The sequence below is a fragment of the Albidovulum inexpectatum genome (genome assembly GCF_002927635.1).
Classification (GTDB): Bacteria; Pseudomonadota; Alphaproteobacteria; order Rhodobacterales; family Rhodobacteraceae; genus Albidovulum; species Albidovulum inexpectatum.
This window is the reverse complement of record NZ_PRDS01000006.1, coordinates 166489-216510: the sequence shown is the minus strand read 5'-3', so window position 1 is coordinate 216510 and position 50022 is coordinate 166489. Positions and strand designations below refer to the sequence as shown.

The following is a 50022-nucleotide window of genomic DNA, read 5'->3' as shown; positions in this document are numbered from 1 at the left end:
CACCTCGTGGCCATGTCGTTGCGCCACCCGGCCCCAGTGATGGGAGGTTGCGCAAGCCTCCATGGCCACGATGCAGGTTGGCTGTTCGGCCAAAAGCGCGGCCAACCGTGTCCGCGATAGCGCCCGATTGTAGAGAACCGTCCCATCCGGCCCGACCGCACAGACCTGAAAACTGCCCTTCGCCAAGTCGATCGCCAGCATGCTGATCTTCGTCGCCATCGATGTGCCCTCCAAAATTGGTTCCTATAGAACCGTCATGGCATACAAGATGCCGTTGGTGGGGGCATCCACCGCATCAGTTCATCACGCCGATCCGCCGATAGCCGAACCTGCGCCGCTTGGCAGCGACGGCCTTCATCTCCTTCCTGATCTCAGGATTGTCGGGCGGGCGTTCGCGCCTGGCAGTTTTGGGATCGACACCAACGAGCCTGCACGCTCGGCGTTGCGAGATGTCATGATCCCGCATCGCCCTGAGCGCCGCACCCCGCCGTTCGGTTGGCGTCGTCAGTTCTTTCCCAGCAAGTCCTTCAACACGATATTGTCATTGTCCAGCATGGCGTCGGCCAGCAGGCGTTTGAGCTTGGCGTTCTCGTCCTCAAGTGTCCGCAGCTTGGCGACGTCGGACACCTCCATGCCGCCATATCTGGACTTGAATTTGTAAAACGTCGCCGGGCTGAGGCCATGCCTACGGCACACCTCGGCCGTCGGCACACCTGCCTCCTGTTCCTTGATCATCCCGATGATTTGGGCCTCGGTGAAACGGCTCTTTCGCAAATGTCTGCTCCTTCAAGGGTGAGCAGACTCTACATCACGGTGAGGGATTTTACGGGGGGCAGGTCACTGGCCGCTCTTGGCGAAGCCGTTGTCGGCCATATTGACGACGCGGGTCATGCCGTTCCACCGCCGCACCCGCCGCCCGCCGGGCTATCTCCTTGGCGAAGCCCGGGGGCAGACTGCGCGGCGCGGCAGTGTGCGTCAGGGATCCATAACGTCGGCCGGTCCTGGGGACAGGTGCTATTGAAAGCACATCAGCCGGCCTCCATGGCGAGGATGTACTTGATGGCGGCGGCGGCAAAATCCGGTTCGGGAACCCGGAGCGTTCTGGCGAGGGACCGCAGGGGGTCAATGCGCGGTGCAATGCGGCGGCCGTCCTTAAGCCCCTCGAGCCATTCCTTGTCCGCGCCGGCATTCGCGGCGAGCGTGGGAACGTCGAGGCCCCGCAGTTCGAGGACTCTCGACAGGGCCTCCGGAAACGTCAGGTCTGGGTCAGACAGCACCTGGGCCACTTTCCGGTCGTTGTCCTCCGTTTCTTCGCCAAGTTGCGGGATAAAGCCGCGACGCCGCGAAAGCCAGAGCCTGGCGTCGGCATTCGCAAGCTTGAAGCCCGTTCCGTCGAGCCGTGAGCGCTCATGTCCCCGGCTTTTTTCCAGCTTGAAGCCTTCCTTGCTGAGCGAGGTGCGCACGGCGGGAACGGTCATGTTCGCGAGCAGCGAAAGTTGTCGAATGCTCACGTCCCACCGCAGGTCGTCATCGAACAGCGCAAAGCGGGCGAAGAAAGTTTCTAGCATCCGCCGCAGCGGGAAGTCGTTGAGCGTACAGAATGGCGATGGTTCGCCTTCCGCGTCCGTCTCGGGAAAGCCCTGCAGAAGGCCGTCGACCTCGTGCCATGTGGACAGCACGGTGTAGCGGTCCTGTGGTCGGCATTGATAGGCGTAATCGTACGCGACGCGCGCGTGATAGTGCAGTTCGTGCCGCGTTATGTCGATCGCGGCGAGGTCCTCGCTCGTCAGATCCTGAACACCGACGAAACCTTCTCCCTCCAGGCCGAGATAGGCACGCACGGTGCGCCCGTCATCTCGTGGCCCGAAGGCCTCGAGGATGCTCGCCTGGCTGAAGATCGCGTCGCGGATCTGTTCTTCGATCACGTCCCAGCTGTAGGGGATTTCTCCGGTCTTGTTCATGCGCGGTCTCCTTTGATCGTGGACACCTGTTTCGAGAGCCTGGCAAAGGCCTCGAGCAGGGGCGCGGGTGATGTTTGCCGCGAGGCCTCCTCGGGACGTTTGCGGCCGAGGAAGATCGCCACACGTTCTGCATTCGCCCCGCTGGGATGTGGCATTCCGGCCAGCACCTGAGCGTCGCGGAGCAAGCCTAACCGGACCAGATGCATGACGGCGCTTTGCGCTTTCGGCCCGAGAGGAAGCCACAGGGCGTTCGGCAGCAGCCGGGCCTCCTCGGCCAGCCAGGTTTCAACCATCCGCCGGAGCATGGGCGTTTTCAGCATATCCGGCGAGCCATTGTAATTCCTGCCATCCACGAAGACCGGGTAACGCAGGGCCGAGGTAAAGTGAACATCGCGCGATCCGGGCCTGAACAGATTCGCGGTCGTTGTCAGCCCGAAGTGGCGCGCCACGCCGATGGCGTCCAGCATCGCCACCAGGTTTTTCCGCGTTGCTCCGCCACTGAAGCTGGCGGTCATTTTGGCCTTCTCGAGGACTTCTTCCAGCGGAAGCCCAGCATCCCGCGCGGCAACAGCGGCATTCACCGCGTTGACCGCCTGCGCAAGACCCGGCGTGATGCCGACAACGACCAGGCGCGCCGAGCGGGTTACGTGATCAAACGGAGCGTATTGAACGCTGATGCGACCGTCCTCGTCCAGGCGCAGGGTGTGTTGGCGCTGAAAATCCTTGCCCGCGGTGCGGACCAGTTCGGGAAGCAGGGTTCGAGCGATTGTCAGATCTTGCTCCAAGGGTCTGAACTCCGGTTCTGGATGGTTGAATTAATGGCGAAATCGACGGGTGCGCCGAGCGGCAGTGATAACTTTCTCACCGTCGCTGACGATCAGAAAGGCGCCGCAAAAAGGCTCGAGCTTCTGCACGACACGGCGATCGCCGTCCGCCGCAAGCTCGATCGCCTCTCTGTCGAGCGTGAGGCTAATGGCGCCTTTCGAATGTCGTTCGGAGCCGTATTCGAAGATCGTTCTCAGCACGTTCTTCGGCAGGCACCGCTGTGAAAGTCGTTTTTTGGCATGGCGCGAAAGCTGCATGGCACTTCCAGTAAGATGATACTTCCAGTAAGATGATGACGATGATATATCGTTATCATCTTAAATGATGCAACAGTAAAGGTGCCTCAGATAACACATCAGCATCACTTTTATGGCGAGATGTTGCGAAAGCACAACGGTTCCCGCCATTGTCAAACCACCTGACACCCGCAAGGCGGTCGGGATCGGGGGCGCGGTAATCGGGCATGGCGCCGATCACATCATAATCAACGATCTGATGAAGGCCGCCGCCGCCACCTCCGCGGCCGAGCTCATCCGCGCGCAGGACTTCATCGAGGGCACACTGCTCTCGCGCTTCGACAACCCGGCCGAGGGGCGCGTGGTGATGGTGGCGCAGAGGCTGCACGAGATGGACCCGCCAGGCTACCACATCGAGAAGGGCACCTATCGGCACCTCAACCTGCCGGCCATCGCCGAGACCCACGAGCGCATTCCCATCGGTCGGGGCCAGTTCCCCGAACGCCGCCCCGGCGATCTGCTCTTCCCCGAGCGGCTCGACCGCGAAACGCTCTAGCGGATGCGCCGGGAGATGGGCAGCGCCGTCTTCAACTGCCACTACCAGCAGAACCCGGTCGCCCCCGAGGGCTCGCCGCTCCGCTGGGAATGGTTCGGAAGCTACAATGAGGTTCTGCCGCGGGTCCGCTACCAGCTCATCGTGCAAAGCTGGGACACGGGCATGTCCGCCGATCCCCGCTCCGACTGGTCGGCCTCCACCATCTGGGGCTACCTGCACCCGCACTGGCACCTGCTCGACGTCTGGCGGGGGCAGCTCGACTACCCGGACCTCCGGGCGCGGGTGCTGGCCTTGGTCAATCACTGGGCGCCGGGCAGGATCCTCATCGAGGTCGCCGCGACCGGCAGGCCGCTCCTTGACGAACTCGCCCGGGCCGGGCGAGACCGGCGCTTTGTCCGCATCACGCCTGACCGGGACAAGGAAATCCGCTTCGCCGCCGCCTGCGCGCCCGTCGAGGAGGGCAAGGTCTGCCTGCCCCGCGAGGCCCCCTGGCTGGCCGCCTTCCGCCGCGAGCTCCAAGCCTTCCCCCGCGGCCGCAACGACGACCAGGTCGACAGCTTCACCCAATTCCTCAACTGGACCAAGGGCCTCGGCTTCCTATGCGCCCTGCCGCACGAGCACCCGCTCAGGGAACGGCGCAGAAGGAATATCAGGAGAAAGCCGTGAGGGGGCTCTGTCAAAGGAACCTGGCCCAAGGCTGGGCGAGGCGTTCGGTGACGTCTGGCGATGAAAAAATGATCCCCGTTTCGCCATTTCAGGACCAGCCCCGAGATCATCCGGCCGGCGGTGATGTTGAATGTCCCGGTTTCCGCGCTCGCCCCGGAGCGTCGGGGGCCTGCTTCATGAGCGCGGCGCCGAGGCCAGCCATGAGACGGGGCGCTGCCGGTCGCGCCGGTTCGGGCCACTGTTCGCCGCCGAGATCCGCAAGCGGCGGATCGAGGGCATGCGATCGAGCCGCTGGGGGTGGCAGCTCGACGAGATGTTCGTGAAGGTGGGCGGCGAAGGCCATTACCTGTGGCGGGCCGTGGATCACGAGGGCGAGGTTCTGGAAAGCCTCGTCACCAAGACGCGTGACAAGAAGGCCGCGCTGAAATTCCTAAGAAAAGCAATGCGCAAGCATGGCCGCCCCGAAGTGATCGTGACCGACAGGCTCAATTCCTATGGTGCTACCTTGAGGGAAATTGGCGCTGGCCACCGCCAGGAAACGGGGCTATGGGCGAACAACCGCGCAGAGAATTAGCACCTGCCATTCCGACGACGAGAGAGGGCCATGCAGCGCTTTCGGCTGATGCGAAGTCTGCAAGTGTTCGCGGCCGTTCACGCCACAGTCTCGAACCACTTCAATCAGGACCGAGACCTTTCCAGCAGACTGCACTTCAAGGCCAACGGTACCACCGCTCTCGCCGAGTGGCGCGGTCTCTGCGCCGAATAAGGGACAGCGATGCTGCCCTTGTGGAGACTGGTTCGCATTCGTCTGACAGCATCGCCGCCGGGCGCCTGTCTTGCGTTCGAGGACAGCCGCAACGGCCTGCTGGCGGCCAGGGCCGCAGGGATGGCTTGCATCGTGTCGCCCGGGCCCTATACCGATGATCAGGACTTTTCCAAGGCGGATCTCGTCGTGGACTGCTTTTCGCACGCAGACAGCATCGATGCCGTTCGGCGTGCGCTTTGCGCGGTGTCAATCAGGACCGGAGACAAGACTTGGCTGTAACACCCCCCCGTATGCGATTTCGGCTGGAAGGCGCCCGATTTCACCCTGCCCGCGACCGACGGCAGGACCTACAGCCTGGCGGATATCGCCGGGCCGCGCGGCACCCTGGTCATGTTCATCTGCAATCACTGCCCCTATGTGCTGGTGGTTCTGGACCGCATCATCCGCGATGCGCGCGACCTGCAGGAACTGGGCATCGGCGTGGCGGCGATCTGCTCGAACGACGCGACCGCCTATCCCGACGACAGTTTCGACAACATGAAGCGCATGGCCGAGGAGCGGGGATTCCCCTTTCCCTATCTGCATGACGAGGACCAGTCGGTCGCCCGCGCCTATGGCGCGGCCTGCACGCCGGATTTCTTCGGCTTCAACGCCGATCTGGAGCTGCAATATCGCGGCCGGCTGGATGCCTCGCGCAAGGAGGCCGCGCCGCCCGATGCGCGCCGCGATCTTTTCGAGGCCATGAAGCAGGTGGCCGAAACCGGACAGGGACCGCGCGAGCAGATCCCCTCGATGGGCTGTTCGATCAAGTGGAAGGACGGCGCCTGAATGGCCCGTATCGTCTTTGATCTGGACGGGACGCTGATCGACAGCGCGCCGGACATCCACGGCATTGCCAACGCTTTGCTCGCGGCCGAGGGCCTGGCCCCGATCACGCTGGAACAGACGCGCGAGTTCATCGGCAACGGCGCCAGCGTCTTTGTCCAGAGGATGCGCGCCGCGCGCGGCATCCCCGACAGCGCGCATGACCGGATGCTGGCCGATTTCATCGCGGCCTACGAGGATGCGGTCCATCTGACCGTGCCCTATCCCGGCGTGCCCGAGGCGCTGGAGGCGCTGCGCGCGCAGGGCCATGCCTTGGGGTCTGCACCAACAAGCCGATCGGCCCCACGCGGGCCGTCCTGGCCCATCTGGGGTTGGACCGGTTCTTCGCGACCGTCTGGGGTGGCGACAGCCTGCCGGTGCACAAGCCCGACCCCGCGCCGCTGCGCGCCGCGCTTGACGCCCTTCCGCCGGGGCCCGCGATCTATGTCGGCGACAGCGAGGTGGACGCCGAAACCGCGCGCCGCGCGCAGATACGCTTCCTGCTGTTCACCGAAGGCTATCGCAAGTCCCCGATCGCGACGATCCCCCATGCCGAGGCCTTTGACTCCTTCGACCGGCTGCCCGATCTGGTCGCAACATGCTGCCGTGAAGTCTGAGCCATTGCGCCGGCAGGAGACATGACCCGGCCCGTTGCGGCCGCGTGGCGACAGACATTGGCAGATGCCATGGCGGCGACAATCGTACGGTCATCATATCTGTCACAGGGGAAGGAATCCGAGCCACTGGCAGCGTGCGGCCGCAGATCGGGTCAGAGGTGCAGGGCACGGGGGCAGGTCAGATCCAATTGGCCGAGAAGCAATGTTATGTAATAAGCGCGCGCCCCCCCGGAAGAGGCCGATGCCGCGCCGATGGCGGCGGGCGGTCGGGATGGCGGGGGTGTCCCGACCCGTTCGGGGCCAGGGCAGAAACGCGCGTCACGCCTGTTCCACGGGCGCCCTCTGCCTTCCGGCACAGGGCGCGTGTTCAGCCCGAACCCTTGACGATCAGTGATTTTGACGCTATATCGCGTCAAGTTTACTGAAGGATCGGGGCCATGCACATCACGAACCTTGCCGAAGCCGGTCGGTTCGAGCCGCGCAAGATCGCCGCGGTCCTGCGCACCTCGACCGAGGAAATCGCCCTGACCGTCGGCCTGGGCAAGGACGCATTGCAAAGACGATCCCGCATCGGCTCGGACAAGACGCAGCGCCGCCTGCGCGAGCTTGTCGAGATCCTGAACAAGGTCGAGCCGCGCTTCGGCTCGGCGCTTCTGGCCTATGCGTGGTATCGATCCGAGCCGCTGCCCGGCTTCGATGGCCGGACCGCCATGCAGCTGGTGCAGGAAGGCAAGGCGCATCAGGTTCTGGACTATATCGACGCGGTCGATGCGGGTGTCTTTGCCTGATGCCGCTGAAGCTGGGCCGTTACACGGGATCGCTCTACCGGGCGCTGAACCCCGTCTATGCCAGAGAGCCGCTCTCGGGCCGTGGCGCACAGATCCATGGCGGGCGCTTCAACGCAAGGGGCATACCCGCGCTTTATACGGCGCTTGATCCCGCGACGGCCCTGAGAGAGGCCAACCAGGTCGGCACCCTGCAGCCGACAATCCTTGTGTCGTACCGTGCCGCCATCGGGCCCATTTTCGACACGCGCGATCACGACGCCCTGAAGAGATACGGCATGAATGCGGACACGCTTGCCGACCCGGCATGGCGCATGAAGATGCTGCGCGGCGAAAGGGTGCCGACGCAGGCGCTTGCGAACGACCTCATCGCCGACGGTTTCGCGGGGCTCCTGGTCCGAAGCTTTGCCCGGGGGGCCTCCATGGCCAATCTCAACATCGTCCTGTGGGTCTGGAGCGGCCAGGATTGTGACCTGCGCGTCGTTGACGACGAGGACCGCCTGTCACGGATGTGACCGTCCGCCCGCCCGGATTTTCACGGCGGGGCGGCCGCCCGCGCCCTTATCTGATCAGCCCCAAGACCAACGGCTTCGTCGAGCGCTTCAACCGCACCGTGCTGGACGAGTTCTTCCGGGTGAAGATGCGCGAGACCTTTTACGAGACCGTGGAAGCGCTTCAGGCCGATCTCGACGCCTGGCTGGTGCACTACAACACCGAGCGCCCGCATCTGGGCTACCGAAACCAGGGCAGACGGCCCATCGAAACCGTCATGTCATTCGTCAGTTAAGAAGGTTAAGTGAACAAAAGATTGGTCATGAAGCCCCCCCTGTTTGGGAGCTTGAATCTCGCCGACAGGAACGCATCAAGCATATTAATAGGTCCTGAACGTAGTGAAGCCAATTGTGGTTGATCTCAGCCAACCTTTTTGATTGCTACATGTGCAGCGTAGTTTGCGTTAAAGCCATCTGGCCGCAAAACTACTTCCTTGCCGGACAGAAGCTGATCCCCCACATCGGCAACTACATGAAGGTCGAATGTATCGCTCTTGTGAAACATGTAGCCGACAGTTGTTCGGAATTCCAAAATTCCGCCGTCATAGAATGCGCCTGAAAAGTCAGTGTAGCCCTTTGCGACCCCGGCCTCGTCTACACGCAGAACAGAGATCCTTCCTCCTTCAACTCGCAGCCTTAGGAAAGCAAGAGATTCATACTTGTTGGGGTATGAGAGAGGGTCGCGTGCGTTCTCTGGTGTTGGGTTATGCGTGCGCCCCACAGTGAGTGTGTATTCGCCGTCATATGCGCCAGTTAGTGTGCGGCTGGGAGTCTCGCCTACACCACTCGCCTGACAGGCACATAGAGCCAATACACTCAGAATGAGGATGCGTCTCGTAACGTTTGATGCGGACAATTTTTCTTCCTCCATGCCTTCATTTTGAGGTGGCCCTAGTTTCCTATACGCCCGCCTTGTTCAGTTTGTGCTGTCTGATTGATCAGCCCCACCCGAGTGGTCCAGTTTGATTGTTAGTGCATTGCCGGCCTCTGGTCCATTGCGACGAGGGTTTCGGGTGCCGGTGGGCGGTAGCCCAGAGCGCTGTGCGGTCGTTTCGTGTTGTAGTGTCTCCTCCATTGTTCGATCAGGATTTGTGCCTCTCGCAGGCTGTAGAAGATCTCGCCATCGAGCAGTTCATCGCGGAAGCGGGCATTGAAGCTTTCGCAGTAGCCATTCTCCCAGGGCGAGCCCGGTTCGATGTAGGCCGTCTTTGCGCCGACGGCGGCAATCCAGTCCCGGACGGCCTGGGCGACGAACTCAGGTCCGTTGTCGGACCGGATGTAGGCCGGGACACCACGCAGGATGAACAAGTCGCTCAAGGCGTCGATCACGTCGCCCGAGTTCAGCTTCCTCTTCACCCGGATCGCCAGGCATTCCCGGCTGTGCTCGTCGATGATGTTCAGCGTCCGGAAAGCCTTTCCGTCGTCAGTCCGGCAATGCACGAAGTCGTAACTCCAGACGTGGTTGCGGTATTCCGGCCGCAGCCGGACGCAGGAGCCGTCATTCAGCCACAGCCGCCCCTTCTTCGGTTGTCTTGATGGCACTTTCAGCCCCTCCCGCCGCCATAACCGTTCGACGCGCTTGTCGTTGACCTGCCAGCCGGCATCTCTCAGAAGCGCGGCGACCCGACGGTAGCCGTAGCGACCATACTGCCGCGCCAACTCGATCATGTCCGCCACCAGGCGCTCTTCGTCGGCACGCCCCCTCGGCAACTTGCGCTGCGTCGAGCGGTGCTGGCGCAGCACCCGGCAGGCACGACGTTCCGAGACGCCCAGCTCGTTGCGCACATGATTGACACAGGCCCGACGGCGGGCGGGGCTCAGAAGTTTCCCTTTGCGGCCTCGGTCAGGATTTGCTTGTCCAGCGTCAGGTCCGACACGGCCTTCCTCAGACGCTCGTTCTCCTTCTGAAGCCGTTTGAGTTCCCTGAGTTGGTCGGTTCCCATCCCGCCATACTGCTTGCGCCAGCGGTAGTAGGTCTGCTCGGGTATGCGCACCTCACGGATCGCATCCACTCGCGCCATCCCTTGGCCGACAAGCACCTCAACCTGCCGCAGCTTCGTGACAATTTCCTCCGGCTTGTGTCGTTTCGTTCCCATTCTGATCCTCCGTTTTCCTAAACATAACGGCGGACCACTTCAGTGGGGGGGGTCACCCGGACTGGCCAAGTGCCGCGTGACGGGATGAAGGCAGGTGCCCGGGATATCCGGCGCCCCCGCACACGGTTGAATCACTCGGTCGAGCCGTGCACCGCCCCGGCATCCAGCTTCAGACGCGTCTCGAAGGCTTTCGAGATATGCGCACGCAGCGCCTGCTGCGCCGCTTCGCCATCGCCCGCGGCGATCGCCTTCACGATGGCATCATGTTCGGCCAGTGCCGCCTCGCCCCGCCCCTCGGCGGCAAGCGAGGTCGTGGCGAGCAGCGCCATCGACCGATGCACCATGTCCAGTTGCTGGACCAGGTATCGGTTGTGCGAGGCCAGATGGATCTGCTTGTGAAACCGCCGATTCGCGCGCGCCAGCGCCGCCGGGTCGCCGAGCAGCGCGCGATCGGCCTCGACCATGTCCTGCAGGACCTTCACCTCCTCGGGCGTGGCATGCTTGGCGGCCAGCCGCGCGGCAAGGGCCTCGAGCTCGGAGCGCACGACATAGAGTTCGGCCAGCTGGTTGTGGTCAAGCGAGGCCACGATCAGCGATCGCCCGTCGCGCGTCAGCATCGACTGCGTCTCCAGCCGCTGCAACGCTTCGCGAACCGGGGTGCGCGATACGCCAAAACGTTCGGCAAGCTCGGCCTCGACCAGCCGGTCGCCCGGCTTGTAGATTCCCTGATCGATCGCTTCGAGGATCAGCGTATAGGCGTCCTTCTGCATTGCGCATCCTGTCATTGGCTGGGCGAAGCTAACCGCGCGACGTGCGACATGGCAAGCGAACGATCCCCGTTGCGCCCGCCGCGCCGGCGGCCTAGCTTGCGGCCATGCCAAGACACGACTTCGCTCATGTCGATTGCTGGGTCTTCGACCTGGACAATACGCTTTATCCGCCATCGGCGCGCCTGTTCGACCAGATCGAGACGCGGATGACGGCCTATGTCATGCAGGCGCTCGGCCTTGCGCGGGACGAAGCAGACCGGCTACGTGCCCATTACTGGCAGCTTTACGGCACCACTCTGGCCGGGCTGATGCACGAACACGGCATCGATCCCCTCCCTTATCTGCGGGATGTCCACGATGTCTCGTTGCAGGCGCTGGAGCCCGACCCCGCCCTGCGCGACGCCATCGCCGCCCTGCCCGGCCGGCGCATCGTGTTCACGAATGGCGCGGCTGATTATGCCCGGCGCGTATTGCAGGCACGCGGACTGGGCGACGTGTTCGACGATGTCTTTGGTGTCGAACATGCCAACTTCCGGCCCAAGCCCGAACGTGCCGCTTTCCAGGCCATCTTTGCCCGCGCGAAGGTGGATCCCATGCGCGCCGCGATGTTCGAGGATGATCCGCGCAACCTTGCCGTGCCGCATACCCTAGGGATGCGGACGGTCCATGTGGCGCCAGAGCCACAGCCAGAACCACACATCCACCATCATACCGACGATCTGGCCGCATTCCTGGCCCGCCTGACATAAGCCCGCGACAGGGTGCCGCACTGCGGCATCGCGCCCGGTTTTCACGGTCGAAAGGCCGTCCATATAGGCGCGGAAAACTCATGGAGGAAACGCGATGTCCACGACAAACGAAAGCGGCCGCCTGCCGTGGTATTACTCGATCCCCGTATTTGGCTGGATCGCGCGCGACCTGGTTCATGGCAGCCGCGACAACATCCTGTATTTCCTTGTCATCTGCCTCACCGCGCTGGTTCTGGCGGTCAAGACCTGGGGGCTGGTCGCCCTTGGCCTGACGGCGCTGGCCACGGTGCCCTTGATGTTCGTCATCCTGATCGCACTGACGCTGGGCAAATAGCGGCCCACCCCTTGGCTCGGCCCGCCTCAGCGACTACTCTGCGCCGGCATCGCGGCGGGATGGGGCAACCATGACAGAGACGGTCGATATCCTGGTTTCCGGCGGCGGCGTTGCCGGGCTGACGGCTGCGGCGGCCTTCGGTTCGGCGGGGTTCTCGGTCATCTGCACCGACCCGGCCGCCCCGGTAACGAGTGCCGAGGACGAGCGTGCCGACCTGCGCACCACGGCCTTTCTTCAGCCCGCGCGCAAGCTGTTGCAGCGTGCGGGCCTGTGGGACCGCCTTGCGCCTCATGCCGCAGCGCTTCAGGTCATGCGCATCGTCGATGCCGGGGGCCCGTTGCGCGGCGACCTGCCAGAGCCGCGTGTGGTTCGGGATTTCGACGCTTCCGAAATCGGCGATGACCCATTCGGCTGGAACTTCCCGAACTGGCTGCTGCGACGTGAAATGGTGGCGCGGCTGGCCGAGCTGCCCAATGTCTCGTTCCGTCCCGGCATCGGAACGGCCGACGTCCTGGGACGCGAAGGCGAGGCCCGGGTCACACTGTCCGATGGCAGTCGCGTGATCGCCCGGCTGGTCATCGCGGCCGACGGTCGCGAAAGTCCTGTGCGAGAATGTGCAGGGATTGGAACCCGCACCTATCGCTACGGGCAAAAGGCCTTGGCCTTTGCCGTCACGCATCCGGTGCCGCACAACAACGTCTCGACCGAAATCCATCGCTCGGGCGGGCCGTTCACGCTGGTCCCCCTGCCCGATCGCGACGGACAGCCCTGTTCGGCCGTGGTCTGGATGGAACGCGGGCGCGAGGCATTGCGACTGGCCAGCCTGCCGGTCGGACAATTCGAGCAAGAGATGTTCATCCGCTCGGCCGGCCTGTTCGGGCCGCTGAAGCTGGTTACGCGGCGCAGCCTGTGGCCGATTATCGCGCGCATCGCGGACCGCTTCCATGCCGACCGGATCGCCCTGGTTGCCGAAGCCGCCCATGTCGTGCCGCCGATCGGCGCGCAGGGTCTGAACATGTCGCTGGCCGACATTGCCTGCCTGCTGGACATGGCCCAGGCGACGCCGGACCAGCTTGGCAGCCGCGACATGCTGCGACGGTACCACCTGCGCCGCTGGCCCGAGGTCAAGGCGCGTGTCATGGGAATCGATGCGTTGAACCGCGCATCGATGGTGTCCGCCCAGCCGCTGCGCGATCTGCGCGCGCGGGCGCTTGACACACTGTATGCCGCCGCACCGATCCGCCGCACCCTGATGCGCGCGGGGCTGGGCATGCAGCGGAGTTAAAGCCCCACCGCGTCCAATGCCCGGCGCAGACGGCCAAGAGTGCCGTCCACGTCATAGAGCTTGTCGAACCCGAACAGCCCGATGCGAAACGTCCGGAAGGCATCGCCCTCACCCACCTGCAGGGGCACGCCCGCGGCGATCTGCACGCCGGCCTCGGCGAATTTCCGGCCAGACTGGATATCCGGGTCATCGGTATAGCTGACGACAACGCCGGGCGCGCCAAAGCCTTCGGCCGCGACCGAGCGAATGCCGCGGCCTGCCAGTTCGGCCCTCACCGCATTGCCCAACCGCCATTGCGCCTCGCGCAGACGTTCCAGCCCATGGTCGCGCGCCTCGGTCATCGCGTCGCGCAAACCCCTCAGCGCGTCCGTCGGCATGGTCGCGTGATAGGCGTGACCGCCGGCCTCGTACGCCGCCATGATCTGGCGCCACTTCTTCAGATCCAGCGCAAAACTGTTCGCGTTGGTCTGTTCCATCCGCCGCACCGCGCGTTCCGACAGCATCACCATCCCGGCAGAAGGCGATGCGGACCAGCCCTTTTGCGGGGCCGAGATCAGAACATCCACGCCGACATCACGCATGTCGACCCAGACCGCGCCGCTTGCGATGCAGTCCAGAACGAAGAGTGCACCAACCTCATGCGCCGCGCTGGCCAATTGCGACAGGTAGTCGTCCGGCAGGATCATCCCGGCCGAGGTTTCCACATGCGGTGCAAAGACCACATCCGGACGGGTGTCGCGGACGCGGGCGGTTACCTCTTCGATCGGGGCCGGCACGAAGGGGGCCTGGGGCTCATTCCCGACGCGGCGCGCCAGCGCGACCTCGATCTCGCGCGCGAAACCGCCGGTCTCGAGGATCTGCGACCAGCGGAACGAGAACCAGCCATTGCGAACCACCAGAACCCGCGCATCCTGCGCGAACTGCCGCGCGACGGATTCCATCGCGAAGGTTCCGCCACCGGGGACCAGCGCAACGGCATCGGCGCCATACACATCGCGCAGCATGGCAGAGATGTCCCGCATCACCGCCTGAAAGGCCTTGCTCATGTGGTTCAGCGATCGATCGGTATAGACGACCGAAAATTCCTCGAGCCCCTCGGGGTCGACATGGGGCAGCAATCCGGGCATCGCATCTCTCCTGCGCTGTTTCCTGCCCGCAGGGTTACCCGTCACCCCCGAAGGCGCAAGGGGTGTGCGGGCGGCAGATCGCCCCATGTCAGCCCAGCGGACCCGGCCTGCGCTCTTCGCTCAGCAAGACATTGGCTTCGACATTGCCCACGCCCGGCAGTGTCATGATCCGCCGCCGCAAGACGCGTTCGAAATCGGAAAGGTCGCGCGCGACGATCCGCAGGCGGTAATCATACAGCCCCAGAACGTGCTGGATGGTCTGGACCTCTGGAATGGCGCTGGCCGCGCGTTCGAAATCTTCCAGGCTCACGCGGCCCTTTGTGGCCAGCTTGATACCCAGAAACACGGTCACGCCAAAACCCAGCCGGTCGAGATCCAGATCGATGCGGCGACCCGCGATCACGCCGGCCTTCTGCAACCTGTTGATACGGCGCCATGTCGCGGGCTGCGACAGCCCCAGCGCGCGACCGATCGCCCCCGCACTTTGCGTGGCATCCCGCACCAGCGCGCGCAGGATCTCGCGGTCGGTTTCGTCCAGTTCGATCATATCGGCAGGCTCTCGGTCTTGCGGATGGTCGAAACCAGCATCAGGCTTTCGATATCCGCGATATGCGGCAGGGTCAGGATGCGATCGCGGTAGATTTCCTGGTAATGCCGCATGTCGCGGGCGATCACGTTCAGACGCACATCCACCCGACCCAGGAAGGTCTGGATCTCGATCACCTCGGGAACCTCGCGCACGGCGGCAAGGAATTCGTCGAACGCCCGCGGGTCGGTCTTGTCGAGGGTGAATCGCAGCGACACCTCGACCTCCCAGCCCAGCGCGCGCCAGTCGATGATCGCATGCTGGCCACGCAGGATACCCGCCTCTCGCAGCCGCTCGATACGCCGCCAGGCGGTGGCCGACGTCACCCCGGCGCGCGCGGCAAGGTCCGTGGTGGACAGGTCGGGCTCGGCCAGAAGATGGCGCAACAGGCGGCGGTCGATATCATCAATCTGCATGATATTTTCATTATCCTGCAATTATTGGAATGACAATTATGCATGAACTGTCGATCAATGAAATTTTGAATACCAATTTTGGGCAACACATCTATTCTGGCGGCATCAAGCCTGCCCCGTCGGGCAAACCAACGAAAGGACGGAACATGCGTGTCTATTATGATCGCGATTGCGACGTGAACCTGATCAAGGACAAGAAGGTCGCCATCCTCGGCTATGGCAGCCAGGGCCATGCCCATGCGCTCAACCTGCGGGATTCGGGCGCCAAGAACATCGTGATCGCGCTCCGCGAAGGCAGCCCCAGCGCGAAGAAGGCCGAAGCCGAGGGCCTGAAGGTGATGGGCATCGCCGAGGCCGCCGCCTGGTGCGACTTGATCATGTTCACCATGCCGGATGAACTGCAGGCCGAGACCTACAAGAAATACGTCCATGACAACCTGCGTGACGGTGCCGCGATCGCATTCGCGCATGGCCTGAACGTGCATTTTGGCCTGATCGAGCCGAAGCCCGGCGTCGACGTCATCATGATGGCGCCCAAGGGGCCGGGTCACACGGTGCGGGGCGAATATGTCAAGGGCGGCGGCGTGCCCTGTCTGGTCGCCGTTCACCAGGACGCCACGGGCAAGGCGCTGGATCTGGCACTGTCCTATTGCGCCGGTATCGGCGGCGGTCGTTCGGGCATCATCGAGACGACCTTCCGCGAGGAATGCGAAACCGACCTGTTCGGCGAACAGGCAGTCCTGTGCGGCGGCCTTGTCGAGCTGATCCGCATGGGTTTCGAAACGCTGGTCGAGGCCGGCTACGAGCCCGAGATGGCCTATTTCGAATGCCTGCACGAGGTGAAGCTGATCGTGGACCTGATCTACGAAGGCGGCATCGCGAACATGAACTACTCGATCTCGAACACGGCCGAATATGGCGAATATGTCAGCGGTCCGCGCATCCTGCCGCGCGAGGAAACCAAGCGCCGCATGAAGGAGGTCCTGACCGACATCCAGACCGGCAAGTTCGTGCGCGACTTCATGCAGGAGAATGCGGTTGGCCAACCCTTCTTCAAGGCGACCCGCCGTCTGAACGACGAACACCAGATCGAAAAGGTCGGCGAGAAGCTGCGCGCCATGATGCCCTGGATCACCAAGGGCAAGATGGTGGACCGCTCGCGCAACTGATCGCGACCGCCGAAAACACTGCGGGGCCCCTGATGGGGCCCCGTTTTCGCGTCAGGTGCGTTCAGCTTGCCGCCTCGACCGCCGAGACGATCTCTTCGACGATTTCGGTCAGCAGGGCTTCGTCCTCGCATTCCGCCATGACCCGGATCAGCGGTTCCGTCCCCGACTTGCGGATCAGGATTCGCCCCGTCCCGTTGATGCGCGCCTCGGCCGCGGCGATTGCCTGCCTGACCCTGTCCTGCGCCAGCGGCTCGGCCCCCGGCGCATAGCGCACATTGCGCAGCATCTGCGGCACAGTTTCGAATTGGCGCACCAGTTCGGATGCCGGGCGACCGGTTTCCGCCATGGCGGCCAGGAATTGCAGCCCGGCAATCAGGCCATCCCCCGTGGTGGCATAGTCGGTCATCACGATATGGCCCGACTGCTCGCCACCCAGGTTGTAACCGCCCTGCCGCATCCTTTCGACCACATAGCGGTCGCCCACCGCCGTGCGTTCCAGCCGCAGACCGCGCGCTGCCAGGAAACGCTCCAGCCCCAGGTTCGACATCACCGTGGCGACCAGCGCCCCGCCGCGCAGCTTCTGCGCCTCGGCCCAGCGTGCAGCCAGAAGTGCCATGATCTGATCGCCATCCGCGACATGGCCGCGTTCGTCCAGGATCATCACCCTGTCGGCATCCCCGTCCAGTGCTATGCCCAGATCCGCGCCATGGGCCACGACGGCCTCGGCCGCGGTTCGGGTAAAGGTGGACCCGCAGGCCTCGTTGATGTTCAGGCCGTTGGGCGACACGCCAACCGGCACGACTTCGGCCCCAAGCTCCCACAAGACCTGAGGCGCCGCCTTGTAGGCCGCGCCATTGGCGCAATCGATCACCACCTTCATGCCCGACAGCTGCCCCCGCGCGGGAAAGGTCGTCTTGGCATATTCGACATAGCGACCAAGGCCATCGTCGATACGCTTTGCCCGGCCGATATTCTCGGGGCGGACCGGCGCGATCTCTCCGCCGACCATGCGCTCGATCTCGGCCTCGGCCTCATCGGACAGCTTGAAGCCGTCCGGTCCAAAGAACTTGATGCCGTTGTCATGCGCCGGGTTGTGGCTGGCCGAAATCATGATGCCCAGATCGGCCCGCATCGACCGCGTCAGATAGCCCACCGCCGGGGTCGGCACGGGCCCCAGCAGCAGCACGTTCATCCCCGTCGAGGTCAGGCCCGCGGTCAGCGCGTTCTCGATCATGTAGCCCGACAGGCGCGTATCCTTGCCGATCACCACGCGATGGCCATTGCGCCCGTCGGTGCGGAAGAACCGGCCGGCTGCGGCGCCCAGCCGCAACGCCATCTCGGCCGTCATGGGAAACGTGTTTGCACGCCCACGGACGCCATCGGTTCCGAACAGCTTGCGCGTCATTGCGATCCTCCCATCGTCACCGCCCGGAACAGGCGAATTGCCTGCGCGGCCTCGGCGACGTCGTGAACCCTGTGAATCTGGACACCCTGCGCGATCGCGGCCAACGTGACCGCGATCGTGCCGGGCCCGCGATCTCGCGCCTCTGCCGCGCCGCCGATCGCGCCGATGAAACGCTTGCGCGAAGCCCCCAGCAGGATCGGACAGCCCAGCCCGTGGAACAGGGACAGCCCGTGCAAGAGGGCGAGATTGTGTTCAACCGTCTTGCCAAAACCGATGCCGGGGTCGATCACGATCCGCTGGCGCGGGATACCGTGCGCTTCGGCCCAGGAAATGCGTTCGGCGAGGAAGTCGAAGACATCCAGCAGCACATCGTCATAGCGCGGATCGTTCTGCATGGTCGCGGGGTCGCCCTGCGCATGCATAAGGCATACGGGCACACCGTGTCGGGCCACGATATCGGCCAGACGGGAATCATAGGCGAAGGCCGCCACGTCGTTGACCATGTTCGCCCCAGCCCGCAACGCGGCCTCGGCGACCTCGGACTTCCGGGTGTCGATCGAGATCGGCAGGTCGATCCCGGCCTCGCGCAAGGCCGCGATGACGGGGGCCGTTCGAACGATTTCTTCACCCACATCGACATCCTGCGCACCGGGACGGGTGCTTTCACCCCCGACATCCAGGATTGCCGCCCCGGACGCCTCCATTGCGCGGGCGTGGCGCAGCGCCGCTTCTCGGTCGTCGAACAATCCGCCATCCGAGAAACTGTCGGGCGTCACGTTCAGGATTCCCATGATCCGGGGGGCATCCATGGACATTCCCGCGACCGGAGGGCGCGACGCCGTCAGCCGATCAAGAACCTTTTCCGGCACGTCGCGCGCCCGGATCAGGCCCTGACTGCCCTCACGACTCAGCACCTCGACACGGTCGAACCAGCACCACGTTCCGGCCAACGGCACCGCCTCGGGCGGGCGCACCGGGTCCATCATTGCTATCGGTCGGTAATAGATCATGCGGCCGGTTCTGGCGCGACAAACCAGATTTGGCAATGGGCCAAGTCAGACGACCTCGATCGGCACGCGGCAGGCTGCCGGTGCTGAAACCTGCCCGTGAACGACCAGGCGCAGGGCGTCAAGCTGCCCGGCAAGCCAGGCGGCCAGATCGATCGCCCGCGCCCCCGGTCCCGGAGCACCCTGCACGTCCAGCGCCATCTTGCCCGGCGCCCAGACAATCATCCCGCCATTGCGCAAGGCCCAGTCCAGTTCGGTACGCGATGCCGCCACGCGCAGCCGGGAGTCCAGCGCGGCCAGCGCCCATGCATTCTGCTCGATCGCCAGAAGCTCGATCCGCCATTGCGCCTCGTCATTCCGCGCGCAGGGCCGGGGCAGATCGGGCAGGCCGACCGTCAGGACGACCGGCCCGTCGCCCTTTGCCGCAAGCTCGTCCAGCCGGCGCGCCAGGACGGCGGGTTCGATATCGGTACGTTCGAAATGCGCGATCACCGGGCGCGGTGCCGTTGCGCGCTCGACCGTCGCGCCACCCTTCTTGCGCACGATCTCGACACCCAGGGCATAGGGGCCGCGGTCAAGTTTCTCGATCCGCAGGAATACCCGCTCGGCCTGCGGCTCGGAAAGGATGCGCGCCGCGATGTTCTCGGCCAGCGTCTCGACCAGGTTGTAGCGTGCCTGGCCAAGCTCGATCTCGATCGCCTCGATCAGGCGATCATACGACAGAATACGGTCCACATCATCGCCGACCGGCCCGGCGGGCACCACTTCGACGGCGACGTTGAAGCGCAACCTCTGCGCGCGGCCGCGTTCGTCCTGAAATGCGCCGATATCGGCCGTCACGACGAAATCGCGCAAGGACAGCCGATCGCGGGGGACATCCCCCGCCATTGCGGCTGCGCGCTCTTCGGGATGGGCGAAGGCAAGTCGGATAACGTCGGACATCTCGGCTCCTGCTGACCGCGCGCATCATAGCGCAGGCCTGCGCAGGGGAAAGGCGAAAGGCGACCGGGCATGACCCGGATGCGCCGCCCGGTGGTCAGTTCATCGCCGTGCGAAGGGTCCGGCGATAGAAGATATGCCGGCCGATCTGCGCGGTGCGGTGGAACCGCTTGGCCCAGGACGGGCTGACTGCGGGCGTATGGAAATAGGTCGCCCCATCGGTCAGCTGGCGCGGCGCCCCATCGATCATCAGCTTGGCAATCTTGCGCGCGGTTTCCCAGGCGGAGGGGTTACCGATCTTCTCGGGCAATCCATCGCAGGTGAACGAGAACTGGCACCCACGGCTGTTCTTCTGGTTCACGACACCGCAGATCGTCGAAGGGAACCGCGGGCTGTCCACGCGATTGAGAATGACCTCGGCCACGGCGACCTGACCCTTGACGCCTTCGCCGCGCGCTTCGAAATACAGCGCCTGCGCCAGGCATTCCAACTGTTCGTCGGAAGAGGCCGGCGCCGGAAGCGAAGCGATCCAGTTCCGATCATACTTGATCCTGACCTTGCCCAGATCCGCCGGGCGTTCGGGCGGGCTGACGATATCGTTCAGACGCGAGGCGGTCAGTCCGCCGAGGGCTGCACGTTCCTGGCCCAGCAAGCTTTCAATGTCGACACCGATGGCGGCGGTGGGGTCATTGGACTGGCTGACCGTCGTTTCCGCATCCACGGCGCCGACCAGCGCAAGGAGCATCGCTGCCCCCATCGTCCAGTTCTTCAGCGGTGACATCACATCTTCCCGAATTGCTTCGTTCGGTCGGACCGTTGGCAACCATGGCTGCCCGTCCGACCGCGGGGGCATACTCGAAAATGACCGCTCCGTCCACCCTATGTTGCAAAATTACAACATAAATCGGCAAAATCGCGCCCGCAGCTTCATGTGAAACGCGCTCTGCGGCTTGCATGAATTATCAGGATCGAAAACTAACAAATTGATAATTCTTATAAATTCTACTTGACGGTCGACTCGCTCAGCGCAAATTGCGCCGCCGCCAATCGCGCAATCGGAACGCGAAATGGCGAACAGGACACATAATCGAATCCCATCCGGCGGCAGATTTCGATGGACTGGGGATTCCCTCCATGTTCACCGCAAACCGACAGCGTCAGATCCGGCCGTGCCTGCCGCCCCCGCGCCGCGCCGATGGTCAGCAACTCACCCACCCCGTCCTTGTCGAGTATGTGGAACGGGTCTTCGGGAAAGATCCCCTGCTGAACATATTCGGCCATGAAACGGCCCGCGTCGTCGCGCGACAGGCCATAGGTCATCTGGGTCAGGTCATTCGTGCCAAACGACAGGAATGATGCATGCTGGGCAATGTCGCCAGCCCGTAGGGCGGCGCGCGGCGTCTCGACCATGACCCCCAGGCGGTAGTCGAAATCGACCCCGCTTGCGTTGCGCACCTCCGCAGCGACGGAATCCACGCGGGTCCGCACCAGCTCGACCTCGCGGCGGGCCGAAACCAGCGGAATCATGATCTCGGGGACCACCGCCGCACCGCGCCGCGCGGTCTCGACGGTAGCCTCGAAGATCGCACGCGCCTGCATTTCGTAGATCTCGGGATAGATCAGGCCCAGTCGTACACCGCGAAGACCCAGCATCGGGTTGAACTCGGACAGCGCCTCGACCCGACGCATGACCTCGGACAGCGGCCTGTCCAGCGATTCGGCCAGTTCGCGCATCCCGTCGCGGTCCTGCGGCAGGAATTCGTGCAGCGGCGGATCCAGCAGGCGGATGCAGACCGGCAGGCCGGCCATGATGTCGAACAGCGCGATGAAGTCTTCGCGCTGCATCGGCAACAATCGATCCAGCGCAACCTTCCGGTCGGCCGCCGTATCGGCAAAGATCATCTCGCGCATGACCGTCAGGCGGTCCTGGTCAAAGAACATGTGTTCGGTCCGGCACAGGCCGATTCCCTCGGCGTCGAACATGCGCGCGGTGCGGGCATCGGCAGGCGTGTCGGCATTGGCGCGCACGCCGATGTCGCGAACGCTGTCGGCCCAGTCCAGAAGCGTGCGGAACCATTCGTCCAGCGCGGGCTCAAGCATCTGAGCCTGCCCTCCCAGAACCTCACCCGATGTGCCATCCACGGTAACCGTGTCGCCTTCGCGCAGGACGCGGCCGGTTCGCGTGACGATCCGGCGATCGCGCAGGTCGATTTCCAGCTCCGACGCCCCGACGATGCAGGGCAGCCCCAGCCCGCGCGCAATGACCGCCGCGTGGCTGGTCATCCCGCCCCGCTCGGTCAGAACGGCGACGGCCGCATGCATGCCGCGAATATCCTCGGGCGAGGTTTCGCGGCGGACCAATATGCAGGCCTCGTCGCGCGCGGCCGCGGCCTGGGCATCAGCCGCGGTGAACACGATCCGGCCCGCCGCCGCGCCCGGGCTGGCACCGATTCCGCGGGCGACCACCTCGCGCGGGGCGCGCGGATCGACCTGCCGGTGCAGCAGCTCTGACAGGGACTGGGGTGGGATTCGCATGATGGCTTCGTCGCGCGAAATGATCCCGTCACGAGCAAGCGAAACCGCGATACGCACGGCCGCACGCGGGCTGCGCGTCACCCGCACGGCATCGATCACGCGCAGCTCTCCGCGTTCGATGGCGAATTCGATCTGCATCTCCTCGCGCAGGCGCGCGCGGCAGATGCGGCAATGGTCCTGCAATTGCGCAAACAGGTCTGGCGCGACATCCTCCAAAGAAGGCCCGCGCGGATCACGTACAAGGTAATAGGGCCGTGTCTCGCGCGGATCGTCCGGATCGACCGCCACGAAGCGCCCGGTGATCTGCGGCGCTCCGCTTGCGCTGTCGACCATCTGGATCGTCCCGGTCCCCGCAACTCCCGGCCCCACGGCAAGGGCCATGCGCTGGACGACCAAGCCCAGCGGCGCATCGGCGGGCGCCCCCTTGGCCTGACGCAGCAGCCGCGCGCTGGTTCCTTCCCATGCGCGCGCCATGGAACGCAGAACCTCGGACAATTGCCGCGCGGGCGACTGCGGAAATTCCTCGTCCATCTCGGCCTCGTAGGCCGCCAGAGCCGCCGCCAGGGCCGTGGGTGACGGCTCGGCGGTGAAGAGGTCCGGGTCAAGCCGCGCGACATGGATCGCATAGGACTGAACAAAGCCAAGATACAGCGCATCGGCGAAGGCTTGCCCGTGTTCGCGGGCCAGCAATTCGTGCATGCGGGCATTCATCCCGACACTCAGGACCGTGTTCGGACCGCCCCATTCGGGCTCGCCCGGCGAGGGACGGACCGAGACAAGTTCGCCCTCGAACATCGCCGCGATCGCATCGACATCGGGCATCTGCCCCGCTGCGATCGCGCGGACGCTTTCACAATCCAGCGCCACCGTACGCGGCACCGGCAGATCAAGCCGGATCAGTCGCTGCAGGCATTTCGCGCGCCAGCCATGGCGGGCGCGGTCAATCGCCGCCGTCGGCGTGATTTCGGTGATCTGCGGAAACTTTGCGACTTTCAGCACTGCGGCATCCCCATGGACGCCGAAAGGATAGCGCCACCACGCCCTTTGGCAAGGAAAAGCGGACAGGTTTGGCACGGAACGCTGCGGCGCTTGCACGGACGCGCCGCATGCGCCATGAAAGCTGTCGGCAGAAAGAGGATGTCATGGCCCTACCCGTCCGGCAGCAGGTGACCTATTGGGGAATTGCGTTTGCGCTGTTCCTTCTGGCGCTGTGGGCCCTGGGGCAGGTCGTCCTGCCATTCCTGGTCGGCGGGGCGATCGCCTATTTCCTTGACCCCATAGCCGACCGGCTGGAACGCGTGGGGCTAAGCCGCGCAGCCGCCACGACGGTGATTTCGCTTTCGGCGGTCGTCATCTTCGTGATCCTGGGCCTGCTGATCGTGCCCATGCTGGTTCGTCAGCTTTCCGGCCTGGTCGAGGCCGCACCCTCGATCACGGGGCAGCTGCAGGCATTTCTCTCGGATCGGTTTCCTTCACTGATGGACAATGAAAGCGTGCTGCGCGACACGCTCTCGGCGATCGGCGAAACGATCCGGTCGCAGGGCGGCAAGCTGGCGCAGGGGGTTCTCAGCTCGGCGCTGAGCCTGATCAACGCGGTCGTGTTCATCGTCGTCGTCCCGGTGGTGGCCTTCTACATGCTGCTGGACTGGGACGGGATGGTGGCCGAGATCGACCGGCTCGTGCCCCGCGACCACCGCCAGACGGTCCGGCGCCTGGCGCGCGAGATCGACGGCGTTCTGGCCGGATTCGTGCGCGGGCAGGTATCGGTCTGCTTGATCCTGGGCACGTTCTATTCCACCGCGCTGATGCTGGCGGGGCTGGATTTCGGCCTGCTGGTCGGCGCGATCGCCGGGCTGATCACCTTCATTCCCTATGTCGGAGCGATCGTGGGCGGCACGCTGGCGATCGGCCTGGCATTGTTTCAGTTCTGGGGCGATTGGCTGCAGATCGGCATCGTCGCGGGGATCTTCGCGGCAGGTCAGTTTCTGGAAGGCAACATCATCACGCCGCGCCTGGTGGGAAAGTCGGTCGGCCTGCATCCGGTCTGGCTGTTGTTCGCCCTATCGGCCTTTGGTTCGCTGTTTGGCTTCGTCGGGATGCTGGTGGCCGTCCCCGTCGCCGCGGCGATTGGCGTTCTGGCGCGTTTTGCCATAGAGAAGTATCTGGAAAGCCGCCTGTATCGCGGAATTGAAACGCAGGGCAGTCAGACCCAGCAAGGATCAGCAGACTAGGACCCATGGCCCAGCTTGCCTTCGATCTGCCGGTGCGACCCGCACTGGGACGCGAGGATTTCTTCGTCTCTCCGGCCAATGAACTGGCGCTGGCGGCGCTGGACGCGGGCGACTGGCCGCAGGGAAAGATGCTGCTGATCGGCCCGGAAGGTTCCGGCAAGAGCCACCTTGCCCATGTCTGGGCCGGCGATCGGGGTGCGCGCATCATCCGTGCCGCGGATCTGCGTGATCACGATCTGCCCGAGCCCGGCCCGATCGTGATCGAGGACGCGGACCGGATCGCGGGCGACCCAACAGGGGAGGTCGCGCTGTTTCACCTGCACAATCACATGCTGGCCGCGGGCGCGCCGCTTCTTCTCACCGCGCGTTCTGCGCCGCGCGACTGGGGCATCGCCCTGCCCGATCTGGCCAGCCGGATGCAGGCCACCGCCACCGCACAGCTTCTGGCGCCCGATGACGCGCTGCTGGCGGCGGTTCTGGTCAAGCTGTTCGCCGACAGGCAGCTGGCCGTGGCACCCACGCTGATCCCGTGGCTGGTGTCGCGGATGGACCGGTCGTTTGGTGCCGCGCGGCGCATCGTGGCCGAACTGGATGCGTTGTCGCTTGCCCGCCGGACCGCCGTCACGCGCGCATTGGCGGCCGAGGTTCTGGACATGCTGGCCGAGCAGACGCCATGATGGCGACGCCGCCAGCCGCAGCGCGATCCGCATCCGGTGGTCGGCGGGCATGTGACACCGCTGTCAGGAAACCGCCACATCCAACCGCTAAAGGGCAGACATGACTCAGGCCGACTTCCTGAACTCGCCACCCCCCGCCCCCGTGGATCTGCCCGCCGAAGCCATCGCGGGTCCCAAGCGGTTCTTCAATCGCGAGCTCAGCTGGCTGGCCTTCAACTGGCGCGTGCTCGAGGAATCGCGCAACCCGCGCGTACCCCTGCTCGAACGGCTTCGTTTTCTCTCGATCTCGGCGACCAATCTGGACGAATTCTATACCGTCCGCGTCGCGGGCCTTAAGGAACTGGTCCGCGGCGGCAATGCCGTGCTGTCGCATGACGGGCTGACCCCGGCCGAGCAGCTGGCGCTGATCGATGCGGATGCCCGTCACCTGATGAAGGAACAACAGCTGATCTGGAACCGGCTGAAACGGGAATTGTCCGAAAACGGGATCGAGGTCGTCTCGCGCTCGCGCCTGACGCGGCGCGATCGTGCCTTCCTGGACCGCCACTTCTTCGAAAACGTCTTTCCCGTCCTTTCGCCCCTGGCCATCGACCCCGCGCATCCCTTCCCGTTCATTCCGAACACGGGCTTTTCACTGGCGCTCAAGCTTGAACGCGAGCGCGACGGCAGGCCGTTGAAGGCGCTCTTGCCCATTCCGCAACAGATCCCACGTTTCGTTCGCTTGCCCGGAGAAGCCCGTTTTCTGCCGATGGAGGACATGCTGATCCTGCACCTGGAATCGCTGTTTCCGGGCTATCGCGATGCCGGACATTGCGCTTTCCGCGTGCTGCGCGACAGCGACATCGAGGTCGAGGACGAAGCCGAAGACCTGGTGCGCGAATTCGAGACCGCGTTGAAGCGGCGGCGGCGCGGTCGTGTCGTGCGGCTGAAGATCACCGCCGGCGCCCCGGCCGACCTGCGCGCACTCATCATGGACGAACTCGACGTCACCCATGACGAGGTCGTCGATGTTCGCGGCATGCTGGGCATGTCCGATCTGAAGGAACTGGTTCTGGACAGCCGGCGTGACCTTCTGTGGCCGCCTTTCACCCCGCGCGTGCCCGAACGCGTACAGGACCATGACGGCGACATGTTCGCCGCGATCCGGCAGAAGGATCTTCTGCTGCATCATCCTTATGAAAGCTTCGACATGGTTGTGCGCTTTCTCAACCAGGCCGCTTCGGATCCGAACGTGCTGGCGATCAAGCAGACGCTGTATCGCACATCCCATGACAGCCCGATCGTGCAGGCGCTGTGCGACGCGGCCGAAGCGGGCAAGTCCGTCACCGCGCTTGTCGAACTCAAGGCGCGATTCGACGAAGCCGCGAATATCCGCCAGTCCCGCAGGCTGGAGCGGGCCGGCGCCCATGTCGTCTATGGTTTCCTGAACTACAAGACCCACGCCAAGATCTCGGCCGTTGTCCGGCGCGAAGGTGACAGCCTGGTTACCTATACCCATTTCGGGACCGGCAATTACCACCCGATCACGGCGCGCATCTATACCGACCTGTCCTTCTTTACCTGCGATCCCGCGCTGGGGCGCGATGCCGCGAAGGTCTTCAACTACCTGTCCGGCTATGTTCAGCCCGAGGGGCTGGAGAACCTGGCGATCGCGCCGATCTCGCTGAAAGAGCGGCTGCTGCAGATGATCGCGGCCGAGGCCGACCATGCCCGCGCCGGCCGTCCCGGGCGGATCTGGGCCAAGATGAACGCGCTGATCGAACCCGATGTCATCGACGCGCTTTATGCCGCCAGCCAGGCAGGCGTTCGCATCGACCTTGTGGTCCGCGGCATCTGCGGCATACGGCCCGGCATCCGGGGCCTGAGCGAGAATATCCGGGTCAAGTCCATCGTGGGCCGGTTTCTGGAACATTCCCGCATCGTCTGCTTTGGCAACGGGCATGGCCTGCCGTCGCCGCGGGCGCGGGTCTTCATCTCCTCGGCCGACTGGATGGATCGAAATCTCTCACGGCGGGTCGAAACCCTGGTCGAGATGCACAACGAAACCGTCAAGGAACAGATCACAAGCCAGATCATGGCGGCGAACCTGGCGGACGAGGCCCAAAGCTGGGTACTGCGCCCCGATGGCAAGTATCTGCGCGATCTGCCGCCGGACCGCGACGATCTGTTCAGCTGCCACCGATTCTTCATGGAAAACCCCTCGCTTTCGGGCCGGGGGTCGGCTGGGGCAAAGGACGCCCCGAAACTTGCCCATGCCAGCGAACAGGATGACCATGTCCACAACTGACCAGACCGAAAAGCCCCGCAGGAAAGAAGGCGCGAAGGCCGCCACGGCCCGGGCCCTTGCCGAAGATTGGGGGCCGTTTGGAAAGCCCTTGTTCGACGACCCTTCTGCACGCGCGCTGGAACGGGTCGGCGTGGTCGATGTGGGGTCGAACTCGGTCCGGCTTGTCGTTTTCGACGGCGCAGCACGCAGCCCGGCCTATTTCTACAACGAAAAGGTCATGGCCGGACTTGGGCAGGGGCTTGCCGCGACGGGACGGCTGAACCCCGAGGGTCGCAGGCGGGCATTGGCCGCGCTGAAGCGCTTTGCACTTCTTGCCCAGGGCATGGAGCTGCCCAGCCTGACCTGCGTCGCGACCGCCGCCGTGCGCGAGGCCGAGGACGGGGCCGAGTTCTGCGAAGAGGTCGAGCGCGAGACCGGTCTGAAACTGTGGGTGATCGACGGGCTGGAAGAGGCCCGCCTGTCGGCACAGGGCGTGCTGCTGGGCTGGCCCGAGGCACAGGGACTTGTTTGCGATATCGGCGGCAGCTCGATGGAACTGGCCGAGGTCGCCGGCGGCAAGGTCGGCCGCCGCATTTCCTCGCCGCTGGGTCCGTTCCGGCTGCAGGAAATCACGGGCGGCCGCAAGGGCGTGCAGAAATTCATCCGCCAGACGGTCGAGTCCCTGGCCGAGCAGATGGGTACCGACCACGACCGGATCTATCTCGTCGGCGGATCGTGGCGCGCCATCGCGCGGCTGGACATGGAGCGGCGCAAATACCCGATGACCGTTCTGCACGAATACCGGATGAAGCCGCAGGGCCTGTTGCAGACATTGAACTGGATCGAGGAAAGCGATCTGGATGATCTGCGCGCGCGGACAGGAACCTCGGCCGCCCGCATGGCGGTGGTCCCGCTGGCCGCGCAGGTCCTGCGCCAGCTGATCCGAACCTTCCGGCCCAAGGAGATCGACGTCTCCTCGTATGGCATTCGCGAAGGCCTGTTGTACGAACAGATGCCCGAGCGGCTGCGCATGCGCGACCCGTTGATCGAAGCGTGCCGCCATGCAGAACGCACGCAGGCCCGGATGCCGGGCTTTGGCAAGAAACTGTATCAGTTCCTGCTGCCGCTCTATTCGAATGCCAGCTTCGAAAGGCTGCGTCTGATCCGGGCGGCATGTCTGCTGCACGACACGACCTGGCGCGCCCATCCCGATTATCGTGCCGAGGTGTGCTTCGACAATGCCACCCGCGCCAATCTGGGCGGGCTGTCGCATCCCGAACGGGTCTTTCTGGGCGTCGCGCTGTTGCACCGCTACAAGAATTCGCGCTCGGGGTCGCGGATGGAGCCGTTGTTCAAGCTGCTCTCGGAGGACGAGTTGCGCGACGCCGAGGTTCTGGGCAAGGCCATGCGCTTTGGCGCGATGTTCGCCGTGAAGTCGCCCGAGGAAGCCGGCGAGCTGGCCTGGCGGCCCAAGAAGAAGGTGCTGGAACTGCGCCTGAACCCCGAATCGCAAGCCTTGTTCGGAGAGGTCGCCGAGGCGCGTTTCCGCTCGCTGGCCAAGGCCCTGGGCGCGGAAACCAAGGTGACCGTCGCGGCCCGGCCGAAGCGCGCCGAAAATTCCAGGCCGGCCGAGTGATCAGATCTCGATCTCTTCGCCCGGCTGTGCTGCATCTGGCCGGTCGTCGGGAGCCAGCGGAACCTTGCGGCGCAGGATGATATCGCCATTGGGCAGCATCTCGGGCGGATGATAATCGTCGATCTGGCCGATCATCCGCGCCAGATCGCGCAGGACCGGCCCCATTTCGGCCCAGGCATCGCCGAGTTCCGTCTGAAGATCCTTCAGCGCGGGCTCGACCTCGTCGATCATGGATCGCAGGATGATCTTCGCCCCTTCCTCGAGCAGGCTGAATCCGTGCTCGATATCTTCGGACGCGTTCTCGTCCGCGGGCGGCGCATCCTGCGCCCCTGCCGGCAGGGCCAGAGCCGCCATGATCGCGGCAATCGACAAGATGGTTCCAGTCTTCATGCGCCGATCATAGACGATCGCGCGCCTTGGCGCGAGAGCGCTTACAGGTCGATATCGATCGAGACCGGAAAGTGATCCGAAGCCGTCAGCAAGGCCTCGCGCAGATCGGGCGTGGCATAGATTGCCGGATCGTCGAACGGGTGCCAGATGCGCCATCGGGGTTTGCGCGCGGCCAGGTCGGGCGACACCATCAGATAATCAAGCAGGGCCGAGAAAAAGCGCCCCTGGTCGTCCAGATAGAAGCGCGCGGTCGACGGCATGACGACCTGACGCTTGGAAAAGGCCAGTCGCGCATGCGGGTCATACAGCTGCAATTCCGGCGGGCCGTCCAGCCCCATGACGATTTCAACCCCGGAATGACCGAACAGCTTTTCGTATTCATCCAGTCCGGGGCCGTCGTTGAAATCGCCCATGACCATGAGACTGTCGCCAGCGCGCAGATGTTCCTCGACCCGGTGACGCAGCCAGATGCACTGGGCCAGCTGCTTGCGGCGGTTTTCGATCGCAAGGCGCCGGATCTGCGCCTCTCCGGTCGCGCCATGGGGGGCCTTCGACTTGACGTGCACGCCGATCATCCGAAACTGCCGCCCGGATTTCCGCGCGGTCGCCGCAACCTCCAGCGGCGGCTTGGAGAACCGCACCACGTCCAGCGTATTGTCGATATCCAGATCGATCCGGTAGGAACTGTCGAACCGCGGCGACGACACGCCTTCGATCGACTGTTCGGGCAGGCCGATCGGGTCATGCACGGCCGAGAGAACCGCAGGGTCGTAGAGCAGCGCGATTTCCTGTTGGGTCTCGTTCGGGAAACCGATCAGCGCCTTGCGGGTACGCAGATCGAATCTGGTGGCAAACGCCTCCAGCATCTCGACGGTGTGATGACGGCGATTGTCGTCGGGCGCCTCGACGATCATCACGGCATCCGCATCCATCGCGGCAAAGACGGTGCCCAGCGCAGCAAGTTGATCGGCGCGCGTGACATTGTGGCGGGCCGACCAGCCCTGATCCTCCATCAGCCGGCCGTCGCGGTCAAAGAGATTGGTGAACCATTCGACATTGTAGGTTGCGATACGCATGGGTTTTCCAGTCAGGCGGCATGCCGGGCGCTGATGTCCTCCCATGCCCGGTTGATGGCGATCAGACGCTGTTCGGCCATCTTCAGAGCTTCGTCCGGCAGGCCCCGCGCCCGCAGCCGGTCGGGGTGACATTCCTTCACCGCCCGACGCCAGGCAGCCCGGATTTCTTCCATGGGTGCATCGGGGGACACGCCCAGAACGCAATAGGAATCGCATGCCTCGTCGGGTGCAAAGCGCGCCAGAAGGCCACGAAACGTCGCCTCGCTCACTCCGAAAATTCGCGCGACCTCGCGCAGAAAGGCATCTTCGTGCGGATGATACGCGCCATCGGCCAGCGCGATATGGAACAGCCCTTCCAGAAGATCGACCAGGACCGGATCGCCCGGGCCGAACATGCGCGCGATCTTGCGCGCATAAAGTTCGTATCCCGCGACGTCCTGCCGCGCGAGGTTGAATACCCTGGCGGCATTCTTCTCTTCGCCCGGCGGGATGGCAAAGACTTCGCGAAAGGCCGTCACTTCATCGCGCGTGACCTGCCCGTCTGCCTTGGCCATCTTTGCCCCAAGCGCGATGACCGCAATGGTAAAGGCGGCGCTGCGTTCGGGCGGTGTGCGCAAACGGTCGAATACGGCCGAAAGCGGCTCGCCCTTGGCAAGCGCCTGCAGGGCCTCGGAAATGCGGGACCAGACGGACATGTGAACAGGTTACTCCGCTATTCGGTGATTGTCAGCGCGCAGTCACAGGAATTTCTGCATCAGAACCAGATCCAGCCAACGATCGAACTTGCGGCCGACCTGCGGAATGCGTGCGACATGGGCATAGCCGATACGTTCGTGAAAGACGATGCCCGCGGCATTCTCGGCCGACACGCCCGCGATCATGCAATGCGCCCCGCCATCGCGCGCATGGGATTCAATTGCCGCCATCAGAGCGCCCCCGACACCCCTGCCGCGCGCGACAGGCGATACCATCACCGTGTGCTCCATCGCGTGGGCATAGCCATTCCCGGCCCGAAACTGCTCATAGGTGACAAAACCCAGGATTGCGTCGCCGTCTTCGGCAACAAGAAATTCGCGCCCGGCCGCGCGCCTGGCGGCGATCATGGCGGCAATCGCGATGGCGTCGCGCTGATCCGATGCAAAGGTGATCGTGGTGTCCCGAATGATCGGATTCCAGATCGCCTGGATCCCTGACAGATCCCGGTCCTCGGCCGGACGGATCTTCACCCCAGCCTCCGCAACCCGAACGGTGTCTGGATCCAGGCCTCGATCCCGATCGGCCCTGCGACGAATTCGACCCGCGGATCGTCAAGGGCGACCGCGTCGGCCAGCTTGTCTGCATCCGGATGACGGATGACCAGCCGGTCCAGCCGGCACCCACGGTCGGGCAGCCGTCCGGCAGGGTGTGCATCGCCCTGCCAAGCGATCAGGGCGGGGAACATGCCGTCGAACGGCAGATGCCCACTCTCGGGCACGGCCATGCGCCAACGCAGATCGCCACGGGAAAGATCCATGATCCGCCCCACGCCTTTCGGGGCAACGGCCAGCGCCCCGTCCAGATCATCCACCCGCACCACCCAGTTGGTCAGCGAGGGCGGCCCGGCACGCCCGTCCAGCCCGAACCAGCGCGGCTGAAGAGGCGCCGGTGCATGGGGATCGATGGCGATGACCTCGAGATATTCACAATTGCCAAGCCGCAGCAAACGGTTATGCGTGCCCATCGCGGCATGATGCCCGCCGGGCTCCAGGGGCACGGCCAGAAGGCTCTCGAGCCACGCCACACCTTCCTCCAGCCGCCTGGCTGTCACTACCAGATGATCCAGCGCTGCCATGCCCCTGCCTTCTCGCCCTACGCGCCATGTCTGAGCCCGCTCCGCGCGCAAGCTAGACCGGAAATGTCACATACGGAAGGGCGGCGTTACAGTCTGAGCGGGTCGGTTCCGGTGGCACGCCCCCGCCCGCCCCCATGCGGACATGCCGCGATGACACATTCCGTCATGGCATGATCCGCCGCATGCAAGCGCCGTCCAGCACATGTCCCCGTCAATCGACGGGACCGGTCATTCCATCCGCTGCTGCATTCGCGACATCAAGCGGCCCTGCATCGCGGTAAATTCGGGGCCGATCCGTGCCCAGAAACTGGCCATGTAAGGCTGCGTCTTGGCCGCCACGCTGGCGCCGACCGGGGTCGAATAGAACGCGGTCATGGCCTCGATCTCTTCAAGCGTGTAGATCTCGACCATTGCGTCGACCATCGCGGCTTCCATGGTGGGACGCAGGGATTTCAGTTCGTCGTTCACGATCTCGGCCAGGGCGCGCATATCGTCCTCGCTCGCACCGGGCATGGTCGCCCGCAGCTGCACCATTGCGGCATCGACCGACAACATGTCGTCCATCATCTTCTGCTGAGACGGCAGCGCGGCAAAGCGTTCGGCCGCTTCGCGCAGCCCGTCATCGGCCCCGAAGGCGATGTTGGCAGACAGCAAACCAATCGCAATCAACCCGGAAATTCTCTTCATGACGATCACTCGGTGCTCCGAAATGGTGGTGTGGCCGATCCGTGCACGGGCAGCCGTCGCCAGTCTTGCAGTGTCGCAAAAGGCGGGTCAACCAGCCGCGCATGACCGGCTCACACGTGCGGCCCGCGCGGTTCCGGAATCGGTCACACGCGTCGCGCCTTGCGGATCAGTTCCAGCACCTCGGCCGCCGCGGCGGGGATGTTGGTGCCGGGCCCGAAGATCGCCTTCACGCCGGCCTGTTTGAGGAAATCGTAATCCTGCTGGGGGATCACGCCGCCGCATATGACGATGATGTCATCCGCCCCGCGTTCGCGCAGGGCCTCGATCAGCTTGGGGGCCAGCGTCTTGTGACCGGCCGCCTGGCTGGAAATGCCAACCACGTGAACGTCGTTGTCGATCGCGTCCTGCGCGGCTTCCTCTGGCGTCTGGAACAAGGGCCCCACATCGACGTCAAAGCCGATATCGGCAAAGGCCGTGGCGATGACCTTGGCGCCCCGATCATGGCCGTCCTGGCCCATCTTGACGACCAGCATCCGCGGACGGCGCCCCTCTTCCTCGGCAAAGGCCTCGACCTCGCGCTGAATGCGGGCAAAGCCTTCGTCCCCCTCGTAGGCCGCGCCATAGACGCCCGACAGGGTGCGGATCTCGGCCCTGTGGCGTCCGAACACCTTTTCCATCGCCATGCTGATCTCTCCCACACTTGCGCGCGCCCGCGCTGCCTCGACCGCCGCCTCCAGCAGGTTGCCCCCTTCGCGCGCGCGCCGTTCCAGCTCGGCCAGCGCGGCATCGCAGGCCGCCTGATCGCGGCTTGCACGCACCCGTTCCAGCCGGGCGATCTGTGCCTCGCGCACCTTCATGTTGTCGACGTCAAGGATCTCGATGGGTTCTTCGTGCTCCTTGCGGTACTTGTTGACGCCGACGATGACCTCTTCGCCGCGGTCGATCATGGCCTGACGACGGGCCGCGGTTTCCTCGATCCGCATCTTGGGCAGACCGCTGGCCACCGCCTTGGTCATGCCGCCCATGGCCTCGACTTCCTCGATCATGGCCCAGGCCTTTTCCGCCAGATCGGCGGTCAGCCGTTCGATGTAGTACGACCCCGCCAGCGGATCGACGACATGGGTGATGCCCGTCTCCTCTTGCAGGATCAGCTGCGTGTTGCGCGCGATCCGGGCCGAGAATTCGGTGGGCAGCGCGATCGCCTCGTCCAGCGCGTTGGTATGCAGGGACTGGGTCCCGCCCAGCGCCGCGGCCAGCGCCTCATAGGCCGTGCGGACGATGTTGTTGTACGGGTCCTGTTCCTGCAACGACACGCCCGAAGTCTGGCAATGGGTGCGCAGCATCAGACTTTGCGGCTTCTTGGGGTTGAACTCGGACATGATGCGGTGCCACAGCAGCCGCGCGGCCCGCAGCTTGGCGATTTCCATGAAGAAATTCATGCCGATGGCAAAGAAGAACGACAGCCGCGGCGCGAAATCGTCCACATTCATGCCCCGCGCCAGCGCCGCGCGCACATATTCGCGCCCATCGGCCAGGGTATAGGCCAGCTCCTGCACCAGGTTCGCGCCCGCCTCCTGCATGTGATAGCCGGAGATCGAGATGCTGTTGAACTTCGGCATCTCGCGCGCGGTGTATTCGATGATGTCGGCCACGATCCGCATCGAAGGTTCGGGCGGATAGATATAGGTGTTCCGCACCATGAATTCCTTCAGGATGTCGTTCTGGATCGTGCCCGAAAGCTTGTCGCGGCTGACGCCCTGTTCTTCGCCCGTGACGATGAAATTGGCCATGATCGGGATCACCGCGCCATTCATCGTCATGCTGACGCTGATGCGGTCCAGCGGGATGCCGTCGAACAGGATCTTCATGTCCTCGACGCTGTCGATGGCCACGCCCGCCTTTCCGACATCGCCCACGACGCGCGGATGATCGCTGTCATAGCCGCGATGGGTGGCCAGGTCGAACGCAACCGAGACGCCCTGCTGCCCCGCCGCCAGCGCCTTGCGATAGAAGGCATTGGATTCCTCGGCGGTCGAAAAGCCCGCATATTGGCGGATCGTCCAAGGGCGCCCGGCATACATGGTCGCGCGCGGGCCGCGCACGAAGGGCGGCAGACCGGGCAGCGAGCCCAAATGCCCGACCCCCTCCAGATCCGCCTCGGTGTAAAGCGGCTTGACCGGGATGCCTTCCAGCGTGTTCCAGACCAGATCGTCGGGGCTCTTGCCCTTCAGCTCCTTCTCGGCAAGCTTGCGCCAGCTTTCCAACGGGTCCGTCATGATCTTCGTCCTTTCCCTGCGCCGCGACCTGGCGGCAAGAAACCTTTCCACCCGACCCCTGTCACCTATATGACAGGGACAGGAGGCTGCATGAGATACATCTTCGTTCTGGCCCTTGCGGCATGGATGTCGACGCTTTTCCCCGCGCTTGCCGCCGAGGCCGAAACCGATCGTCTGGAAATCCTGCCCGCGGCCGAGGTTCGGCTGGAGGATTTCGTATGGAAGAAGCGGCCGATCGTCGTCTTTGCCGACAGCCCGAACGACCCGGCCTTCGTCAACCAGATGCTGTATCTGGCCGACGACCCCCAGGAACTGATCAAGCGCGACGTGGTCGTGATCGTCGATACCGATCCGTCACAAAAGAGCGCCGTCCGCGAAAAACTGCGGCCGCGCGGTTTCTCGATGGTGCTGCTGGACAAGGACGGCGCGGTGAAGCTGCGCAAGCCGCTACCCTGGAGCGTCCGCGAAATCGTGCGTGCGATCGACAAGTTCCCGCTGCGCCAGCAGGAAATCCGGGACGAACGTCTGCGCGAGCAGTAGCGGGCGATCATCCGGCGACCTCCCGCATGGAAGGCGGATCGCACAGCTCGACGCCGTTGACCGCGCCTTCGGCAAGCAGTCGCCAGTCGTTCTCGAACCGGGATTGCAGGATCTTCAGCTGATCGGCGGAAAACGGCGACAACCTGGGGCCGGGCAATGCCCCTCGTATACGCTCGGCCTCTTCCCGATAGGCCTCTCGGTCGCCCCAATCGCCGCGCGCGCCCAGTTGCAGAAGCTCGAACACGGCATAGGCAGAGGCCGATCGCCCCGCAGCGCGCGGCGGATCTCCCAGTTCCCGCGCCAGATCCGGACCGATCATCCGCGCAAGAGCCTTCGACACCGCCTGTCGCGAGGAATCGTATTGCCAAACCACGATCCGACTGTCGGGAAACACCGTGTGGATGTCGCGCACCACGTCCACCCACCCCCTGCTCTGCCCCAGCCGCATCATCCGCTGATCGTCAAAGGGCCCCATCGGCTTGCGGCAGATCAAGTGAGAATAGATCGACACCGCAAGGCTGGCATAATCGCGGATGCACAGGAATATCTGGTCGGGCTGCACCGGGAACAGCTCGGCGGTCGCCGCCAGCCAGTCACGTGCATCCCAGTACAGCGTGCCATCGGCATAGGTCTCGGCCATGGCGCCAAGCAGGTTTTCCTCGCTGACCAGGATATGGTCGATCCCCGACTCGGCTTCGGCTGCAAAGGCCACATGCATCTCATGCACGACACCTGCCAGGTCGGGCCGCCTGGCGCCCGGCCCGCCGCCGCGCGCCACACGCGGCACGAAATCGCGACGCCGCCCGGCGCGCATCGTGCGCGGCCCCCAGAACGCAATACCGTATCCCCGCAACCAGTCGCGACGACGTCGGCAAAGCTGCTGCAATGCCGTCGATCCCGTGCGATGGGCTCCGATATGCAGGGTCAGCTGCATCCCTATTCGAACTCCATGATCACTTCGTCCACCTGCAGGCTGGCCCCGGCCTCGACCTTGATACTGGCGACCACCGCCTTGCGTTCGGCGCGCAGGATGTTTTCCATCTTCATGGCCTCGACCGTAGCCAGGGCCTGCCCTTCCTGCACTTCGTCGCCTTCCTCGACATGGATCTTCACCACCATCCCGGGCATCGGGCACAGCAGGTATTTCGACATGTCGGGCGCGGCCTTTTCCGGCATCAGTCGCGCAAGTTCGGCGACGCGGGGACTGCGCACATGAACCTTCAGATCGGCGCCGCGACTGCGGATGCGGTAGCCTGCCGGGATACGGTCGACCTTCAGCACGACCGGTTGACCATCGACCTCCAGCCGAGCCAGCGTCATGCCGGGCTTCCAGTCCGAGGCCACGCGGTGGCGCGTGCCGTCGGCGAAGGTCACCGTCGCGCCATCGCGATCGGCGTCGATATGCAGCGCGAATTCCTCGCCCTGAACGGCGACCACCCAATCGGTACCGACCCGGCGCTCGTGATTGCCAAGCCGGCCCGAAATGCGTGCGTCGCGGATTTCGCAGACCCGGTGCATGGCCGCGGCGCATGCTGCGATCCGGCGCAACTGATCGGGTTGCAGGGTAACGCCATTGAAGCCGTCGGGAAACTCCTCGGCAATGAAGGCCGTTGTCAGGTCGCCTTTCACGAAGCGTGGATGGTCCATGACCGCCGAAAGGAACGGCAGATTGTGTCCGATGCCCTCGACCTCGAATTCGTCCAGCGCGACGCGCATGACCTCGATCGCCTCGCTGCGCGTCGGCGCCCACGAACACAGCTTCGCGATCATCGGGTCATAGAACATGCTGATCTCGCCGCCTTCATAGACGCCGGTATCGTTGCGTACGATACTGGTTGCCGTAACGGCCTCGGCCGGGGGGCGATAGCGCGTCAGACGGCCGGTCGAGGGCAGGAAGTTGCGATACGGGTCCTCGGCATACAGACGGCTTTCGATGGCCCAGCCGTTGATCTTCAGATCCTCCTGCGCAAAGGGCAGCTTTTCGCCCGCCGCGACACGGATCATCTGTTCGACCAGATCGATGCCGGTGATCAGCTCGGTCACCGGGTGTTCGACCTGCAGGCGCGTGTTCATTTCAAGGAAATAGAAATTTCGATCGCCATCCACGATGAACTCGACCGTGCCCGCACTGGAATAGCCCACCGCGCGGGCCAGAGCGCAGGCCTGTTCGCCCATGGCTCGGCGCGTCTCTTCGTCCAGGAACGGCGAAGGCGCTTCTTCGATGACCTTCTGGTTGCGCCTCTGGATCGAGCATTCGCGCTCGAACAGGTGGACGCAGTTGCCATGCCTGTCGGCCAGGACCTGGATTTCGATATGCCGGGGTTGGGTGACGAATTTCTCGATGAAGATCCGATCGTCGCCAAAGCTGCTGGCGGCTTCGTTCTTCGAACTCTGGAAACCTTCGCGGGCCTCGTCGTCGTTCCACGCGATGCGCATGCCCTTGCCGCCGCCCCCCGCGCTGGCCTTGATCATGACCGGATAACCGATCTGACGGCTGATGCGCACGGCTTCGTCCGCGTCCTCGATCAGACCCATATAGCCGGGGACCGTGCTGACGCCGGCTTCGGCCGCAAGCTTCTTCGAGGTGATCTTGTCGCCCATCGCCTCGATCGCGGTCTTGGGCGGGCCGATGAAGACGACGCCTTCCTTCTCCAGCGCCTCGGCAAAGCGGGGATTTTCCGACAGGAAACCATAACCGGGATGGACAGCCTCGGCACCCGTCTTCCGTATCGCATCCATGATGCGGTCGATCACGATATAAGACTGGTTCGCCGGTGCGGGGCCGATATGGACGGCCTCGTCCGCCATGCGCACATGCAAGGCGTTGCGATCGGCGTCCGAATATACGGCGACCGTGCGAATCCCCATCTTGCGCGCCGTCTTGATGACGCGACAGGCAATTTCCCCACGGTTCGCGATCAGGATCTTGTTGAACATTCCGTCCCCTTTCCCGCAACGCCGGGGGCACCCCCGGCCGCGCAAGCAATGAAAAGGCCACCGCGGCGCGACGCCGCGATGGCCTGATTGTCGATCATCTCGATCAGGGCGGGGGCGATGCCCCGCGCCAAAGTCCTAGCGGCAGATGCCTGCGTCGTCGCAGAACACGCCCGCAGCACCGCCGACCAGCGCGCCGGTGAGCGCATTGCCCCCCAGTGCATCGGCCACGACGGCGCCCCCCGCCGCGCCGGCGAGTCCGCGTTCAGTATCGGTCTGCAGGCAGCCCGAAAGCGCGAAGGCCGCACCAAGAGACAGGACCAGAAGTCTGATACGCATCGTGAAGCTCCCCTTGAGTCTGCGAGCGTCGGCGCTCGGCCATCAATAGTTGCGGCAGACGCCCATGTCGTCGCACAACGCGCCCGCAGCGCCGCCCAGTGCGGCACCGGCGACGACGTTGTTGTCGGTCGCGTCCGCGACCAGCGCACCCGCCGCGGCGCCGGCCAGCGCACGCTCGCCGTCCGTCTGCATGCAGCCCGACAGGACGACAGCCGAAACAAGGCCAAGGGAGATTGCAAGAATCCGCATACTGCTCTTCCTCCAGAAGATGGTTGTGTTTCACACGATCTTAGCGCGCGCACACGGAAGGAAAAGCGAAATCCGCCTGTCGGATCGGCCGGGCGGCAAGGTTCCGCCAATGTCTGATGAATCAAAAGCGGCCTGACCCCGAAGGGGCCAGGCCGTAGAGAAGGGGAAGGGTAACGGTTTTGACAATTCGGGGCGTGATGCTTGGCATAGGGTGTCGCCCCACGATCACCATGGACCAGCGCCCGCGCCGCGACAAATGCAAAGTTTCCCGGCCGGAAACAACCGGCAGAAAAGCGCCCAATTTCGTCGCGGGTCAGCGGTTTCATGCCCAGTCGTCCTCTTCGAAGATCTGCGGAAACGACGCCCGGGCACGTTTGACATCGATGCGCAGCAGGGCCTCGTAGCTTTCGGGGTCGAAGGGCTCCTCGGCCGGAACGACCTCGCGCCCGAAAAGCCACGACAGGCGGCCTGCATCCAGATTGCCGCGCTCAAAGGGTTCTTCGCCGAAATATTCCCACAGGGCGGCCATGAAGGCTTCGTCGGCGCGCCGGTCGGCCGGGCTGCGATCGCGATAGCGTTCCCGCGCCACAAGCCGCGTCGCCCCCTTGGGATTGGCACGGCGAATGGTGAATTGATAATCGGTGCCGGGAAGACGGCCAGGAAAGCCGCGATGTTTCAGCATGGTGCGCACTCCCCCCTGCGGAAAGTCGCACAGGCGCGCCGGCGGAACGGGCCGCCGGCACGGATCTTGTCCAGAGCTTGTGCGTCAGCCGCCGTATTTGCCGGTGAAGACAGGCTCGGTCGTGACGGGTTCCTGCATGACGACAGGCTCTTCCTGCCGGGCGCAGGCCGCCACGAATGCCACGAATGCACAGGCGACGAGGATGTGTTTCGACATGGTTTCTTCCTGCTTTCTACTGCTGCGTCAGCCAAGGCGGGCGGCCTCATGCCACCTGCCCCACCGTGATGCGACCGCACGACACATGTGCCGCGCCACGGCATCATATCGCGGCCTGGCCGAACTCCATAAGGAAATGATGGGGCTTTCAGCCTCTGTTGCCGCATCGCATCAAGCATGCGTTCGCCTAGAATGGTTCCCATCGGCATTCCTCTCGGTCGATGGTGAAGGCGTCGAAATACTGCGTCGCCTGTGGATCGGTCTCGCCAAAGGGCAAGGGCCGGTCGGAAAGAGAGATGACGACCTGCGCGGGGCTGGGCCCGATACTCGGCAGGCGCGGCACGGCATATGTTTCGCATAGCCATTCCATGTCCGACAGCGCCTGCACCACGCCGATCGACGGCAGCTTCGGCGCAACGAAACGAAAACGGATCGTCAGGCCTTGCGTTCCCGGCGAAGACCGGATGACCTCGAACAGCTCGGCATTCAGGCCCGAGGGCGTCACGACGCGCTCTTCGGTCGCGCCGGCACTTCCGGCCGACACGACACAAAGACCCAGCCCAATGACCCAAGAGGTGCCGCAAGTCCATTTCAACCGGCCGCCAGCCATCAAAGCGGAATATTGTCGTGCTTCTTCCACGGATTGCTCAGCTTCTTGCCGCGCAGGCTGGCAAATGCCCGACAAACCCGGCGCCGCGTGGAATGCGGCATGATCACCTCGTCGATGAAGCCGCGTTCGGCCGCGACAAAGGGATTGGCAAAGCGCTCTTCGTACTCCTTCACGCGCATCGCAATCTTGTCGGGGTCGCCCAGCTCTGACCGATACAGGATCTCGACCGCGCCTTTCGCGCCCATGACGGCGATCTCGGCCGTCGGCCAGGCATAATTGAAGTCGCCCCGAAGATGCTTCGAGCTCATCACGTCATAGGCCCCGCCATAGGCCTTGCGCGTGATCACCGTCACCTTGGGCACCGTCGCCTCGCCATAGGCGAACAGAAGCTTGGCGCCGTGCTTGATGACGCCGCCATATTCCTGGGCCGTGCCGGGCAGGAAGCCGGGCACGTCGACAAAGGTCAGGATGGGGATCTCGAAGGCATCGCAGAAGCGCACGAAACGCGCGGCCTTGCGGCTGGCGTCGATATCCAGACAGCCGGCAAGCACCATCGGCTGATTGGCAACGACGCCGACGGTCTGTCCCTCCAGCCGGATGAAGCCGCAGATGATGTTGGCCGCGAAATCCTTCTGGATCTCGTAGAAGTCGCCTTCGTCCGCGACCTTCAGGATCAGCTCCTTCATGTCATAGGGCTGGTTCGGATTGTCCGGAATCAGCGTATCAAGGCTTTCCTCGATCCGGTTCGGGTCGTCATAGAATGGCCGGGTCGGCGCGCGGTCCCGGTTGTTCAGGGGCAGGAAGTCGAACAGGCGCCGGATCTCCAGCAGCGCCTCGACATCGTTCTCGAAGGCGCCATCGGCGACGGATGACTTCTTCGTATGCGTCACGGCTCCGCCCAGCTCCTCGGCTGTCACGACCTCGTTGGTCACCGTCTTGACCACGTCCGGGCCGGTCACGAACATGTAGCTGGTGTCGCGCACCATGAAGATGAAATCGGTCATGGCGGGGCTGTAGACCGCGCCGCCCGCGCAGGGGCCCATGATGACGCTGATCTGCGGGATAACGCCCGAGGCCATGATGTTGCGCTGGAACACGTCGGCATAGCCCGCAAGGCTGGCCACGCCTTCCTGGATGCGCGCGCCGCCCGAATCGTTCAGACCGATGACGGGCGCGCCGTTCTGCATGGCCATGTCCATGATCTTGCAGATCTTCTGAGCATGCGTCTCGGACAGCGAGCCGCCAAAGACCGTGAAGTCCTGGCTGAAGACATAGACCATCCGACCGTTGATCGTGCCCCATCCGGTGACGACCCCATCGCCCGCGGGACGGCTCTTTTCCATCCCGAAATCGGTGCAGCGATGGGCGACGAACATGTCGAATTCCTCGAAACTGCCTTCGTCCAGCAGGATCTCCAGCCGCTCGCGCGCTGTCAGCTTGCCGCGGGCATGCTGAGCCTCGATCCGCTTTTCGCCGCCCCCCAATCGGGCCACGCTGCGACGCCGCTCCAGTTCCTCCAGGATATCCTGCATGCTCTCTCCCTGCTGGCCGGTCCCTGGCGCCGCTTGCGCGCATGCGCCGGGACTGCGGCCGGAATTGTTCCGTCGGATGCAACGAAGCTACCCGGCCTCGTCCGGTCGGGAAAGCGGTTTTCCGAAAATTTGCAATCTGTTTGCCTCAATGTCTGTGCAAAGTGCAAATCAGCAAATTTCATCCCCCTTTCACAGATGGCGCGGATCGCCTATCTGAACCGCGCAAACGCGCAGGAGCAACAAGATGCCCTCTCTACCCATTCCCGTGGTCACGATCAGCCTGCTGATCGCCTCGAACCTGTTCATGACCTTTGCGTGGTACGGCCACCTGAAGTTCAAGTCGGCACCCCTGATCGCCGTGATCCTTGTCAGCTGGGGCATTGCCCTGTTCGAATATGTCCTGCAGGTGCCGGCAAACCGTCTGGGGCACGGATATTTCAGCGCGGCGGAACTCAAGACCATCCAGGAGGTCATCACGCTGGTCATCTTCGCGGGCTTCTCTGCGCTTTACCTGAAGGAACCGCTTGGTTGGAACCACGCGATCGGGTTCGCGCTGATCGCCTGTGGCGCCTTCTTCATCTTCCACAAATGGACCTGACCGGGCAGCCCCGTTCCGCACAGCCCTTCCTTGGCAAGATTGTTTGCAAAGGCTAGCTTCGCGCCTGCAAACCGTCACGGAGGCCGGGCAATGGGATCGCAGAAGCTGTATGCCGGCGCAAAGCTGCGCGAGACGCGCACGCGGCTTGGCCTGACGCAAAAGGCCTTTGCCGCCAAGCTGGGCGTTTCGCTGCCCTACCTGAACCAGATGGAGAACAACCATCGCCCCGTCTCGGCGGCGGTCGTTCTGGCGCTGGCCTCGGAATTCGGGATGGACGTCACCGAATTGTCGGCGGGCGACGCGGAAAGGTTGGTCTCGGACATGCGCGAGGCGCTGGCCGACCCCGTATTCGACGGCAATGTTCCCCCGATCGCGGATCTGCGGCTTGCGGCCTCGAATGCGCCGATGCTGGCGCGGGCCTTTCTGGCGCTGCACCGCGCCTATCGGCAAAGCCATGAACGGCTGGCCTCTCTGGACGAAGCCCTGGGAAGGGACGAATCCGCCCTGCGCCCCTCGCCATGGGAGGAGGTGCGGGATTTCTTTCACTACTGCGACAATTACATCGACGCGGTCGATCGGGCGGCCGAACATTTCGCCGAGGCGCGGGGCGCCAGCGCCGACATCGAGGCGCGCGCAAGGTCATTGCTGGCGCGCAACGGGATCGAGCTGGTCCTGTCCGATTCCGACGAGATCCGCCACCGGACCGATGGCAGGCTGGTCCTGTCGACCCGCGCCGCGCCGTCGACCCGCCGGTTCCAGATCCTGCATCAGGTCGCAGTGATCGCCCATGGCGATCTGCTGGACGCCACGCTGGACCTTGCCCGCTTTCACACCGACGAGGCGCGCGCCATCGCGAAGATCGGGCTGGCCAACTATTTCGCCGGGGCTGCGATGATGCCCTATGCGCGGTTCATGGAGGCCGCGCGCGAGACGCGCCACGATCTCGAGCGTCTCGCCGACCGCTTCGGCGCTTCGATCGAGCAGGTCGCGCATCGGCTGTCGACGCTGCAACGGCCGGGTCAGAAAGGGATCCCCTTCTTCTTTGTCCGCGTCGATCAGGCGGGCACGATCACCAAGCGCCATTCGGCAACGCGATTGCAGTTCGCACGCTTTGGCGGCGCGTGCCCTCTGTGGAACGTGCATCAGGCCTTCGAGACGCCGGGCCGGTTCCTGCGCCAGCTGGCCGAGACGCCGGACGGCGTGCGATATCTCTGCCTTGCGCGCGACGTGTCGAAACCGGGCGGGTCGTTCCACGCGCCGGTCCGGCGCTATGCGATCGGGCTGGGATGCGAGATCAGCCATGCCCGCGACCTGGTCTATGCCGACGATCTGGACCTGACCAATGCGCGCGCCTACCAGCCGATCGGCATATCCTGCCGGATCTGCGAGCGGCGGGATTGTCACCAGAGATCCGTCCCGCCGCTGGAACGGCGGCTGAGGGTGGACCCCAACCGCCGCGGCATTCTTCCCTATGAAATCGACTGAAGACTTCAGGCTTCGGCCAGCATCCGCGCGATCTCGTCCTTCAGCGCGGCGCGCTTCTTGCGCAGCTCGGTCTCGGCAAGGCCGTCGATCGGCTCGACCCCCGTTTCCGCGCGATGCACGGCGCGGTTGATCTCGTGATATTCTTCGGCAAGCCGCGCGAAATGCGCGTTCGAGAGCTTCAGCGCGTGAATTCTTTCAGCCTTGTCAGGGAATTCCTCGTGCAGTTCGTGCGGGGTGTGCGACATGTGGTCTCTCCTGCCTGTCTTGTCACCCGCAATCTAGGCCCGCGCCCTTCCGGCCTCCTTGACCTGCATCAACCATGCCACGCGGAATTGTCGTCATGACAATTCCGGATTTGACGCGGCCAAAGCCGGCATGCGACCGTCTCGGCCCAGAGGAGACAGCCGCATGCCGCCCCGCGCCCCCATCTTCACGCCCGTTCTGATCTCGGGCTGCATTGTGATCATGATCGGCTTTGCGATCCGCGCCAGTTTCGGCGTGTTCCAGATACCCATCGCGCAGGAATTCGGGTGGCCGCGGGCGGAATTCAGCCTGGCGATTGCCATCCAGAACCTGGCCTGGGGGTTTGGCCAGCCCCTGTTCGGCGCGCTGGCGGAACGGTTCGGCGATCGCCGCGCCATCGTCCTTGGCGCCTTGTGCTACGCGGCGGGGCTTGTCCTGTCGGCCGGGGCCACGACGCCGATCCAGCATCAGCTGCTGGAAATCCTTGTGGGTTTCGGCATCGCGGGCACGGGGTTTGGCGTCATACTTGCCGTCGTCGGACGTGCCGCGAGCCCGGAAACGCGATCCCTGTCGCTGGGCATCGCGACCGCGGCCGGGTCCGCGGGTCAGGTCTTTGGCGCCCCGCTGGCCGAAGCCCTGCTGACCCAATTCCCCTGGCAGACGGTGTTCCTGATCTTCGCGGGCATGATCCTTGCCGCGCTTGCCGTTCTGCCGATGATGCGGTCGCCTGCGCCCGCGACCCGCGCGGAACTGGAAGAAAGCATGGGCGCGGTCCTGATGAAGGCCGCGCGCGACCCTTCCTTCACCCTGATCTTCCTTGGATTCTTTTCCTGCGGCTATCAGCTGGCCTTCATCACCGCGCATTTCCCGGCCTTCGTGACCGAGATGTGCGGCGCGATCGACCCCTCGGGCACCCTGGCCTCGCTGGGGGTGACATCGACATCGGCGCTGGGCGCGGTCGCGATCTCGCTGATCGGGCTGGCCAACATCGTGGGCACCATCACTGCGGGCTGGCTGGGCCGATACTATTCCCGCAAATACCTGCTGGCCGCGATCTATGCCGGGCGCACGATCGCGGCTGCGGCCTTCATCATGCTGCCCATGACCCCGACATCGGTCATCGTCTTTTCCGTCGTCATGGGCGCGCTGTGGCTTGCGACGGTGCCGCTGACCAGCGGACTTGTCGCCCATATCTACGGTCTGCGCTACATGGGCACGCTGTACGGCATCGTCTTTCTGTCGCACCAGATCGGCAGCTTCGTGGGCGTCTGGCTGGGCGGACGGATGTATGACGCCTATGGGTCCTACACCGCCGTGTGGTGGATCGGGGTGGCCGTCGGCGCCTTTTCGGCCGTCGTCCATCTGCCGGTGCGCGAACGCGCGCTGAGCCCGGCTGTCGCCTGATCGTTCAGCCTTCTTCCTCCAGCCCCACCAGCGCTCGGGCGAATTCCTGCGGATCAAAGGGGGCCAGATCGTCGATCTTCTCGCCGACGCCGATCGCGTGGATCGGCAGGCCAAACCGGTCGGCCAGCGCCACCAGGACGCCGCCCTTGGCCGTGCCGTCCAGCTTGGTCATCACCAGACCCGAGACATCGGCAATCTTGCGGAAGATCTCGACCTGCGTGATCGCGTTCTGGCCGGTCGTGGCATCCAGCACCAGGATCGTGTTGTGCGGCGCTTCGGGGTCCTTCTTGCGGATCACGCGGACGATCTTGGCCAGCTCCTCCATCAGGTCCTGGCGGTTCTGAAGCCGCCCGGCCGTGTCGATCATCAGAAGATCCGCCCCATCCGCCTGCGCGCGGGTCATGGCGTCGAATGCCAGGCTTGCCGGGTCCGAGCCTTCGGGCGCGGTCAGCACCGGCACCCCCGCTCTGTCCCCCCAGACCTGCAACTGCTCGACTGCAGCGGCACGGAACGTGTCACCCGCGGCGATGACCACTTTCTTGCCCGCGGCCGACAACTGGCTGGCCAGCTTGCCGATCGTCGTCGTCTTGCCCGACCCGTTCACGCCAACCACCAGAACGACCTGCGGGCGCGTGGGGTAAAGCGGCAAGGGCCGCGCGACCGGCTCCATGATGCGCGCGATCTCGTCGGCCAGAGCCTGCTTGATCTCGCGCACCGATACGCGCCTGCCCATGCGCCCTTGCGCCAGGTTGGCCGTGACGCGCATGGCCGTCTCGACCCCCATGTCGGACTGGATCAGGAGCTCTTCGAGGCTCTCCAGCATCTCGTCGTCCAGCACACGCCGTGGTTCGTCTTCCGCACGGCGCAGGATGCGGCCGATCAGGCCCGGCTTCGCGGGATCCGGCTGTGCGGATTTGTCGGGCGCCGCGCCATCGCCCGGCGCCGCCGCATCGGCGACCTCGGTCACGATGGTTTCCAACCCCTCCTCGATCCGCGACGAGGACTTCAGCAACCGGTCCTTGAGCTTGGTGAAGAACGACATGAGCAGACTTTCGCGTTGACCTTTCCCCTCACGTAGTCCTTTCGCCGACCGGATGGAAGGGTCGAGCCCATTCTGATGCTCGACGCGCGCGGCCGCCTTTGGCAGGATGGGATGGATGAAGGCAGACGCGCGACCGGGGATGGAACGGGCACAGAATGACAAGGTCGGCGCCAAAGGTTGGCGCGCGGCGCTGCCGCATGTGGCGGCCACCATGGCGCCTGTCCCGCTTCTTGTCGCCGCCGCGATGCTGGGGGGTGGTTGGAGCCTTGCCGCCCTTCTGTGGATGAGCGTCGGACTGCATCTGGCCGATGCGATGCTTGTTCGGATACGCCCCGCCTGGGGGGCCGACCATGTCGCGCAACCGGTTGCCGACCGGGTATCGGTCGCGCTTGCGCTGACGCATTTCCTGCTCTTGCCCCTTGCAGTCTGGAGCCTGAGCGGCGCCGGCCCCCTTGGCCCCTGGGACGGGGTTGCGACCTTCCTGGCCTTCGGGCTCTGGCTTGGCCAGGCATCCAATGCCAACGCGCATGAACTGATCCACCGGCGCGAGCGCTGGCTGTTCCGGCTGGGCTGGGCGGTGTTCGTGACACTGCTTTATGGCCACCACGTTTCGGCGCATCGGCTGGTGCATCATCGTTTCGTCGCCACGCCGAACGATCCGAACACCGCCCGCGCCGGCGAAGGCTTCTATCAATTCCTGATCCGCGCATGGCCCGGCGCCTTTCTGGCCGGATACGAGATGGAGCGAAACCTGCGCCGGCGCGCGCGTGGCCCGGGGCGGCTGAACCCCTATGTGATCCATGTAGGCGGAGCTCTGGCCCTGCTGACCCTTGTTGCGTGGCTCTTCGGGCCTGATGGGCTGGTGGCGTATCTGCTGCTTTGCGCCCATGCGCAGATCCAGATCCTGCTGTCCGATTATGTGCAGCATTACGGCCTGCTGCGGCAGGAATTGCCCGATGGCCGGCCCGAGCCCGTCGGCCCGGCCCATAGCTGGGATGCCCCGCGCGGCCTGTCCGGCCTGATGATGCTGAATGCCTCGCGCCATGCCGACCATCACCTGCACCCTTCCAAAGGTTTCGGCGAACTGGAGACGCCCGCACGAACTCCGCGCCTGCCGGCCTCGCTGCCGATCATGGCGACGGTTGCCCTGGTCCCGCCGCTGTGGCGGCGGCTCATGGACCGCAGGCTGCGCAGGATGCAACCGGACTGAGCCGAGGTGACACGAACCCGCAGCTTGTGGCACACTTGGCGCAAAAGGGATAATCCCATGACACGCATCCAGACCCTTGCCATGCTGGCCCTCTGCGCCCTGGCCGCGCCCCTGTGCGCGGCCGAGCCGGGGCCGCCCCTGTCGGCTGCCGCATTCGACGCGCTGACGCGGGGCAAGACCATGGTCTACATGTCAGGCGGCGACCCCTATGGGATCGAGCGATACCTGCCAGGGCGGCGCGTTGTCTGGGCCTTCGTCGGTGAGGAATGCCGCGAGGGATACTGGTACGAAGATCGCGGCGACATCTGCTTTGCCTATGAAGACCTGGGCGAGCCGCAATGCTGGACCTTCTGGCAGGGCGAACAGGGTCTGATGGCGCGCTTTCGCGGCGACCCCGAAGGCATGGCCCTGGTCGCCGTCGAGGAAAGCCCCGACGCGCTGATCTGCCAGGGCCCGCATCTGGGCGTCTAGGGCGGACTATTGCGCATCGGCGGTCCGCACGGGCAAACGTCCGTCGGCAAACTCGATCTGCAATTCCGCGTGGCCCATTGCCGTGGCCCGCGTCGTGACGACATGCTCCCCGGCCCAGACGATCGCAAAGCCACGGCGCAAGGTTTCCGCATGCCCCAGGCTCTGACGTGTGCGATCCAGCGCCGCCAGCCTGTCAGACAGCGTTTGCAGCCTGCGCGTCATCGCAGAGTCCATCCGATCCGCCAGCGATTGCAGATCGTTGCGCCTGCGCGCGGACTCTTTTTGCGCCTCGCGCAGCGACCGGTCGAAGGCCGGGCGAAGCCGCGCCGCCAACGTATCCAGATGCCGACGCTCCTGCCCCAGCCGGCCCGTCAGAACCGACGGGCGCAACCGACCCGCTACCGCGTTGAAACTCGCCCGCCGATTGGCCGTTGCCCCGCGCAATGCGGGCGCAAGCCTGTCGGACCACAGGTCAAGACGCTGGCTGGCCGGCGCCAGTAGCGCCTGCGGCGAGCCCAGCGCGCGCGCAAGATCCGACAGCCTTTGCCCGCCCTGCTCGATCCGCCGGATCATCGCCCGGGACATCCGGCTGCCGTGATCGGAAACCGTCCGGATCAGGTCCATGCGCACGGGCACGGCCATCTCGGCCGCCGCGGTGGGGGTGGGCGCGCGCCGATCCGCCGCAAGGTCGATCAGCGTCGTGTCGGTTTCATGCCCGACCGCCGAGATCAGCGGAATGCGGCTTTCGGCAGCCGCGCGCACGACGATTTCCTCGTTGAAGCCCCACAGATCCTCGATCGAGCCGCCCCCGCGCGCGACGATGATCAGGTCGGGCCGCGGGATCGGACCCCCTTCGGGCAGGGCGTTGAAGCCGCGGATGGCGGCAGCAACCTCGGGGGCACAGCGTTCGCCCTGAACCGTGACCGGCCAGATCAGGACCGGACGGGGAAAGCGGTCGCGCAGGCGGTGCAGGATGTCGCGGATCACCGCGCCCGTGGGCGAAGTCACGACGCCGATCACCCGCGGCAGATAGGGCAATGGCTTCTTGCGCTCGGGCGCGAACAGGCCCTCGGCGGCCAGCGCGGCCTTGCGCCGCTCGAGCATGGCCATCAGCGCGCCAAGACCCGCCGCGGCAAGCTCCTCGACGATCAT

The 50022-nt window shown here is 64.5% G+C and carries 50 protein-coding genes and 6 pseudogenes (1 of these 56 only partly in view); 22 read left to right on the top strand and 34 right to left on the bottom strand.

From position 1 onward, the window contains the following. The 5 genes and pseudogenes from LV82_RS11085 to LV82_RS14795 form a co-directional block, all read right to left on the bottom strand. A pseudogene (locus LV82_RS11085) lies at positions 1 to 219 on the bottom strand (IS110 family transposase); the annotation flags it as partial. A gap of 82 nt (positions 220 to 301) precedes the next feature. After that, positions 302 to 774, bottom strand: a pseudogene (locus LV82_RS11080) (transposase); the annotation flags it as partial. A gap of 254 nt (positions 775 to 1028) precedes the next feature. Continuing rightward, positions 1029 to 1961, bottom strand: coding sequence for a hypothetical protein (locus LV82_RS11075; protein ID WP_104071654.1), 933 nt, complete (start codon positions 1959 to 1961; stop codon positions 1029 to 1031). After that, positions 1958 to 2746 carry a uracil-DNA glycosylase family protein gene (locus LV82_RS11070; RefSeq protein ID WP_104071652.1) on the bottom strand — a complete coding sequence of 263 codons (789 nt, stop codon included), beginning with the start codon at positions 2744 to 2746 and terminating at the stop codon, positions 1958 to 1960. The genes LV82_RS11075 and LV82_RS11070 overlap by 4 nt, the downstream gene beginning before the upstream one ends. 30 nt (positions 2747 to 2776) lie before the next feature. Then, positions 2777 to 3043 (bottom strand): hypothetical protein, encoded by a 267-nt coding sequence (locus tag LV82_RS14795; protein ID WP_146065159.1) that lies wholly within the window; start codon positions 3041 to 3043, stop codon positions 2777 to 2779. Between the two features lie 112 nt (positions 3044 to 3155). Here LV82_RS14795 and LV82_RS11060 point away from each other — a divergent pair, with 112 nt between their 5' ends. The 8 genes and pseudogenes from LV82_RS11060 to LV82_RS11020 form a co-directional block, all read left to right on the top strand. Next, positions 3156 to 3578, top strand: a complete 423-nt coding sequence (locus LV82_RS11060) for a hypothetical protein (RefSeq protein ID WP_104071648.1) — start codon at positions 3156 to 3158, stop codon at positions 3576 to 3578. Between the two features lie 15 nt (positions 3579 to 3593). Further along, positions 3594 to 4244: a phage terminase large subunit gene (gene terL / locus LV82_RS11055; protein ID WP_170063404.1), complete on the top strand. Its 651-nt coding sequence runs from the start codon at positions 3594 to 3596 to the stop codon at positions 4242 to 4244. A gap of 105 nt (positions 4245 to 4349) precedes the next feature. Then, positions 4350 to 5010: pseudogene (locus tag LV82_RS11050) on the top strand (IS6 family transposase). Positions 5011 to 5292: 282 nt separating this feature from the next. After that, positions 5293 to 5838: pseudogene (locus LV82_RS11040) on the top strand (thioredoxin family protein); the annotation flags it as partial. Continuing rightward, positions 5839 to 6491: pseudogene (gph, locus tag LV82_RS15290) on the top strand (phosphoglycolate phosphatase). Positions 6492 to 6928: 437 nt separating this feature from the next. Then, the gene (locus LV82_RS11030; RefSeq protein WP_104071640.1) at positions 6929 to 7279 is read left to right on the top strand and encodes an MbcA/ParS/Xre antitoxin family protein; all 351 of its coding nucleotides are present in this window, start codon (positions 6929 to 6931) and stop codon (positions 7277 to 7279) included. Next, positions 7279 to 7791 carry an RES family NAD+ phosphorylase gene (locus LV82_RS11025; protein WP_104071638.1) on the top strand — a complete coding sequence of 171 codons (513 nt, stop codon included), beginning with the start codon at positions 7279 to 7281 and terminating at the stop codon, positions 7789 to 7791. Before LV82_RS11030 ends, LV82_RS11025 begins: the two co-directional genes overlap by 1 nt. Before the next feature lie 56 nt (positions 7792 to 7847). Continuing rightward, positions 7848 to 8063, top strand: a pseudogene (locus LV82_RS11020) (integrase core domain-containing protein); the annotation flags it as partial. A gap of 125 nt (positions 8064 to 8188) precedes the next feature. Here LV82_RS11020 and LV82_RS14790 read toward each other — a convergent pair. From LV82_RS14790 to LV82_RS11010, 3 genes are all read right to left on the bottom strand, one after another. Then, positions 8189 to 8698 carry a hypothetical protein gene (locus LV82_RS14790; RefSeq protein ID WP_146065158.1) on the bottom strand — a complete coding sequence of 170 codons (510 nt, stop codon included), beginning with the start codon at positions 8696 to 8698 and terminating at the stop codon, positions 8189 to 8191. Between the two features lie 98 nt (positions 8699 to 8796). Next, a protein-coding gene (locus LV82_RS11015) for an IS3 family transposase (protein WP_104071637.1) occupies positions 8797 to 9923 on the bottom strand; the annotation gives its coding sequence in 2 pieces (ribosomal slippage) (positions 8797 to 9659 and positions 9659 to 9923; 1128 coding nt in all). A 131-nt stretch (positions 9924 to 10054) separates the two neighbouring features. Then, positions 10055 to 10693 carry a GntR family transcriptional regulator gene (locus LV82_RS11010; RefSeq protein ID WP_104071635.1) on the bottom strand — a complete coding sequence of 213 codons (639 nt, stop codon included), beginning with the start codon at positions 10691 to 10693 and terminating at the stop codon, positions 10055 to 10057. A gap of 104 nt (positions 10694 to 10797) precedes the next feature. Between LV82_RS11010 and LV82_RS11005 the strand changes: the two genes are divergently transcribed. From LV82_RS11005 to LV82_RS10995, 3 genes are all read left to right on the top strand, one after another. Beyond that, a complete protein-coding gene (locus LV82_RS11005; RefSeq protein WP_104071633.1) occupies positions 10798 to 11442 on the top strand; it encodes a pyrimidine 5'-nucleotidase in 645 nt (214 codons plus the stop codon). 94 nt (positions 11443 to 11536) lie between these two features. Then, positions 11537 to 11776: a hypothetical protein gene (locus tag LV82_RS11000; protein ID WP_104071631.1), complete on the top strand. Its 240-nt coding sequence runs from the start codon at positions 11537 to 11539 to the stop codon at positions 11774 to 11776. Positions 11777 to 11846: 70 nt separating this feature from the next. Beyond that, complete coding sequence (locus LV82_RS10995) at positions 11847 to 13061, top strand: UbiH/UbiF family hydroxylase (protein WP_104071629.1); 1215 nt, start codon at positions 11847 to 11849, stop codon at positions 13059 to 13061. Here the strand turns inward: LV82_RS10995 and LV82_RS10990 are convergent. The 3 genes from LV82_RS10990 to LV82_RS10980 all read right to left on the bottom strand — a co-directional run bounded on the left by LV82_RS10990 (position 13058) and on the right by LV82_RS10980 (position 15190). After that, on the bottom strand, positions 13058 to 14188 hold the full coding sequence (locus LV82_RS10990; protein WP_104071627.1) for an aminotransferase class V-fold PLP-dependent enzyme: 1131 nt from the start codon (positions 14186 to 14188) through the stop codon (positions 13058 to 13060). The genes LV82_RS10995 and LV82_RS10990 overlap by 4 nt on opposite strands. Before the next feature lie 88 nt (positions 14189 to 14276). Then, complete coding sequence (locus LV82_RS10985; RefSeq protein ID WP_104071625.1) at positions 14277 to 14735, bottom strand: Lrp/AsnC family transcriptional regulator; 459 nt, start codon at positions 14733 to 14735, stop codon at positions 14277 to 14279. Next, positions 14732 to 15190, bottom strand: coding sequence for an Lrp/AsnC family transcriptional regulator (locus LV82_RS10980; protein ID WP_104071623.1), 459 nt, complete (start codon positions 15188 to 15190; stop codon positions 14732 to 14734). The genes LV82_RS10985 and LV82_RS10980 overlap by 4 nt, the downstream gene beginning before the upstream one ends. Before the next feature lie 146 nt (positions 15191 to 15336). Here LV82_RS10980 and ilvC point away from each other — a divergent pair, with 146 nt between their 5' ends. Further along, positions 15337 to 16359 (top strand): ketol-acid reductoisomerase, encoded by a 1023-nt coding sequence (ilvC, locus tag LV82_RS10975; RefSeq protein ID WP_104071701.1) that lies wholly within the window; start codon positions 15337 to 15339, stop codon positions 16357 to 16359. A 61-nt stretch (positions 16360 to 16420) separates the two neighbouring features. On the opposite strand, the gene glmM is transcribed toward ilvC, so the two are convergent. The 5 genes from glmM to LV82_RS10950 all read right to left on the bottom strand — a co-directional run bounded on the left by glmM (position 16421) and on the right by LV82_RS10950 (position 23244). Beyond that, the gene (glmM, locus tag LV82_RS10970) at positions 16421 to 17764 is read right to left on the bottom strand and encodes a phosphoglucosamine mutase (protein WP_104071620.1); all 1344 of its coding nucleotides are present in this window, start codon (positions 17762 to 17764) and stop codon (positions 16421 to 16423) included. Then, positions 17761 to 18774: a dihydropteroate synthase gene (gene folP / locus LV82_RS10965; RefSeq protein ID WP_104071618.1), complete on the bottom strand. Its 1014-nt coding sequence runs from the start codon at positions 18772 to 18774 to the stop codon at positions 17761 to 17763. Before folP ends, glmM begins: the two co-directional genes overlap by 4 nt. Before the next feature lie 45 nt (positions 18775 to 18819). Beyond that, on the bottom strand, positions 18820 to 19713 hold the full coding sequence (locus LV82_RS10960; RefSeq protein WP_104071616.1) for a dihydroneopterin aldolase: 894 nt from the start codon (positions 19711 to 19713) through the stop codon (positions 18820 to 18822). 94 nt (positions 19714 to 19807) lie between these two features. After that, positions 19808 to 20491 carry a cell wall hydrolase gene (locus tag LV82_RS10955; RefSeq protein ID WP_104071614.1) on the bottom strand — a complete coding sequence of 228 codons (684 nt, stop codon included), beginning with the start codon at positions 20489 to 20491 and terminating at the stop codon, positions 19808 to 19810. 221 nt (positions 20492 to 20712) lie between these two features. Further along, on the bottom strand, positions 20713 to 23244 hold the full coding sequence (locus LV82_RS10950) for a putative PEP-binding protein (protein ID WP_104071612.1): 2532 nt from the start codon (positions 23242 to 23244) through the stop codon (positions 20713 to 20715). Between the two features lie 143 nt (positions 23245 to 23387). Between LV82_RS10950 and LV82_RS10945 the strand changes: the two genes are divergently transcribed. From LV82_RS10945 to ppx, 4 genes are all read left to right on the top strand, one after another. Beyond that, positions 23388 to 24476 (top strand): AI-2E family transporter, encoded by a 1089-nt coding sequence (locus LV82_RS10945; RefSeq protein ID WP_104071699.1) that lies wholly within the window; start codon positions 23388 to 23390, stop codon positions 24474 to 24476. A 5-nt stretch (positions 24477 to 24481) separates the two neighbouring features. Continuing rightward, positions 24482 to 25153, top strand: a complete 672-nt coding sequence (locus LV82_RS10940; RefSeq protein WP_104071610.1) for a P-loop NTPase family protein — start codon at positions 24482 to 24484, stop codon at positions 25151 to 25153. A gap of 100 nt (positions 25154 to 25253) precedes the next feature. Beyond that, positions 25254 to 27440, top strand: coding sequence for an RNA degradosome polyphosphate kinase (locus tag LV82_RS10935; RefSeq protein WP_104071608.1), 2187 nt, complete (start codon positions 25254 to 25256; stop codon positions 27438 to 27440). After that, positions 27427 to 29055, top strand: a complete 1629-nt coding sequence (gene ppx, locus LV82_RS10930) for an exopolyphosphatase (protein WP_104071697.1) — start codon at positions 27427 to 27429, stop codon at positions 29053 to 29055. Before LV82_RS10935 ends, ppx begins: the two co-directional genes overlap by 14 nt. Here the strand turns inward: ppx and LV82_RS10925 are convergent, their stop codons facing one another. The 7 genes from LV82_RS10925 to scpA all read right to left on the bottom strand — a co-directional run bounded on the left by LV82_RS10925 (position 29056) and on the right by scpA (position 35315). Beyond that, positions 29056 to 29445 carry an AAA+ family ATPase gene (locus LV82_RS10925; protein WP_104071606.1) on the bottom strand — a complete coding sequence of 130 codons (390 nt, stop codon included), beginning with the start codon at positions 29443 to 29445 and terminating at the stop codon, positions 29056 to 29058. A gap of 41 nt (positions 29446 to 29486) precedes the next feature. Beyond that, a complete protein-coding gene (locus LV82_RS10920) occupies positions 29487 to 30521 on the bottom strand; it encodes an endonuclease/exonuclease/phosphatase family protein (protein WP_104071604.1) in 1035 nt (344 codons plus the stop codon). Between the two features lie 11 nt (positions 30522 to 30532). After that, positions 30533 to 31216: a molecular chaperone DjiA gene (locus tag LV82_RS10915; RefSeq protein ID WP_104071602.1), complete on the bottom strand. Its 684-nt coding sequence runs from the start codon at positions 31214 to 31216 to the stop codon at positions 30533 to 30535. A gap of 42 nt (positions 31217 to 31258) precedes the next feature. After that, positions 31259 to 31747 carry a GNAT family N-acetyltransferase gene (locus tag LV82_RS10910; RefSeq protein WP_104071601.1) on the bottom strand — a complete coding sequence of 163 codons (489 nt, stop codon included), beginning with the start codon at positions 31745 to 31747 and terminating at the stop codon, positions 31259 to 31261. Further along, positions 31744 to 32352 (bottom strand): VOC family protein, encoded by a 609-nt coding sequence (locus LV82_RS10905; protein WP_104071599.1) that lies wholly within the window; start codon positions 32350 to 32352, stop codon positions 31744 to 31746. Before LV82_RS10905 ends, LV82_RS10910 begins: the two co-directional genes overlap by 4 nt. 228 nt (positions 32353 to 32580) lie before the next feature. After that, a complete protein-coding gene (locus LV82_RS10900) occupies positions 32581 to 33039 on the bottom strand; it encodes a DUF2059 domain-containing protein (protein ID WP_104071598.1) in 459 nt (152 codons plus the stop codon). 143 nt (positions 33040 to 33182) lie between these two features. Continuing rightward, positions 33183 to 35315, bottom strand: coding sequence for a methylmalonyl-CoA mutase (scpA, locus tag LV82_RS10895; RefSeq protein WP_104071695.1), 2133 nt, complete (start codon positions 35313 to 35315; stop codon positions 33183 to 33185). A gap of 90 nt (positions 35316 to 35405) precedes the next feature. Between scpA and LV82_RS10890 the strand changes: the two genes are divergently transcribed. Next, complete coding sequence (locus LV82_RS10890; protein ID WP_104071596.1) at positions 35406 to 35855, top strand: DUF4174 domain-containing protein; 450 nt, start codon at positions 35406 to 35408, stop codon at positions 35853 to 35855. 7 nt (positions 35856 to 35862) lie between these two features. On the opposite strand, the gene LV82_RS10885 is transcribed toward LV82_RS10890, so the two are convergent. The 8 genes from LV82_RS10885 to LV82_RS10855 all read right to left on the bottom strand — a co-directional run bounded on the left by LV82_RS10885 (position 35863) and on the right by LV82_RS10855 (position 42417). Beyond that, the gene (locus LV82_RS10885; RefSeq protein WP_104071594.1) at positions 35863 to 36789 is read right to left on the bottom strand and encodes a hypothetical protein; all 927 of its coding nucleotides are present in this window, start codon (positions 36787 to 36789) and stop codon (positions 35863 to 35865) included. A gap of 2 nt (positions 36790 to 36791) precedes the next feature. Then, positions 36792 to 38792, bottom strand: a complete 2001-nt coding sequence (locus LV82_RS10880; protein WP_104071592.1) for an acetyl-CoA carboxylase biotin carboxylase subunit — start codon at positions 38790 to 38792, stop codon at positions 36792 to 36794. A 135-nt stretch (positions 38793 to 38927) separates the two neighbouring features. Beyond that, the gene (locus LV82_RS10875; RefSeq protein WP_104071590.1) at positions 38928 to 39128 is read right to left on the bottom strand and encodes a hypothetical protein; all 201 of its coding nucleotides are present in this window, start codon (positions 39126 to 39128) and stop codon (positions 38928 to 38930) included. A 42-nt stretch (positions 39129 to 39170) separates the two neighbouring features. Next, positions 39171 to 39377: a hypothetical protein gene (locus LV82_RS10870; protein ID WP_104071588.1), complete on the bottom strand. Its 207-nt coding sequence runs from the start codon at positions 39375 to 39377 to the stop codon at positions 39171 to 39173. Between the two features lie 322 nt (positions 39378 to 39699). Then, positions 39700 to 40059 (bottom strand): hypothetical protein, encoded by a 360-nt coding sequence (locus LV82_RS10865; protein ID WP_104071586.1) that lies wholly within the window; start codon positions 40057 to 40059, stop codon positions 39700 to 39702. A gap of 84 nt (positions 40060 to 40143) precedes the next feature. Continuing rightward, the gene (locus LV82_RS15220; RefSeq protein ID WP_281259918.1) at positions 40144 to 40275 is read right to left on the bottom strand and encodes a hypothetical protein; all 132 of its coding nucleotides are present in this window, start codon (positions 40273 to 40275) and stop codon (positions 40144 to 40146) included. 187 nt (positions 40276 to 40462) lie between these two features. Then, complete coding sequence (locus LV82_RS10860) at positions 40463 to 40870, bottom strand: DUF6497 family protein (protein ID WP_245873146.1); 408 nt, start codon at positions 40868 to 40870, stop codon at positions 40463 to 40465. Between the two features lie 14 nt (positions 40871 to 40884). Continuing rightward, a complete protein-coding gene (locus LV82_RS10855; protein ID WP_104071585.1) occupies positions 40885 to 42417 on the bottom strand; it encodes an acyl-CoA carboxylase subunit beta in 1533 nt (510 codons plus the stop codon). A 244-nt stretch (positions 42418 to 42661) separates the two neighbouring features. On the opposite strand from LV82_RS10855, the gene LV82_RS10850 reads away from it, so the two are divergent. Together LV82_RS10850 and LV82_RS10845 are read left to right on the top strand one after the other, a co-directional pair. Continuing rightward, positions 42662 to 43015, top strand: coding sequence for a DMT family protein (locus LV82_RS10850; RefSeq protein ID WP_104071583.1), 354 nt, complete (start codon positions 42662 to 42664; stop codon positions 43013 to 43015). Positions 43016 to 43105: 90 nt separating this feature from the next. Continuing rightward, positions 43106 to 44500, top strand: a complete 1395-nt coding sequence (locus LV82_RS10845; protein WP_104071581.1) for a helix-turn-helix domain-containing protein — start codon at positions 43106 to 43108, stop codon at positions 44498 to 44500. Positions 44501 to 44505: 5 nt separating this feature from the next. On the opposite strand, the gene LV82_RS10840 is transcribed toward LV82_RS10845, so the two are convergent. Further along, the gene (locus LV82_RS10840) at positions 44506 to 44745 is read right to left on the bottom strand and encodes an HP1242/YdcH family protein (RefSeq protein ID WP_104071579.1); all 240 of its coding nucleotides are present in this window, start codon (positions 44743 to 44745) and stop codon (positions 44506 to 44508) included. 163 nt (positions 44746 to 44908) lie between these two features. Between LV82_RS10840 and LV82_RS10835 the strand changes: the two genes are divergently transcribed. Next, the gene (locus tag LV82_RS10835) at positions 44909 to 46147 is read left to right on the top strand and encodes an MFS transporter (protein ID WP_104071577.1); all 1239 of its coding nucleotides are present in this window, start codon (positions 44909 to 44911) and stop codon (positions 46145 to 46147) included. 4 nt (positions 46148 to 46151) lie between these two features. Here the strand turns inward: LV82_RS10835 and ftsY are convergent, their stop codons facing one another. Further along, positions 46152 to 47189 (bottom strand): signal recognition particle-docking protein FtsY, encoded by a 1038-nt coding sequence (gene ftsY / locus LV82_RS10830; protein WP_104071575.1) that lies wholly within the window; start codon positions 47187 to 47189, stop codon positions 46152 to 46154. Between the two features lie 115 nt (positions 47190 to 47304). Here ftsY and LV82_RS10825 point away from each other — a divergent pair, with 115 nt between their 5' ends. Both LV82_RS10825 and LV82_RS10820 read left to right on the top strand, forming a co-directional pair. Next, a complete protein-coding gene (locus LV82_RS10825; RefSeq protein WP_245873145.1) occupies positions 47305 to 48399 on the top strand; it encodes an alkane 1-monooxygenase in 1095 nt (364 codons plus the stop codon). Positions 48400 to 48456: 57 nt separating this feature from the next. Next, positions 48457 to 48870 (top strand): hypothetical protein, encoded by a 414-nt coding sequence (locus tag LV82_RS10820; protein WP_245873144.1) that lies wholly within the window; start codon positions 48457 to 48459, stop codon positions 48868 to 48870. 6 nt (positions 48871 to 48876) lie between these two features. Here LV82_RS10820 and xseA read toward each other — a convergent pair whose 3' ends face one another. Continuing rightward, positions 48877 to 50022 carry the 3' portion of an exodeoxyribonuclease VII large subunit gene (gene xseA / locus LV82_RS10815; protein WP_104071573.1) on the bottom strand. It continues 309 nt past the right edge of the window, so 1146 of the gene's 1455 nt are visible here — the last part of the coding sequence; the start codon falls outside the window, past its right edge; its stop codon occupies positions 48877 to 48879.

What these genes read in the sequence shown, in the direction of transcription:
- LV82_RS10945 (WP_104071699.1), top strand. Translation starts at nt 23,388, where the DNA reads ATGGCCCTACCCGTCCGGCAGCAGGTGACCTATTGGGGAATTGCGTTT.
- ilvC (WP_104071701.1), top strand. Translation starts at nt 15,337, where the DNA reads ATGCGTGTCTATTATGATCGCGATTGCGACGTGAACCTGATCAAGGAC.
- LV82_RS14790 (WP_146065158.1), bottom strand. Translation starts at nt 8,698, where the DNA reads ATGGAGGAAGAAAAATTGTCCGCATCAAACGTTACGAGACGCATCCTC.
- LV82_RS10920 (WP_104071604.1), bottom strand. Translation starts at nt 30,521, where the DNA reads ATGCGTATCGCAACCTACAATGTCGAATGGTTCACCAATCTCTTTGAC.
- LV82_RS10820 (WP_245873144.1), top strand. Translation starts at nt 48,457, where the DNA reads ATGACACGCATCCAGACCCTTGCCATGCTGGCCCTCTGCGCCCTGGCC.
- LV82_RS10845 (WP_104071581.1), top strand. Translation starts at nt 43,106, where the DNA reads ATGGGATCGCAGAAGCTGTATGCCGGCGCAAAGCTGCGCGAGACGCGC.
- LV82_RS10900 (WP_104071598.1), bottom strand. Translation starts at nt 33,039, where the DNA reads ATGAAGAGAATTTCCGGGTTGATTGCGATTGGTTTGCTGTCTGCCAAC.
- LV82_RS10915 (WP_104071602.1), bottom strand. Translation starts at nt 31,216, where the DNA reads ATGTCCGTCTGGTCCCGCATTTCCGAGGCCCTGCAGGCGCTTGCCAAG.
- LV82_RS10985 (WP_104071625.1), bottom strand. Translation starts at nt 14,735, where the DNA reads ATGATCGAACTGGACGAAACCGACCGCGAGATCCTGCGCGCGCTGGTG.
- LV82_RS11030 (WP_104071640.1), top strand. Translation starts at nt 6,929, where the DNA reads ATGCACATCACGAACCTTGCCGAAGCCGGTCGGTTCGAGCCGCGCAAG.
- LV82_RS10940 (WP_104071610.1), top strand. Translation starts at nt 24,482, where the DNA reads ATGGCCCAGCTTGCCTTCGATCTGCCGGTGCGACCCGCACTGGGACGC.
- folP (WP_104071618.1), bottom strand. Translation starts at nt 18,774, where the DNA reads ATGATCTATTACCGACCGATAGCAATGATGGACCCGGTGCGCCCGCCC.
- LV82_RS11000 (WP_104071631.1), top strand. Translation starts at nt 11,537, where the DNA reads ATGTCCACGACAAACGAAAGCGGCCGCCTGCCGTGGTATTACTCGATC.
- LV82_RS10980 (WP_104071623.1), bottom strand. Translation starts at nt 15,190, where the DNA reads ATGCAGATTGATGATATCGACCGCCGCCTGTTGCGCCATCTTCTGGCC.
- LV82_RS11010 (WP_104071635.1), bottom strand. Translation starts at nt 10,693, where the DNA reads ATGCAGAAGGACGCCTATACGCTGATCCTCGAAGCGATCGATCAGGGA.
- LV82_RS11075 (WP_104071654.1), bottom strand. Translation starts at nt 1,961, where the DNA reads ATGAACAAGACCGGAGAAATCCCCTACAGCTGGGACGTGATCGAAGAA.
- LV82_RS10865 (WP_104071586.1), bottom strand. Translation starts at nt 40,059, where the DNA reads ATGCTGAAACATCGCGGCTTTCCTGGCCGTCTTCCCGGCACCGATTAT.
- LV82_RS10880 (WP_104071592.1), bottom strand. Translation starts at nt 38,792, where the DNA reads ATGTTCAACAAGATCCTGATCGCGAACCGTGGGGAAATTGCCTGTCGC.
- LV82_RS10840 (WP_104071579.1), bottom strand. Translation starts at nt 44,745, where the DNA reads ATGTCGCACACCCCGCACGAACTGCACGAGGAATTCCCTGACAAGGCT.
- LV82_RS10935 (WP_104071608.1), top strand. Translation starts at nt 25,254, where the DNA reads ATGACTCAGGCCGACTTCCTGAACTCGCCACCCCCCGCCCCCGTGGAT.
- glmM (WP_104071620.1), bottom strand. Translation starts at nt 17,764, where the DNA reads ATGACGCGCAAGCTGTTCGGAACCGATGGCGTCCGTGGGCGTGCAAAC.
- LV82_RS10955 (WP_104071614.1), bottom strand. Translation starts at nt 20,491, where the DNA reads ATGTCACCGCTGAAGAACTGGACGATGGGGGCAGCGATGCTCCTTGCG.
- LV82_RS10825 (WP_245873145.1), top strand. Translation starts at nt 47,305, where the DNA reads ATGAAGGCAGACGCGCGACCGGGGATGGAACGGGCACAGAATGACAAG.
- LV82_RS11025 (WP_104071638.1), top strand. Translation starts at nt 7,279, where the DNA reads ATGCCGCTGAAGCTGGGCCGTTACACGGGATCGCTCTACCGGGCGCTG.
- terL (WP_170063404.1), top strand. Translation starts at nt 3,594, where the DNA reads ATGGGCAGCGCCGTCTTCAACTGCCACTACCAGCAGAACCCGGTCGCC.
- LV82_RS10990 (WP_104071627.1), bottom strand. Translation starts at nt 14,188, where the DNA reads ATGCCCGGATTGCTGCCCCATGTCGACCCCGAGGGGCTCGAGGAATTT.
- ppx (WP_104071697.1), top strand. Translation starts at nt 27,427, where the DNA reads ATGTCCACAACTGACCAGACCGAAAAGCCCCGCAGGAAAGAAGGCGCG.
- LV82_RS10905 (WP_104071599.1), bottom strand. Translation starts at nt 32,352, where the DNA reads ATGGCAGCGCTGGATCATCTGGTAGTGACAGCCAGGCGGCTGGAGGAA.
- LV82_RS10885 (WP_104071594.1), bottom strand. Translation starts at nt 36,789, where the DNA reads ATGCAGCTGACCCTGCATATCGGAGCCCATCGCACGGGATCGACGGCA.
- LV82_RS11005 (WP_104071633.1), top strand. Translation starts at nt 10,798, where the DNA reads ATGCCAAGACACGACTTCGCTCATGTCGATTGCTGGGTCTTCGACCTG.
- LV82_RS10925 (WP_104071606.1), bottom strand. Translation starts at nt 29,445, where the DNA reads ATGAAGACTGGAACCATCTTGTCGATTGCCGCGATCATGGCGGCTCTG.
- LV82_RS10875 (WP_104071590.1), bottom strand. Translation starts at nt 39,128, where the DNA reads ATGCGTATCAGACTTCTGGTCCTGTCTCTTGGTGCGGCCTTCGCGCTT.
- LV82_RS15220 (WP_281259918.1), bottom strand. Translation starts at nt 40,275, where the DNA reads ATGTCGAAACACATCCTCGTCGCCTGTGCATTCGTGGCATTCGTGGCG.
- LV82_RS10870 (WP_104071588.1), bottom strand. Translation starts at nt 39,377, where the DNA reads ATGCGGATTCTTGCAATCTCCCTTGGCCTTGTTTCGGCTGTCGTCCTG.
- LV82_RS10850 (WP_104071583.1), top strand. Translation starts at nt 42,662, where the DNA reads ATGCCCTCTCTACCCATTCCCGTGGTCACGATCAGCCTGCTGATCGCC.
- LV82_RS10960 (WP_104071616.1), bottom strand. Translation starts at nt 19,713, where the DNA reads ATGTCCGACGTTATCCGACTTGCCTTCGCCCATCCCGAAGAGCGCGCA.
- LV82_RS11060 (WP_104071648.1), top strand. Translation starts at nt 3,156, where the DNA reads ATGGCGAGATGTTGCGAAAGCACAACGGTTCCCGCCATTGTCAAACCA.
- LV82_RS10995 (WP_104071629.1), top strand. Translation starts at nt 11,847, where the DNA reads ATGACAGAGACGGTCGATATCCTGGTTTCCGGCGGCGGCGTTGCCGGG.
- LV82_RS10835 (WP_104071577.1), top strand. Translation starts at nt 44,909, where the DNA reads ATGCCGCCCCGCGCCCCCATCTTCACGCCCGTTCTGATCTCGGGCTGC.
- LV82_RS10855 (WP_104071585.1), bottom strand. Translation starts at nt 42,417, where the DNA reads ATGCAGGATATCCTGGAGGAACTGGAGCGGCGTCGCAGCGTGGCCCGA.
- ftsY (WP_104071575.1), bottom strand. Translation starts at nt 47,189, where the DNA reads ATGTCGTTCTTCACCAAGCTCAAGGACCGGTTGCTGAAGTCCTCGTCG.
- scpA (WP_104071695.1), bottom strand. Translation starts at nt 35,315, where the DNA reads ATGACGGACCCGTTGGAAAGCTGGCGCAAGCTTGCCGAGAAGGAGCTG.
- LV82_RS10890 (WP_104071596.1), top strand. Translation starts at nt 35,406, where the DNA reads ATGAGATACATCTTCGTTCTGGCCCTTGCGGCATGGATGTCGACGCTT.
- LV82_RS14795 (WP_146065159.1), bottom strand. Translation starts at nt 3,043, where the DNA reads ATGCAGCTTTCGCGCCATGCCAAAAAACGACTTTCACAGCGGTGCCTG.